Here is a 53874-nt window from a genome sequence, read left to right on the forward strand (position 1 = left end):
ATCATCGCGAAGGACGCCGTCACCAGCACCCACAGCGAGACCAGCAGCCGGGTCAGGCGCCGCCCGCCGAAGCGCACCCAGGGGTGCGCCACCAGCCGCGGCCGGGCCGCGGGCGGGCTCGGCGCCGCCGACGTCATCGACATGTCGCCGTCCCCGCTACTTCGCCAGCATGCGGATGCTCGTCGGGATCAGCTGGCCGGGTGCCTGGAACTCCGCGGCCTTCCCGAACGTGCGCACGACCTTGCCGGCGAACGGCACGATGTCCGCCTTGGCGATCAGGCCGGACTCCGCGGCGAGCCAGTCGCGGCAGCCGGCCACGCCCTGGGTCGTCATCGCGGCCTTGACGGCCTTGTCGTAGTCGGGGTCGGCGATCGCGGAGAAGTTGTTGCCCTGCGGTGACGCCGGTCCGGAGAGGAACGGCACGAGCTGGTCCGGGGTGCTGACGTTGAGCGAAACCCAGGTGACGTCCCAGTCGCCCGCCCCGAAGATGGTGCTGGTCAACGTGGTCTCGTCCGCGCTTCGGGCGGTGGCCTCGGCGCCGACCGCCTTCCACTGCTTCACCGCGAGCTCGGCCGCGGCGTCCCCGCTGCTGCCGTTGTTGTTCTGGTAGAGGAAGACCAGGGACAGCGGTTTGCCGCCCTTGGTGCGCTTGCCGTCGGCACCCGCCGTCCAGCCCGCCTGGTCGAGCAGCGCCGCCGCGGCCTGCGGATTGCTCGCCGGCAAGGCCTTGGACACCGAGTCACCGGGGCACGCGACGGGTTCGTTCGCGGCCAGCGTCGTCGCCGGGGTGCCCTGGCCGGACGTCAGCACCTTCTGCAGCTGGCCGAGGTCGAGGGCCTGGGTCAGCGCCATCCGGACCTTCGGGTCGGCGGTGACCCGGCCGGCGCCGTGGTTGTACCACTGCTCCCCCACCAGCGCCGGAGTTTCAGCGGAGTACAGCTTCGCCTTCTCGAGCCGATCCGCGTCGGGGCCCGCGATCTGCGCGGCGCTGAGACCGCCGGACAGCAGCAGGTTCGCCGCGGTCGTCTCGTTCTGCACCACCTTCACCACGACCGTCTTCGGCATTCCCTTGGTCGCGGTGGTCGCGCCGGAGGGACCCCAGGTGTAGCCGTCGCGCAGGGCGTACGTGTAGTGGTCGCCCGGTGCGGCTTCGACGAGCTTGTACGGACCGGTACCCGCGGTGGCCGTCTTCAGCGCGTCTCGCTTGGCGAGGCCGCTCGGGCAGACGATCGGCAGGTTGGCCAGTCCATTGAGGACGAACGGCGCCGGCTGGGCCAGGGTGACCGTCACCGTGCCGGCGGCGTCGTCGGCGACGGACTTGGCACCCGGTGGGAAGAAAGTACCGAGGAACGGGCTCTTGTTGTTCGGGTCGGTGATGAAGTCGAGGTTGTGCGCGACGTCGGTGGCGGTGAGCTTCGCCCCGTCGGCGCAGGTGATGCCGGGAGCCAGGGTGAGGGAAACCGTGGTGCCGTCGGCCTTCCACGTCTTGGCCAGTCCGGAGTGGACTTCCCCGGTCTTGCCGTCGACGCTGAGCAGCGCGTCGTAGGCGAACTGCGTGACGGTGAACAGCGAGGTTCCCGCACCCATCTGCGGATCGAGGTTGCCCGGGTCCGAGGAGAGCCCGAGGGTGAACGTGCCGCCGTCGACGACCGCGGCCTTCCCGGCGGGGTCCGAGGCGCCTCCGCAGCCGGTGAGCGCGGCGGCCAAGCCGAGGCACAAGCCGTAGGTGCCTGCTGTGGTCAGCTTCATGGCGGTTCCGTTCCGTGCGTTCCGGTGAAGGGGGTGGTCAGGCGCCGGCGCGGCGGACGGCCCGGCCGAGGTGGAGGTAGAGGGCGTGCCCGGAGCCGTCGTCGCCCAGGAAGGCGTGCGGCATGTGCATGCCGCGATCGGGCCGGACCGGGATCAGCATGTCTTCGCGGTAGTGGACGAGCTCGGTCCGCTCGGCCTTCGCGCCCATCTCCGCGAAGATCCCCTTGGGGACCTGGTCGATCCAGATGCGGCCGTCGTCGTCCTGGCTCACGGTGAGGTCGAAGACGTCGGCGGAGTACGTGCCGAGGTACCGCTCGGCGTCGATCCGCTCGGGTGACGCGGGCGGCGCCGGCAGCGCGGGCAACGCGAAGTCGGTGAGCTCGGCGAGGACGTGGCCCACGACGTCGCGGTACAGCGAAACGACGTCACCGCCGTTGGTCAGCAGGGCCACGGCCAGCCCGACCTCGGGCACCATCCGGAGGAAGGCGCCCTGGCCGATGGTGCTGCCGTCGTGGCCGATGATCGTCCCGGCCGGCGTGTCGAACCGCTCGAAACCCAGCCCCCACGACGTTCCCATGAGGCCGAGGTCGGGCAGCTCCACCTCCTTGGCGTGCATCCGCGCGGCGGTCCCCGGGGCCAGTACCCGGGTTCCGTCGCTCGCCACGCCATCTTCGAGGTGCATCCGGGCGAAGGTGACGAGGTCCCGCGGCCGCATCGCGAGCATCGAGCCGGCCGGCGCGTTCGACCGCGCCATCGCCCACATCGGGGCCGGGACGTACCCGGCGCCCGGCTCCGGCTCGACGTGACCGACCGCGGCCCGGAACATGATCGCCTCGTACGGTCCGGTCGCGGTGTGGGTCAGCCCGAGCGGCGCGGCGAGGTGCTCGCGCAGGCAGGCGTCGTACGGCTTTCCGCGCAGCACCTCGACCAGCCGGCCGAGCACGCAGAATCCCGCGTTGTTGTAGGAAAACCGCTCGCCGGGCGGGAACAGCTGCGGCGTCCCGGCGAGCGTCGCGACGTACTTCTCCAGGCAGTCGTCGCCGACGCCGGTGTCGGTGAAGATGTCGCCTTCGAACCCGGCGGTGTGGTCGAGCAGCTGCCGGACGGTGATCCGCGCGGCGGCCGCTTCGTCGGCGATGCGGAACTCCGGCAGGTAGGTGCGCACGGGCTCGTCGAGGTCGATCGCGGCCTCGTCGGCCAGCTGCAGGACCAGGGTGCTGGTCCAGAGTTTCGTGACCGACCCGATCTGGAAGACCGAGTCGGCGGTCGCTTCGACCCGGGTCGCCTTGCTGAGCAAGCCGGCGGCGCCGTCGACCACCCGGTCGCCCTGCAGCACGGCCCACGCCGCACCCGGGACATCGTGCTTCTGAAGCAGCAGAGGGAATCGCTCGTCGAGCCAGGCGCGGACGTCGTCAAGGTTGCTCATGCCGGACGATCCTAGGAATGACACGAATGCCGATGTTCGTCCTGGCCGACGAGCGGACGGCGTCGACTTGGTGGTTCCCGACGAACGGGAGTCCGGCTCGCGCGGGCGGTACCTCGATCGGGCGCGCGAGGTCGAGGTCAGGCGGCGGGCGGGGTCCAGTCGGCGGGCAGGCCGGACTGGGCCAGCAGCGTGGCGAGACTGTAGTAGTCCTTGTCGGTGGCGATCAGGCCGTGCCGCAGTTCGAGGATCGTCGTTGTCGGCACCGCGAACGGGGCCGGGGCGCCGTGGATGTGTCCCGAGTAGATCGTCTCGATGGCGACGTGGTCACCGCCGCGGAACGCATCCTTGACCGTGACGTGCACGTCGGCGATCAACAGGTCGGTACGCTGCTTCCAGGACGCCACCCCGTCCCGGCCCGTCGAGACCACGTTGACGGCGAAGTCGGTGTAGGTGGCGTCGGGGGTGAACAGCTTGGCCAGCGCCTGGGGGTCGGTGCCGCTCCACGCGGCGGCCCAGGCCCTCACGATGCCGGACGACCCGCGCCCGTCCTTTCCCTGGCCGGCGGCGGCGCTGCCACTCACCGCCGCGACGCCGAGGATGGCGGCCGCGAACACGGCCAGGACGCGCTTCACTGCGGAGATCTTCATTTTGGGTTCCTCACTGGGTTCGGAAGTGGTCGAGCAGTAGGCGGCCGGTTGGGAGCGGCTCACGGGACCAAAATGATCTTGCCGACCGCCGTGCGGCCGGAAGTTTCGGACAGCTCCAATGCCGCGGCCGCCTCGGACAGCGGGAAGCGGGCTGCGATCTTCGCCGTGAGCACGCCGTCGCGTAGCAGAGCGAAGATGTGCGACAGGTCGGTGCGCGTGCGGGTGCGGAACTCGGCTCGCTTGGGCGAGTCCGGCTTGCCCGCGCCGGCCCAGACGTTGTAGAAGCTCGCGTGCCTGCCGTTCGGCAGGTAGTTCCACGCCGCCAGCTTCGTGACCAGCCGGAGGAAGACCGGCAGCACCGGGCCCGTTTCGTCGATCTTGCTCGCGAGGCTGTACGACACCAGCGTTCCGGTGCGGTTCAGCAGCCGGTACGACAGATCGATGCTGGCGCCGCCCAGGTGGTCGAACACCGCGTCCACCCCCTCCGGGGCCAGTGCCCGGACCCTCGCGCCCAGGTCCGGGTCGCGGTAGTCGATCGGCTCCACGCCCAGCTCGCGCAGCGCCTCGTGGTGGCGTGGGGCGGCCGTGCCGATCACCCGGGCGCCGGCGTGGCGGGCCAGCTGCACCAGGATCGTGCCGACGCCGCCGCCCGCGCCCAGCACCAGCACCGTCTGCCCGGACTTCACCTTCGCGGTGCGGTGCAGCATCTGGTAGGCGGTCAACCCGTTGACGATCAGTGTCTCGGCGTCGTCCGCGTCGACGCCGTCGGGCACCTCGACCAGGTCGGCGGCGGTCAGCAGGACGGCCGTGGCCCAGCCGCCCGTCTTGGTCAGTGCCGCCACCCGGCGGCCGATCAGCGCGCGGTCCACGCCGGAGCCGACGGCCTCGACGACGCCGACGAGGTCGTAGCCGGGGACGAACGGGAACGCCGGCTGCGGGAAGTAGCGGCCCCGGCGCATGCCGGTCTCCGCGGCCGACACGGCGGTCGACTCGACCCGCACCAGGGCCTGGCCCGCCGCCGGCGCGGGCAGCTCACGCTGAACCACCCGCAGGCCGGACGGTTCGACCTTGCCCGGCATGACCACCTCGGTGACGGTCACGGTGGCGGTGTTCTTCTCGGTCACGGCCGGCTCCTCAACTTTGGCGACTGTGCGTCGCTCTGTTAATGTCCGTAACTATGCATCGCATCGTCATGTCGAGTCAACCCATAACTCGACGGAGGTTCCCGACGTGACCGAGCAGGAGCCGACCCGGCGCGACCGGTACCGGCAGCGGACCGTCGCCGAAATCAAGGAAGCGGCCATGGCCCAGGTGCGGGCGGGCGGACCGGAGACCCTGTCGCTGGCCGCGATCGCACGGACCATGGCGATGTCGGCACCGGCGCTCTACCGCTACTTCGCCGGCCGCGACGCACTGCTCACCGAACTGGCCGTCGACATCCACCTGGCGTTGGCCGGCGCGCTCGAAGCCGCCGCGGCCCGCGAAACCTCCCCCGAGTCACGGCTCCGGGCGGTCGCCGGCGCCTATCGGGACTGGGCGCTGGCCCGGCCCCACCTCTACCAGCTGGCCTGCGAGTCCCCTCACGGCTCCGCCGAGCGCGTGGTCCCGGCCGCGCGGCGAAGCATGAACGTGCTGCTGGACGTCGTCGCCGAAGTCGGCGACCCGCCGGAAGCCGAGATCCCCGCCGGACTGCGCGCACAGCTGCGTTGCCGGGACGGCGACGGCGGCCGCTCGGCCGGCGTGCTGCACTTCGGACTGGTGTGGTGGAGCAGGCTGCACGGCCTGATCAGCTGGGAGCTGGGGCAGCACACGGCGGCCACCGGGGTCGACCCCGCCCTGCTCTACCGGAGCGAGGTCGAGGCCATGGTGAACAGCCTGACGCCACGTTAAGGGGCATAACACGGCGACACTCCCGCCACAGTGCGACGGCCCGTTATGCTCGCCCGATGACCGACGAACCGCCGACGATGAACCGACGTGAGCGGCTGCGCGCCCAGACGCTCCAGGAGATCGAGGACACCTCGTTCGCGATCATCGACGCCGAGGGCGTGCACGCCCTGTCGATCGCGGCGTTGGCCCGGAACATGGCCATGTCCGCCCCGGCGGTCTACCGGTACTTCGCGTCCCGGGACGCGCTGGTGGCGCACTTGATCACCCTGTCCTACCGGCAGCTCACCGACGCCATGGCCCGAGCGGCCGAAGGCAGCAAACGGGCACCGCGCGCGCAGGTCGAGCAGCTGGTCACCGCGTACCGCGACTGGGCTCTGCGGCACCGGCGGCGCTACGGGATGCTCTTCAGCGAACGCGGCGGCGACGTCCCCGCCGACGCGACCGGACCCACCCCGCTCGACGCGGCCATGGCCCTGCTGATCGACGTGCTGACCGCGGCCCGGGAGCCCTCGACGACCGACGGCACCAGCGGCGACCGGACGCTCGACGGGCAGCTGAAGAAATGGGCCCGTGCGCAGGAACGGCCGGACACGAGTCCCCAGGTCGGCCGCGCGGCCATCGTGGTCTGGACGCGCGTGCACGGGATCGTGAGCCTGGAGCTCGCCGGCGTGCTCGACAACCAGAGCATCGAAGCCCAGCGGCTGATCAAGCTGGAGATCGACAGCGCCATCAAGTCCCTTTCCGCACCCGCATGACATCGGCGGTCTTCGCCCCAGGAGGTTGGGTCCGGCCGAGACCGACCGGCCGCCAGCGCGGCTGGGACCTGGCTTTCGGCGTCACGCTGGCAGCCGGGGTGGCCGCGAGCACCGTCCTTTCCGGCTACGCGGGCATCGATCCGGGTTCACTGCGGCCGGGCCGGGGCGAAGAACTCGCCTGGGCACTCGCCGTCGGCCTGCCCCTCTGCCTCCGCCGCAGCTTCCCCTTGACCGTGCTCGCGGCCTGCGTCGCCGCGCTCATCGGCCTGCAACTGCGCTTCGTCGGCGATTCCACGATCAGTTCGGTCTGCCTTTTCACCGCCTTCTACACCGTCGGCGCGTGGAGTCGTGACCGCTCTCGCGCGACCGTCACCCGAATCGTGATCATCGTGCTCCTCGCGGCCTATCTCGGCTACGCTTTCAGCTCGAGCACCTGGCCGGTTCTCAACGAACTGACCTCCGTACACCAACCCGGCGCGCTCCCGGCGATGACCGCGTCCGCGCTGTCCACGATCGGAACCAACGTCCTGTTCCTCGCCGGTGCCTGGATATTCGGCGACGCGTCATGGACGCAGACTCGCGAAAAAGCGGAACTGGACGAACGAAACCGCGAGCTGAAAGACGAACGTGAAGAAAACGCGCGCAACGCCGTGATCATGGATCGCCTTCGCATCGCCCGTGAACTACACGACGCCGTCGCGCACCACGTCAGCGTCATGAGCGTGCAGGCGGGCGCCGCCCGGATGACGGCCACCCGTGACCCCGCCGCCGTCGAGCAGATGCTCAAGTCGATCGAATCGGCCGGCCGCGACGCGATCGAAGAAATGCACCGCATGCTCGGCGTTCTTCGCGACAGCGGCCACCCCGGCCAGGAGGCGCACGTCGGCGTCGAGCAGCTCGCGACGCTGGCGGCACAACCCCGTGGCGCCCTTCGCACGACCTGCACGGTTTCCGGCGAACCACGCGAACTCCCTCCGTCCCTGTCCATCTCGCTGTACCGAATCGCCCAGGAGGCGCTGACCAACACCGTGCGGCACGCGAACGCTTCGAACGCCCACGTCACGCTGCACTACCACGAGACGGTGGTCGAACTGACCGTCGTCGACGACGGGCCGCCCACCGCGACCGCGGTCGCGCGGAAAGGCGGCGGCCTCGGCCACACGGGAATGCGGGAACGGGTCGCGCTCCACGGCGGCACCCTCCAGCTCGGCCCGGACGACCACGGCTACACCGTCCGAGCCCGGTTCCCGCTGTCATGACCAAGATCCTGCTCGCCGACGACCAGCACCTCATCCGCGGTGGCATCCGGATGATCCTGCAGAGCCAGGACGACTTCCGCGTCATCGGCGAGGCCGAAGACGGGGCGCAGGCCCTCGACCTGGCGAAAACCCTGAACCCCGACGTGGTGCTGATGGACGTCCAGATGCCGGGGCTCGACGGGCTCGACGCCACCCGGTTGATCACCGCCGCCTGCGACTGCGTGGTCCTCATCCTCACGACGTTCAACCGGGAGGACTACCTCTTCCAAGCGCTTCAAGCCGGAGCGAGCGGCTTCCTGCTCAAAACCGCCGCGCCCGAGGAGCTGATCCAGGCGGTCCGGGTCGTCGCGCGCGGCGACGCACTGCTGGCTCCGGAACTGACCCGGCGGCTGCTCGACCGGTTCGTCACGCGACCACCCGCGTCGCAACGGCCGGACCTGCTCGCCCTGCTCACCGAACGGGAAGAACAGATCCTCCGCCTCCTGGCCGGCGGAGCCAGCAATGCCGAAATAGCGGCGAAACTCTTCGTCGGTGAGGCGACCGTGAAAACCCACGTGTCCCGGGTCTTGAACAAACTCGGGTTACGCGACCGGGTGCAAGCGGTCGTCTACGCCTACGAAACCGGCGTCGTCAGCCCCGGGGACAACCCACCCTGACGGCCGGCGCGTCGGCGCGGACGGCACCGGCAGGGGCACGCCGTCACACGTGAGGTCCTGTTGCGGCACCACCTGGTCGACGATGAACGACTCCACGACGTCGTCCACGCACGCGTTGCCGAACGCGTAGAGGCCGTGGTCGCCCTCGTTGGTCACGGTCAGCATCCGCGATCCCGCGAACTGCCGGTGTGCCCGCAGTGCGCCCTCGATCGGGGTGGCCGGGTCGGTGACGGACTGCACCATCAGGATCGGCGGCACCCCGGCTCCGGTGGGCGTCTTCAGCTGGAGTGCGGGCCGATCCCAGAACGCGCACGGAGCCGCCACCACGTAACCGCCGACCAGCGGGTAGAGCTTGCCGAGCCGGGCGGACTCCCGGACCAGGAAATCGCGGTCGCCGCGGAACGGCGTGTCGTTGCACACCGTCGCGTACATCGTGGCGTTGACCGAATCCGGAAGCTTGCCGAGCGTCGGAGCCGGACCCTGGTGGTCCACCACGGTCCCGGCCAGGCGGGAGAACTGCTCGGCGGCACCGGGGAACGAGAACTTCGAGTACAGCGAGTCGAACAGCCACTGGTCGAAGGTGGCCGCGGTGAACGGCGCACCGTCCGCCTGCCGTTCCGGCTTCGCGACCAGTGCGGCACGGACCTTCTCGTAGCTCTGGCGGACTTCTTCGCCGGTCTTGCCGAGGTGGTAGAGCGAGTCGTACTTCGCCACCCAGGGCAGGAAGTCCGTGCGGAAGCGGCGTTCGAAGCCTCGGCCGAACTCGCCGAAGACCGTCTGGTAGCTCGAGGTGAACTCGGCGTTCGAGTCCAGCACGAACTTGCCGACGTGCTCCGGGAAGTACGTGGCGTAGTAGGCGCCCAGCCACGTGCCGCCGGAGTACCCGATCCAGTTGACCTTGTCCCGGCCCAGCAGCTGCCGCAGCAGGTCGAGGTCGCGGACGGTCTGCTCGGTGTTGACGACCTTGCCGAAGTCGCCGGACTCCGCCTGGCACGTCCGCGCCTGCTTCTCCGCGCTGTCGAACAGCAGCTTGACGTTCTCGGGGCTGCGATCGCGCGGGTCGGCGGAGCCGAGCCAGTCGTAGCCGCCGCACGAGACGGTGGTGCTCTCCCCGGTACCGCGCACGTCGATCCCGATGATCTCCTGGCTCGCCAGCAGCTTCGGCTGGTTCAGGAAGCTGAGCGGCAACGTCCGTCCCCGGCCGCCCGGTCCGCCGGGATTGGTCAGCACCGTGCCTTTCGCTTCACCACTCGTCGGCGGCAGCCTGGTCATGGAGATCGTGATGTCGCCACTCCGCGCGGCCTGCCGCCAGTCCCGCGGCGTCCGGTAGCTGCCGCACTGCAGCCGTTCGCCGCCGGGCGGCACGTCCGCCGGCAGGTGGGCCGGGTCGAAGCACGGCGTCCACGTGATCCGCTGGCTCAGAAACCGGTCCGGTACCGGCGCCGTGCCGTATCCGCCGGCCTCCGCGGCCGACGCACCGCCCGCTGCCGTGCCGACCAGCACGCCGGCCAGCGCGACGACGAGCACAGATTTCCCACGCATTGATTTCCCCTCGAGAAAGGTGATGGTCAGGACCGTGCACGGCGGATCACGCGTGTCCACAACGCGAGGTACCCGAGCGTGCCGGCGATGAAGACGACGAGCGCGAACGACTGCGACCACCCCAGGAGCGTGGCGATCGCGGTGAAGTCCACCTTCGTCAGGTCGTACTCGGGCAGCGGCGTGAAGATCGCCTGGAGGAACTGCAGCAAGAGGTCCACCGCGAACACGGCGACCAGCGGCGTCAGCACCAGCCGCAGGCGCCGGCCGGCGCGTCGGCGGACCGCCAGGAGCGACCACGCGATGACCTGCGTGACCAGGCACCCCCCGCAGCAGACCGCCACCTTCGACGGGACGCTCATTCCGCTCGCGTCGAAGTGGTTGCAGCCGAACCCGGCGGGCGCGCACCGCAGCTGGTAGGAGGCCTGGTGGTCACCGGCGAGCCACGCGACGGCGGTGTGCCCCAGTTCGTGGATGTTCAGGGCGGCGAACATGCCGGCCAGGACGGTCACGACGATCGCGGCGACCCGCAGGACGCGGCTTCCCGGCTTGTTCTCGTCCGCCGCTGACGCGGGGGCGGCGATCTGGTTTGCGGGCAAATCCTTGCCGTTGCCGGACATTCTGTCTCCGCGGATGAAGGGTGTTGCCGGCGATTCCGGCGCATGGTGCCACCGTAGGGACAGCCGGGCGCGGATTCGTCCGTCGCGCGACGGATAGCGCGGGTAGTCCTCGCGGCGGACCCGCTCAACGGCGAAAGCCTGGTGCCGCTGCTGACCGGCACCACACCGCCGGCCTGGCGCACGGTCTGGCTGGTCGAGCACCTACGAGGCGATCCGCGGCGCCACGTTCACCTACGTCGAGTACACCGACGGGACCGAGGAGTACTACGACCGGACCAAGGACCCGCAGGAACTGCACAACACCGCGGCCGAGCTGCCACCGGACACCGCGAAGCAGCTGCACGAAACGCGACCGCTTGCCAGCGCTGAAGCCGGTCTCGCCGGGGTGTTCCCTTTTGAGCGTTCTTGAGCGATAGTGGTCGAGTCTGAGTTTTACAACGTTGTAAACCTGCGGGAGGACCCGATGCGCGGGCGACTGTCCTGGGGAACTGCCTGGCTGGCCGCGGTGGGCCTGCTCGCGCAGGTCGCGCTCACCGGCGTCGCCGACGCGGCGGACGACACCGCCCGGCCGGCGACCGGGACGCACTTCCTCGACCACTCCGCCGCCCTCGCCGGGTACGCGGATCCCGCGTGGTACGAAGCGAACATCCCGTTCGTGGATCTGCCCGACGCCACCATGCAGAGCGTCTACTACTACCGGTGGCGCGTCTTCAAGGAGCACCTGCGGTACACGAACCCCGTCGACGGCTGGATCTCGACGGAGTTCCTCGACTGCTGCGGCTATGCCGCGCCCTACCAGGCGATCAACGCGGCCGCCGGGCACCAGCTGACCGAGGGGCGGTGGCTGCGCGACCCGAGCTACGGCCAGGACTACCTCCGGTTCTGGCTCACGGGCCCCGGCGCCGGCGCCAAGCCCGCCACCGACGACGTCAACGCCGACACCACCGACTGGGCGCACGAGTACAGCGTCTGGCTGGCCACTTCGGCCTACGGCCAAGCCCAGGCGACCGGGGACTTCGCGCCGTTGCGCGAACTGCTGCCGGCGCTCGTGCGCCAGTACTGCGGCTGGGACAAGCAGTTCAACACCGAGCTCGGCCTGTACTGGTCGGTGCCGGTGTGGGACGCCATGGAGTTCTCCGCGTCGTCGTACGAGTCGCCCAACCCGTACCACGGCGGCGCCGGCTACCGGCCGACGCTCAACTCGTACCAGTACGGCGACGCCGTCGCGATCAGCCGCATCGCCGACTCGGTCGGCGACCACAAGCTCGCCGCCGAGTACGCCCAGCGCGCCGCGAAGCTGAAGACGTCGCTGCAGAGGTGGCTGTGGGACCCGAAACGCGGCTTCTACTACGCGATGGCCCGCGACGACAACCCGAGTCACCAGCTGTCGGGCAGCCGGGAGCAGATCGGGTACCTCCCGTGGATGTTCGGCGCCGCCCAGCCGGCCGACAGCACGGCGTGGTCCCAGCTGCTCGACCCCGCCGGGTTCGCGAGCGCCTTCGGCCCGACCACCGCCGAGCGCCGGAGCCCGTTCTTCATGAAGGACGCCGGTTCCTGCTGCCGCTGGGACGGGCCGAGCTGGCCCTTCGCGACGTCGCAGACCCTGACCGGCCTGGCGAACCTGCTGGACGACTACCCGGCCCAGCGCACGGTGTCCAAAGAGGACTACGCCGCCGCGCTCGCCACCTACGCCCGCACGCAGACCAAGGACGGCAAGCCCTACGTCGCCGAAGCCCACGACCCGGACCGCGACGCGTGGATCTACGACGGCCGGAACCACAGCGAGGACTACAACCACTCCACCTACACCGACCTGGTGCTGTCCGGCCTGCTCGGCCTGCGCCCGCAGACCGGGAACACCCTCGAGGTCCGGCCGCTCACACCGTCCACATGGGACCACTTCGCGGCCGAAAACGTGCCGTACCACGGGCACGACGTCACCGTGCTGTGGGACCGCGACGGCACGCACTACGGCCAGGGCGCCGGGATGCGGCTCTACGTCGACGGAAAGCTCGTCCAGCGGTCCCCGGCACTGCGGAACACCAGCATCGACGTCGGGCGCACGCTCGTCCCGAAGTCCGACGACCTGGTGAACGACGCCGCCAACCCGCTGCGCACCGGCTACCCCCAGCCGATCACCTCCTACACCTCCCCCTACGACACCCCGTGGAACGCGCTCGACGGCAAGGTCTGGTACAGCGAGGTCCCGGAGAACACCCGGTGGACCAACTACGGGTCGCCGAACCCGAGCGACTTCTACGGCGTCGACTTCGGTTCTCCCACAACGGTTTCCGACCTCCGGTGGAGCGGCTACGACGACGGCGGCGGAGTCCGGCCGGCCGCCGCGTACCGGCTGGAGTACTGGACCGGCTCGGCCTGGCAGGAGATCCCCGGCCAGGTCCGGGCACCCGCGAGCCCGGCCGGCAACGGCGTCAACCGCGTCACGTTCCCCGCGCTGACCACCAGCAAGGTCCGGCTCGTGTTCACCAACCCGCCGGGCGCGTTCGTCGGCGTCACCGAACTGGAGTCCTGGACGACGTCGAGCCCGGACGCCCGGATCACCGCCGGCCCCGCCAACGCCAACGGCGTCGTGACGGTCAACGGGAGCACGCCGCTGACCGTCACGGTGCGCAACACGACGTCGAGCCCGCTCGTCTCCCCGCGGGTGAGCCTCGCCGTGCCGGACGGCTGGACGGTGACGTCCACCGGACGGCCTGCCGCCGTGATCCCGCCCGGCCAGGCTCGGACGTGGACCTATGCGCTGACGGCACCACCCGGCGCCGAGCCGGGCAGCAAAGCCACGTTGACCGCCACGGCGTCCTACCGCGGTCCCGGTGGCCGCGTGGAAAGCACGCACCAGCGCCAAAACCTCCAGATCGCGCACCCGGCGGGCCAGAAGGACCCCGTCGGCGCCTGGAACCTCGACGAGGGCAGCGGCACCGTCGCCCACGACACCGCGGGCGCGCACGACGCCAGCCTGACCGGCTCACCCAGCTGGGTGCCCGGCGTGACCGGCACCGCCCTGCAGCTCGACGGCTCGAGCCAGTACGCGGAAACGAGCGGTCCCGTCCTGGACACGACCGGCAACTTCTCGGTCGGCGCCTGGGTCCGGCTGGACCGCACGGGCTCCTGGGCGACGGCGGTCAGCCAGGACGGCAACCCGAGCAGCGGGTTCTACCTCCAGTACTCCGCCGCCGACGACCGCCTGGCGTTCTCGACGAGTGCCGGCCGCGCGCTGTCGGACGTCGCCCCGCAACCGGGCCGCTGGTACCGGCTGGTCGGCGTGCACGACGCCGACGCGGGCACCTACGTCCTCTACGTGGACGGCGTGGCGCAGGCCAAGACCTGGAGCCAGCCCAGCGGGGACGCCGCCCCCGGCCCGCTGGCGATCGGCCGCGCGGTGTCCGGCGGGAACCACAGCGACCTGTGGCCGGGCAGCGTCGACGACGTCCGGGTGTGGAACCGGGTCCTCACCGCGGGTGAGGTCAGCGGGACACCGTGACCGGGGCCGACAGCACCGCCGCGAGGCCCTCTCGTAGATCTTCGACGAAGTACCCGGGAACCTCGAGCGAAGGGAAATGTCCCCCCTTTTCGGGCGCCCGCCAGCGGACGATCCGCCGGTACCGCTCCTGTGCCCAGGGGCGCGGGCACTTCTCGATGTCGCGGGGATACATCGTGATCGCCGACGGGACGTCGACCCGCAGTTCGGGGTCGAGCGAGTTGTGGCTTTCGTAGTAGATGCGGGCCGCCGACGCGCCGGTCCGCGTCAGCCAGTACAGGGTGACGTCGTCGAGCACGCGGTCCAGGGAAATCGTCTCGAACGGGCTGTCCTCGGTGTCCGACCACTCGGCGAACTTGTCGAGGATCCAGGCGAGCAGCCCGACCGGTGAGTCGACGAGCGAGTAGCCGATGGTCTGCGGCCGCGTCGCCTGCTGCTTCGCGTACGCCGCGCGGTGGTGCCAGAAGTCGTGGGTTTCCTCGGTCCACCGGCGCTCGAGCGCGGTCAGCCCGTCGGTCGGCAACCCGGGCGGTCCCTCCGCGAACGTCGTGTGGATGCCGAGGACGTGCGCCGGGAACCGGCCGCCGAGCACCGTGGTGATGTTGCCGCCCCAGTCGCCGCCGTGGGCCGCGAACCTGGCGTAGCCGAGCCTGCCCATCAGTTCCACCCAGGCGGCCGCGATCTTTTCGGTTCCCCAGCCGGTGGTGGCCGGCTTGTCGCTGTACCCGAACCCCGGCAGCGACGGGACCACGACGTGGAACGCCGGCGCGTCCGCGTCCGCCGGGTCCGCCAGCTCGTCCACCACGTCGACGAACTCGGCGACGCTGCCCGGCCAGCCGTGCGTCAAGACCAGCGGGACGGCGTCCGCGCGCGCGGACCGGCGGTGCAGGAAGTGGATGCCCAGCCCGTCGATTGTCGTGCGGAACTGGCCGATCCGGTCGAGGCGCGCTTCGAACCGGCGCCAGTCGTACCCGGTGCGCCAGTAGTCGACGACGTCGGCGAGGTCGGCGAGCGGAACGCCCTGGTCCCAGCGGCGACGGCCGGGTGCGGCGCGGTGGACCGTCTCGGCCTCGGGCAGCCGCGCGGCGGCCAATCGCGCACGCAGGTCGTCGAGGTCGGCGTCGGTCGCGTGGGCTTCGAATGCTCGGACGTCGCTGGGCATGAGTCCTCCTGTTCGTTGCGGAACCGGCTTAGACGGTTCTAACAGGCCACCCCGTCTTCGCGCAACCGGCTAAGGTGGTTCCATGCCTGCTGGGTTCCCCGACTTCCGCCTCGGTAGCGTGCTCGCGACGAGCTTCACGGCGACGCTGACCGAGCGTCGCGGCGACGCCGTGGAGCGCATTCCGACGCCGCGGCGGCTCGCCGACTGGCTGGCGGTGAGCGGTCTCGCCGTCGACTCCTGCACGACGGCCCAGCTCGACCTCGCCCGGGAGCTGCGGGAGTCGATCCACGCCGCCGCGACCGCGGCCGCGACCCAGGAAGCCCTCCCGGCGTCCGCGGTCCGGGTCATCAACGAGCGCAGTGCGCAGGGCCGGGCGGCGGCGATCCTGACGCCGGACGGTAAGCGGCGGTGGCAGCTCGGCTCGGCGTCCTGTGTGGAAGACGCCCTCAGCGTGATCGCCGCCGACGCGATCAGCGTCATCTCGGGCGAGCGGGACGGAAAACTGGCCTTGTGCGCCTCGCCGACCTGCCGAGCCGCCTTCTTCGACACCAGCCAGAGCCGCACCCGCCGGTGGTGCGACATGAACACGTGCGGGAACCGGCAGAAGAAGGCGCGCTTCCTGGCCAACCAGCGCAAAGCGGAGTGATCCACCCCCGCGATCGCGCGTGGTGGCTTCCGCGCCGCGGCTGAGGAAGCGGCTGACGATGCCGCTGCTGTGGCCGCCGTTCCGCGACGTGCCGACGTCGAAGACGCTCGACGACCTCAAGCGGCTGACCGAGGAGATCATGCCGAAGGTCGCCGCCGCTTAGGTGCTACGGGCGCTCGAGTGCGGCCAGCAGGATCGCCCGGGCCGAGCCGGCCAGTACCTCCGCGGCCCGCTCGCGGTCGAGGCCCGCGATGTCGGTCAGCCACACCAGCGACTCGATGCCGCTCGCCGAGCGGATCGCGACCGCGAGGTCGCGCACGTCGATCCGTGGGTGGGTGGCCGACAGCGGTGCCAGCGCCTCCTCGATCCAGCGGATCGCGCGGCCTCGGCGCAGGACCGGCTGCGGGGCTCCCGGCTCCAGTGACAGCCGCAGCTGGGCTCGCAGCTGCGGCTCCCAGCGCAGCGTGAACGCGATGAACGCCCGCAGCACCAGGTCCAGCCGCGCGGCCGGGTCCGCCGGGGCGTCGGCCGGCAGCAGGCCGGCGTCGTCGTCGATCTCCGGGTACGCGGCCAGCAGCAGGGCCCGCTGGTTGGGGAAGTACCGGTACGCCGTCGTCCGCGAGATCCCGGCGGCCTCGGCCGCGTCCTCGACCGCGGGAGACCGGCCTTGCGCGAGCAGCTCGTGCGCGGCCGTCACCAGTGCGGCCCGCGTCCGGCTCTTCTGCCGGCTGCGGCCCGTGGACTCATATGGCACTTCCATGCCATCATGGTACTCCAGTCCCACGAAGGAGGCGGCCATGACCGGCGACCCGGTGGACACGAATCCCGAGCTGTACCAGGTGGTCTTCGAAAACGAGCGGGTCCGGGTGCTGGAGTACCGCGACCGGCCCGGCGACCGGACCGCGCCGCACCGGCACCCCGACTCCGTGATGGTCACGCTCAGCGCCTTCCGCCGCCGGATCCACTCCGGCGGCCGCGAGGCCGGCGTCGACCTGCCCGCGCACGCCGTGCGCTGGGTCGGGGCCCAGGAACACTCCGGCGAGAACGTCGGGGACACCCCGACGCATTCGCTGTTCGTCGAGCTGAAAGAACCCTCGCCCACCGTCTCCCCGGACATCGCCTTGGGCCCGGCCGGCTCCGGCGTGGAACATCTACAGTAGTGTAGATCTTCTACATGGATGTCGTTGAACGGAGAGACCGGCGTGGACGGCGGAGTCATCGACGGCGGCTGGTACCTGGACCTGCTGTCGTTCGCCCGGGAAACCCCGTGGCTGAACGGGTTCTTCGAGGTCTTCACCAACGCCGGGCTGGTGCTGTACGTGCTCGCCTTCGCCGCGGTGTGGTGGCGCGGCCGCGGTGACGCCGGGCGGACGGCGGCCGCGCTGTGGGTGCCGATCGCCGTCGCGCTCGCCTACGGCTCCAGCACGCTCGTCAAGTTCGTCGTGCGGGAACCACGGCCGTGCATCCGGTACCCGGCCGCGCCGACCGTGTCCCCGTGCGACTTCGCGACGGACTACTCCTTCCCGAGCAACCACGTGACGATCGCCGTGTCCGCCGCGGTCGCCCTGCTCCTGGCCGATCGCCGGCTCGGCGTCGCCGGGCTCGCGGTCGCGGCGGCGATCGGCTTCTCGCGGGTCTACCTCGGCGCGCACTACGTCCACGACGTGCTGGCGGGCGCAGTCCTGGGCGCGCTCGTGGCACTCTGCGGACTCCTCGTGCGCACACCGCTGACGGCGCTGGTCGCCCGATCGCGGCTGTTCTCACCCGATTTTCATCTTCACCGGGGAAAGTGAGGGTGGCGGAAGGGAGCCGGGAGTGCATCTGGTCGTGGTCGACGACGAGGAGGCCGTGCGGGACTCGCTGTCGCGGACACTGCGGTTCGAGGGGTACACCGTCTCGCTGGCCGCGGACGGCGCCGCCGGCCTCGAGGTGATCCGGGCCGAGAAACCGGACGGTGTCGTCCTCGACCTCATGATGCCGGTGCTCGACGGCCTGGACAGCTGCCGCGTCCTGCGCGCCGAGGGCAACTTCGTGCCGATCCTCATGCTGACCGCGCGCACCGGCGTCACCGACCGGGTCACCGGGCTCGACGCCGGCGCCGACGACTACCTCGTCAAGCCGTTCGCGCTGCGGGAGCTGCTGGCGCGGGTGCGGGCGCTGCTGCGGCGCGTCGAGTACGACACCCCGGCCCGGCCGGCCGGCGGCTCCGTGCTGACGTTCGCCGACCTCGTCCTCGACCCGGACACCCGCGAGGTCCGCCGCGGTGATCGCCCGGTCCGGCTGACCCGCACGGAGTTCGCGATGCTGGAGGCGTTCCTGCGGCATCCGCGGATCGTGCTCACCCGCGCCGCGATGTTCGACCGGGTCTGGGGCTACGACTTCGGCACCGCGTCGAACGGCCTCGACGTCTACGTCAGCTACCTGCGCCGCAAGCTGGAGGAACGCGGCGAACCGCGGCTGCTGCACACCGTGCGCGGCGTCGGTTACGTGCTCCGGGAAGAGCCGCTGTGAAGATGCGGGCGCGGTGGCGCGAACAGTCGCTGCGCACCCGCCTCGCCGTGCTGGTGGCGCTCGCCGTGGCGGTCGCCGTCGTGGTGACGTCGTCGGCCGCGTGGCTGCTCACCCAGACCAACCTCTACCAGCAGTTCGACACGCAGCTGCAGACCTACGCCCAGGTGGCGGCGAAAGCCGCGTCGCCGGCCGACGCGCTGGCGACCCTGCGCACGGTCGAACGGCGCGACTTCGGCCTCGAACCCGACGACGACCCCGGTCCCGCCGCCGGCCGCGGCGACGTCGTGGCCGTGCAGTTCCTCGACGCCGACGGCACGATCGTCGGCACGGCCGGCGCGGCGACGCTCCCGGTCGGGCCCGAGACGGCGCTGGTGGCCGCGGGCGTGCTGCCGCAGGGCTCCGGCGTCGTGAAGATCGACGGTGACCGGTACCGCGTCCTGAGCGTGGCCCGGCCCGGCGGCGGCGTCGCGCAGGTGGCGAGCAACTCCGAAGGACTGGACCGGACCCTCGCCAAGCTCGGCGTCTGGCTCACGCTGGCCGGCCTGATCGGCATCCTGGGCTCGGCGCTGGCCGGCCGCGCGGTCGCCCGCACGGCGCTGCGTCCGGTCGACGACCTGACCGTCGCCGCGGAGGACATCGCCCGCACCCAGGAGCTCTCGTCCGGCATCACCGTCACCGGCAAGGACGAGGTGGCCCGGCTCGCCGAGGCGTTCAACAAGATGCTCACGGCACTGGACCGCTCGCGCGACGAGCAGCGCCGGCTGGTGCAGGACGCCGGCCACGAGCTGCGCACCCCGCTGACCAGCCTGCGCAACAACATCGAGCTGCTGATCCACGCCGAGCGCCAGTCCAGGGCGCTCCCGGCCGACGACCGGGCCCGGCTGCTGGCCGATCTCGACGTCCAGTCCGTCGAGCTCACGACGCTGATGGAAGAGCTCGTCGACCTGTCCACCGGCGAGCACGAACCGGAGCCGGTCGACCGGATCGACCTGGCGGACGTGCTGGGCGCGGCCATCGAGCGCGTCCGGGCCCGCTCACCGCACGTGCGGTTCACGATCGAGGTGGCCGAGGCGGTGGTGGACGGCCGGGCGGCGGCGCTGGAACGCGCGGTGCTCAACGTCCTCGACAACGCGGCGAAGTGGAGCCCGCCCGGCGGGACGGTGACCGCGGTGATCGAGCCCGGCCCCGGCGACGCGCGGATCGTGGTCTGCGACGAGGGCCCGGGAATCGACCCCGCCGACCTGCCGCACGTGTTCGAGCGCTTCTACCGCGCCGAGGCGGCCCGGGCGCGGCCCGGCTCCGGGCTCGGGCTGGCGATCGTCGCCCAGGTCGTCTCGCAGCACGGCGGCACCGTGCGGGCCGGCCGCGCCGACACCGGCGGAACGCGGCTCGAGCTTTCCTTGCCCCGAGCCGTTTCCTGACCGGACGCCGGGATCTACGCTTCCCGCCGGGTGAGTACCAAGGGGCCGTCCTCGGTGATGGCGACCGTGTGCTCGGAGTGCGCCGTGCGCGATCCGTCGGCCGAGCGGATGGTCCAGCCGTCGGGGTCGAAGACGATCCGGTCGGTCGTGCGCGCGAACCAGGGTTCGAGCGCGACCGTCAGCCCCGGCCGGAGCTTCAGGCCGCGCCCGGCCGTGCCCTTGTTGGGGATGTGGAGGTCCTCGTGCATGGTGCGGCCGATGCCGTGGCCGCCGAACTCGGTGTTGACCGGGTAGCCGTAATCACTGGCCACCGCCCCGATCGCCGCCGAGATGTCGCCGAGGCGGTTGCCCGGGCGCGCCGCGTCGATCGCCGCCTCCAGCGCTTCTTCGGTGGCGCGGATGATCCGCAGGTCCTCCTCGGCGGCGGTGCCGACGACGACCGTGCGCGCCGAGTCGGCCGCCCAGCCGTCGATGCTGACCGCGAGGTCCGCGGTGACGACGTCCCCGTCGCGCAGGGTGTAGTCGTGGGGCAGGCCGTGCAGGACGGCGTCGTTGACCGACAGGCAGATGACGTTGCGGAACGGGCCCTTGCCGAAGGAGGGCGCGTAGTCCCAGTAGCAGGACTCCGCCCCGCGCCGCTTGATCATGCCGCGTGCGTGGTGCTCCAGGTCCATCAGGTTGACGCCGACGTCGGCGAGCCGCCCGACCTCGGAGAGCACCTCGGCGACGAAACGCCCGGCCACGTGCATGCGCTCGATCTCGGCGGGCGTCTTCAGTTCGATCACGAAAACCTCGCGGTTCAAGGTGCCGGCAGGGTGATACCGGCTGGTTGATGCTTGCCGGTATAACTATACCAGTCGCCCCTCGGGGCATGATCCGCTTCGCGTCGTCAGAGGGACTCGTATTCGTCGCCGTCCTCGTTGAGCACCACGTAACCGGGCGATACCTCGGTCAGGCACCGGCTCAGCGCCGCCAGCAGCTCCTCGACGGCGACGTCGCCGAGTCCTAGCTCCGCGGTGACCTCGGCGCGGAGCTCGTCGATCTGCGGCTCGTCCGCCTTCAGCTCGGCGTAGGAAGACTCGAAGGACGCGCGCATCGCATCGACGTCCGGGGCGTCCGACACGACGTCCTGCCAGGTCGGCACACCGACGACCAGGCGGACCGCGCCCGCCAGGTCGTCGGCGAGGATCCCGGCGGAGCCTTCGGAGCCGGCGTAGAGCACGGGTCCGTCGTCGCAGACGAAGAACGTGCCGCCCGCGGCGTCGCCGGCGACCACCCGCAACTCGCCGCCCGATGCCGGCCGCACCGGTTCGACGGGGTCGAGGCGGGCGATGTCGAAGTCGAAGACGTCCGCCAGCAGTGCGGCGGCGCGGGCGTTCTCGCGAATGCGCTCGAGCATGGCGGAACGATAGACCGGCGCCGTCCGGGCTCAGGCCGGCGGCTGCTCCTCGATGGCGCCGACCTGGTCCGGGTCTTCCGGGGCGGGCATGTGCCGAATGCTGTCGCTGCCCTTGTGGTCGTGGGCGCGGGTGTAGCGGGAATCCAGCACCCGCCCCAGTTTGTGGGCCGCCCCGGCGTACGCGTCGTCCACGGTGGCCGCGTGGTGGGTGACCGCGACCGGCTGCTTGCCACCGGGCCGCGCCTCGATCACGCACTTCTTGTCTTCCGGCTTGCTGCCGCCGTCCTCGCTGAGGTGCACCTCCACCCGGGTCAACCATCCGCCGAACCGGGAGAGGCTGCCCTCCAGGTCGGTGGTCACGTAGGTGGCCAGTCCTTCGCCACCGTGGATGTTGTGGTCGGTGTTGACCTGGATCTGCACGAGCACCCTCCAACGCGAGACGACGATTGATCTCCGTCAGTACCACGGCGGCCACCGGCTCAAACCCGGCGTCGGCTACAGCTCCATTCGCACTGCACGGGTGAGCAGCGAAAACGGCTGGTTCGATCGGCGGGAATTGGCCGTTCGAACTCGCCCGCTGCTCCGAACAGAGCAAACCCGAAACCGCTTCCCGGCACCTGCAACTTGCAGATTCGTGTTGCCGACTGGCGCCTTTTCCGGGTTCACGGTGGCTTCTCCTCCCGCAGATCGGATTCATCTCAGTCACGCCGAGCAGCGATCCAATTGATGCGAGCTGCGGACCGGAGGGAGAAATTTCCCTGACGGGACCGGCGTGTATACACTCCACACGGGAGCGCGCAATTCGTACGTTCTCTTACTGGTATATACCGCGCCAAGGAGCAGGAATGGCCCAGAAGGTCCTCGTCGAGATGCTCGACGACATCGACGGCACACCCGCCGCGCACACCATCCCGTTTTCCCTCGACGGCGTCACCTACGAGATCGACCTCTCCGACGAAAACGCGGCCTCCCTGCGCGACGAACTCGCCCGCTACATCAGCGCCGGCCGCCGCACCGGTGGGCGCAAGGTCCGCGTCGCGACCGGCCAGTCGACCACGACCGCCACGGACCGCGAACGCAACCAGCAGATCCGGGCGTGGGCCAACGCGAACGGCTACGAAGTCTCCGAACGAGGACGCCTGTCCTCCGAGGTGACTGCCGCGTTCGACGCCGCCCAGGCGCAGGAAGCCGAGCCCGCCAAGGCGGCACGCAAGCGCGCGCCCCGCAAGAAGGTCGCCGCCGCGCGGAAGTGACCGCCGTGCCGGGAGATCACTGGGGAGAGATCACCGAGACCCGCCCGTCGGCGACGAGGACGAATCACCCTCGTCGCCGACGGAGGACAGTTCACCGCTAGCGCGCCCGTGTTTTTCGGCGGCGCGGAGAACGTCGCCGCCGAGCCGCTCGAGGAATCTGCCCGCGGTGGCGAGCCGGATTCCGACCGCCGTATCGGTCCCGAAGACGTCGGCCCGGCGTTTCGCGCTCTCCCCGACGTTCGGGCACCTTCCGCCAAGGCGTCCGCGAATACCGCGCCCGACGGCAGCCTCGCCCCGAAGCGGTCCTTCCACACCATGGCCGAGGCATACCGATGAGGCACCACGGGAAGCTTTCCCACCGCCTCTTCAATTCTCAGCCCGGAGCCGGCGGCGTCGGCTCGTCCGGGACGACGACGAGGCTGACGACGCGGCGGATCCGGCCCTCCCGCGCGTTGCCGACGCGCGAGACCACCGCCCGCTCGATCTCCTCGACCATCACCTCGAACTCTTCGTCGGTCAGCCACACCGCCGCCTGGCGGTAGACGACGCCGTCCGCGACCGGGTCGGCGTCCGGGTGGGCGTGATAGCGGTCGAAGTCCCCCATCAACGAGGCCGCGAACGTCGTGAACGCGCGCAGGTGGTCCTCGCGCGACATCGCCGCGCGCGCCGCCGGGTCGACCACCGCCTCCTCCTTGTGGACCCGGTAGCTGCGCTCCGTCGTGCCGCGCACCCGCCGCTCCTCCGCCACCTCCAGCACCCCCGCCTCGGCCAGCACCGCGATCTGGCGGTACATCGTCGCGGGCGCGACGTCGGGGATGCGCTCGCGCAGCTGCGCCGTGGTCAGCGGATCGGCGTCGAACAGCGCCTGCAGGATGCGCATCCGGACCGGATGCAGGAGGAGGTCCGCGGTAGCCATGGACGAATGTTCTCACATGCGATACCGTTCTCACAGATGAGAACATTTGCATGATCGAGAATGATGGGAGACGCACCATGCGGGACGTCGACATGACGGTCACCGCGGACGACGGACTGCGCCTGGCCGGCACCCTGACCCTGCCCGCGGGCGCCGGCCCGCACCCCGCCGTCCTGCTGCTGCACGGTTCCGGGGGGCTGGACCGCGACGCCAACACCGGCCGGCTCCGCATGGCCTACGGTGCTCCGCTGGCGGCCGCCCTGGCGGAGGCAGGGATTGCCACGTTGCGCTACGACCGGCGCGGGGTCGGCGCCACGCCCGGCGACTGGCGCGCGACCGGGTTCACCGACAACCGCCGCGACGGTGCCGCCGCCGTGCGCGCGCTGGCCGCGCGGCCGGACATCCGCGCGGACGCCGTCGGCGTCGTCGGGCACAGCGAAGGCGCCGTCCACGCCATGACCCTCGGCGCGCACCCGGACGTCGCCGCGGTCGTGCTGCTGGCCGGGTTCGCCCGCCCGGGCGAGGACGCCCTGCGCCGGCAGGCGGGGATGATCGCCCGCGACCTCCCCGCGTTCACTCGGCCGGCGTTGCGCGCCTTCGCCGGGCGGCAGCTGACCCGGCTCAAGACGACGGACACCGACGTCGCGCGCGTCGCCGGGATGCGGGTGAACGCGCGGTGGCTGCGCGAGCTGCTCGCCCACGACTCACGCCGGGACCTGGCGAACATCCGGGTTCCCGTCCTGGCGATCACCGGCGAGAAGGACATCCAGGTCGACCCCGCGGACCTGGACGTGATCCGCCGGCTGGTGCCCGGCGAGGTCGAGGTCCACCGGATCGCCGACCTCACCCACCTGCTGCGCCGCGACCCCGGGCGGCCGTCGATGCGGTCGTACTCGCGGCAGCTGCGCCGCCCGGTCGACGCCGACCTGCTGGCCCAGGTGTCCGGCTGGCTCGCCGGCCGGCTCCGGAAGAACTGACTCCCCGATTCCGCATTGTCCCCGGGCTTCGTGCTGCCCATTTTCCGAACGAAAGGCAGAAGTGGTGACCATCAAAGAGAAAAGCGGTCTCGCGCTTTTCTGGACCGTCACGTTCACGACGAGCTGGGCTTTCTGGTTCGTCGCGATCCTGCTCGGCGGACCGCCGACCAGCTCGCCCACCGTCGTCCCGTACCTGCTCGGCGGGTTCGGCCCGGTGATCGGCGCGATCGCCGTCCGGGTGCGCCGGGCCCGCCGCGGCGAACCCGCCCCGGCGCACACCGTGACGTCCCGGCCCGGCGCGCGCTGGCTCTGGGTGATTCCCTTGCTGCTGCTGGCATCGGCGACCGTCGTGGCGGCCGCGCTGCTCGCGCGGGCCCTCGGCGGTCCGGCGCTGGACCTGACGGCGGGACGGAACCTGATCGCGACCGTCGGCGGCCTGGGTCCGTTCCTCGTCAGCATGCTGATCGCCGGCCCGCTGGCCGAAGAACCCGGCTGGCGGGGCACGGCCCACCCCCGGCTGCGCGGGTCGATGACGCGCCTGCGGGCCGGCCTGCTGCTGGGTGTCGTGTGGGCCGCGTGGCACCTGCCGCTGTTCTTCATCCCCGGGACCGTCCAGGCCGCGTTCGGCCTGCTCAGCTGGAGCGGGCTGCTGTTCACGCTCAGTGTCATCCCGATGGCGCTGCTGACCGGTTACGCCTACGAACGCGGCGGCGTGCCGGCCTCGATCGCGGTCCACTTCGGCGTCAACACGACGGTCGCGCTGCTGACCGTCAACGCACCGGTGACTCAGGCGCTGGTGCTGGCGGTGCAGGTTGTCGTCGCGCTCGCATTGCCGCGGCACGAACCTGTTCCCGCCCCGGCAGCCATGCGCACAGCGCCGTCGCGATGAGCGCGAACCCCGTCGCCCACCAGAACGCGACGGGGAAGCCGGACTGCTCGAGGATGACGGCGAGCACCGCGGTGCCGAACGATCCGCCGATCTGCTGCGAGATCCGGGTCAGGACGCTCGAGTGGGCGATCTCGGCACGGTCGAGCCCGACGTAGGACGCCGTCATCACCGGCATGGTGACGGCGCCGAGCCCGATGCCGCGGACCAGCAGCCACAGCGCGAGCAGCCGGCCGTCGCTGGTCGCGTCGGCGAAGGCGAACGGCACGGTGGCGGCCGCGACGACGAGGAAGCCGACGACGGCGATCGAGCGAGCTCCGATGCGGTCGGTGAGCGGTCCGGCGATCTGCCGGCTGAGCAGTGTCCCGATCCCCTGCGGCACGAGCATCAGCCCGGCGGCCAGCGCGCTCGCCCCGCGGAGCTGCTGGTAGTAGAGCGGCAGCAGCAACATCGCCCCGTACAGCGAAAAGCCCGACAGGAACAGCACCGAGGACGAGGATCCGACCGAACGCGCGGCGAGCAGCCGGATGTCCACGAGCGGGTCGCGGCGGCGCAGCGCGTAGAACGTGAAGGCGACGAGGAAGGCGACGCCGGCGACGAGCGGCGCGAGGACGTCGAGGTGGGCGAACCCGTCCGCGGAGCCGGCGTTCGAGAGGCCGAGGATCACGGCCGTGATCCCCGGGGCCAGCAGGGCGAGCCCCCGGACGTCGAGCCGGGGGCGCGCGGCGGTGGCGGCGGGCGGGTCGTCGGCGAGGTAGCGGGCCGCGAGGATCAGGCCGGCGACGCAGAAGGGCACGTTGACCCAGAACATGAAGCGCCAGCTGAGATCCGTGATGATCGCGCCGCCGGCGAGCGGGCCGAGGATCGGCCCGAGCAGGGCGGGCAGGGCGACCCAGGTCGTCGTGCGACCGAGCGCGCGGCCGCCCGCCGCCTGCATGATGAGCGTCGTCATCACCGGCAGCATCAGCCCGCCGCCGAGCCCCTGCACGACGCGCCAGCCGATGAGCGAACCCGCGTCCCACGCGGTGCTCGAGCCGACCGAGCCGGCGAGGAACACGGTGAGGGCGAACATCCAGACCCGCTTGCCGCCGAAGCGGGCCAGCGCCCAGGTGCTGAGCGGCACCGCCGCGCCCAGCGCGAGCATGTAGCCGGTGCTCACCCACTGGATCGTCGAGACCGGCACGTCGAGGCTGGTCGCGAGCTGGTGGAGCGCGACGCTGACGATCGTGGTGTCGAAGACGACCGCCAGCGCACCGACGACCAGGATCAGCGCGGTCTTCAGGACCTTCGGGTCGACTCTGTCGTTCGTGTCCGTGGACACCTCGCCCCCTTAAGAGATGGATTAGTTCCTTATCTCCGAGAGTAGGGTCCCTGGCGAAGGAATGCAACGCTCTCTTATTCTGGTGGCATGGCTGCCGAGACGACGTCCGAAGGGGTCAAACGCCGACGCCGGGGAACCGAGCTGGAACACGCGCTCCTCGCCGCGGCCTGGGAGGAGCTGGCGGAGGCCGGCTTCGCGAAGCTGACGATGGAGTCGGTCGCGGACCGCGCGAAGACGGGGATCGCGGTGCTCTACCGCCGCTGGCCGAACAAGGACGAGCTCGTGCTCGCCGCGATCCGCCACTACGGCGACACCCACCCGGTCGCGATCCCGGACACCGGAAGCCTGCGCGAGGACCTGCGGGTGCTCCTCGGGAACATCAGCGCGGGCCGCAACGAGCTCGCGGCGCTCGTCGGAGCGACGTTCGCCGGCCTCCACGACAGCACCGGCCGCACCCCCGAGGACATCCGCCGCGCCCTCCTCGGCGACGGCCCGTGGCGGTCCTACGAAGTGTTCCGCCAGGCCCACGACCGGGGCGAGATCGACCTCGCGCGGATCCCGCGGGACGTGCTCGACCTGCCGTTCGAGCTGATGCGCCACGACATCCTGATGACCCTCCGGCCGGCGTCCCCCGAGCGGATCCGATCGATCGTCGACGACATCTTCTGGCCGCTCGTCGCGCCGAAGTAGCCGGTCCGGCAGCGGGTGACCATCCAGGTCACCCGCTGCCGGTGGTTCACTCGGTCATGAACTCGGCCGGCCGCAGCGCGCGGCCGACGATCCGGACGTCGCCGATCCAGCCGTGGAACACGTTGTCGAGCGCGCCGCCGTATTCGTGGCCGCCCAGGAGCCAGGTGAGGCCGAGGGACGCGATGCCGACGGAGTCGGTGAACGGGTTGTCCGCCACCGGGGAGCTTTCGACGTAGACCGTGGTGCGGTGCCCGTCGTTGACGACCGCGATGTGCCACCACTGGTCCTCGGCCAGGCCGTGGCTCCAGTTGGTGGTCGGGTAGGTCTGGCTGAGCGGGTAGCAGTTGAACTGCACCTCACGACCGTTGTTCGTGGTCATGAGCTGGGCCACCGGCTCCTTCGGGTCGGTGTTCTTGCCGTGCTTGCCCGCGTCGCCGGACGCGCCGCGGCGGACCAGGACGGGCATGTTGCCGTTGGTGCCGCCGTCCCAGTCGCGCGGGATCTTCACGAACGTCTCGATGGTGTAGCCGCGCTTGAACGTCTCGGTGTTCAGTGGCGCGCGCGAGCCCGTCGTCAGGTACGCGCCGTGCACCGGGCTCCGGCCGCCGGCGAACCGGAGGCTGGCGTGGCCCGGCTGGTCGGGGTGGTGGTCGTCGGTCCAGGTCAGCGCGTCGGGGGCGGTGCCGGCGACGGACTGCAGCGTGAGGTCGTTGCCGTGGCCCGACAGGTCGCGCACCTGCTGGCTCGCGGTGACGGCGCTGCCGTTGGCGCCGACGTTGTCAAAGCGCCAGTACGCGAGTGTGCCCGGCACGAGCACCTTGTTCGCGGGCCGCGCCGGGCGGACCGGCACGGGGATGAAGCCGGCGAAGCGCTGCTCGAAGTCGAACGGCATGGAGAAGCGGTCGACGGAAGTGGTGAGCCGCGACTCCAGCACCTCCATGCGGTTGCGCTTCGCGGGGTCCTTCTCGAGGATCCACGGCGAGATCGTCTCGACGTCGATCGTGTCGCGCTCGAGGTCGAAGTGGTACAGGCGCAGCATGCCGCCGCCGCTCATGTACCGGTTCTGGTAGTTCGTGATGTGCAGGTGCACGTCGTTGCCGGCGGCGTTCTTCTTCGTCATCCGGCCCGAGGGCCAGTAGTGGCCGTTGAGCGTGAGGAAGATCTGGTCGTTGTCCTTGATCAGCGAGTCCCAGACGGTCTGGCCGTAACCGGTGATCTCCGCGTTGTTCTCGGCGTCGCCCGACTCGTACGGGTAGACCTCGTCGCCGTAGGTCGGCGCGACGATCTCGTGGCAGGTCAGGATCACCGGCAGCTTCGGGTGCTTCTTGATGACATCGTTGGCCCAGGCGAAACCCGCGGCCGACGTGCGCCAGTCCATGGCCAGCAGCAGCCACTCGCGCCCGGCGGCGCGGAAGACGTGCGCGGTGTTGTAGCCGCTCGCGTCCGAGCCGAGGAACGACTTCTGCCGGCGGAACCGCTGCGGCCCCATCGTCTGCAGGTACGGCGTGGTGCCGCGGGTGTCGTCGCCGGAGACGTCGTGGTTGCCCGCGAGGACGCTGTAGGCGACGCCGGCGGAGTCGGCCGGCTTGAAGGTCTTGTCCACGGCCTGGAACGACGTGATGTCGGCGTCCTGCGTCAGATCGCCGAGGTGGGCCAGGAAGACGACGTTGTTGTCCGGTTTCCCGCTGTTCTCGATCACGTACCGGAGCGAGGCTTCCTGCGGCTCCGGGTTGATGCTGTTCTGGCTGCCCCAGTAGAGGTACTGGGTGTCCGGCATCACGGCGACGGTGAACTGGAGGCTCTCGCCGTCCGGGTTCCACCTTCCTTTGTTCCCACTGGTGGCGCTGTCCGCGCTGATCGCGGTGTCGGCCCCGGCCGGCGCGGCGCCGAGCGCACCCAGCGCCGTCGCACCGACACCGGCCAAGCCCGCGTTGCGCAGGAAGGACCGTCGGTTCGGGCCCGCCTGGTTTTCGCGCATGATGTGCCTCATTCAGGTTTTCGGGGAGAATTCTCCAGCGCCCCGGACGCTATGCGCGCCTGCTTGAGCCCATGCGAACACCAGATGACCTGTTCACGGCGACAATTCCTGTCCCGTCCCGCTCTCCTAGTCCATCCCACGCTTTCCGGGCGTCCAAAACGGCTTCACGACGATCGAGCGGCGCGGCCAGCCGCGGTCCTGCACCAGGTGACGGCGAGCCGCCTGGCACGCGCGGGCCTCGCCGGCCACGTACGCGATGCCCGGCTCGGCCGGCAGGTCCAGCGCGGGGAGCGTGGCGAGGAGGTTGTCCGTCCAGGTGACCTCGCGGGGCATCGGCAACCGGTCGGCTGCCTCGATGACGCAGTGGACCGGCGCGTCGGCGGGCAGTGCGCGCATCATCGCGCCGAACGCCACTGACGCCGTCGCGTCTCCGGCGAACAGGTGGTACGGCGCGCCCTCCTGCGGTACGAGCCGGCCCTCGGGCTTCAAGAACGACACCTGGCGGCCCGGGCGGACCTCGCGGGCCCAGCGGGCGCCCGGCCCGGCGCCGTCGTGGTCGAGGACGCACAGGTCGAGGTGGTCGCCGTAGTCCCAGATCGAGTACGTGCGCAGCGTCAGCGTGCCGACCCGGACCCGGATGTGCTGGCCCGGCGTCCAGCGCAGGCCGGGCACCCCGATGAGCCGGAGCTCGCCCGGCGGTTCGGGGTGGCCACGCACGTGCTGCGGCACTGGGAAAGCGTGGGCCTCCTCGCGCCGGCCAGGGCCGCCGGCGGGCAGCGCCGGATCGAGGAGGCGCAGACGGCGAAGGAGCTGATCGAGCACGCGCTGGAGTGCCCGCTCAAGCTCGAGGACCGGCAGGAGATCGCCGGCCGCATCCCGTCGCCGTGATGAGTTGTCGCGCCCGCTCCCGTCTTACCTGTGACGGGACACGACGAGGCGGAAGGATGACGTGATGAGCGCGCAACCACGGCAGGCGGAGCCGGGCGAGGTCGACGAGCCGACGTTTTCGGGGCTGACCGCGCGGCACCGGCGGGAGCTGCACGTGCACTGCTACCGGATGCTCGGGTCGTTCGAGGACGCCGAAGACACCGTGCAGGAGACGTTCCTGCGTGCCTGGCGACGGCGGGAGACCTTCGCGGGGCGCTCGACGTTCCGCGCCTGGCTGTACCGGATCGCCACCAACGCCTGCCTGGACCTGCTGGCCAAGTGCCGCCCGGAGCCGGCGACCGGCGGCGAGGTGCCGTGGTTGCAGCCCTACCCGGACCGGCTGCTGGACGAGCTGCCCGCGGGCGACGCGGACGAGCCCGAGTCCGTCGCCCTGGCCCGGGAGACGATCGAGCTGGCCTACCTGGTCGCGGTCCAGCACCTCGCGCCACGCCCGCGGGCCGTGCTGATCCTGCGCGACGTGCTCGGCTGGCCGGCCAAGGAGGTCGGCGAGCTGCTCGGGGACTCCGTCAACTCCGTGAACAGCGCGTTGCAGCGAGCCCGCGCCGGCCTGCGAGCGCACCTGCCGGCCGAGCGGCAGGACTGGACCGGAGGTGAGGAGGACGCCGGGACGCGCGAGCTGGTGCGCCGCTACACCGAGGCCAGCGTGGCCACCGACGTCGCCGGGCTGGCCGCGCTGCTGCGGGACGACGTCCGGTGCTCGATGCCGCCGACGCCGGGCCTGCACCTCGGCCGCGAAGCGGTGGTGAGCGACTGGGTCGAGAGCGGCTTCGAGAGCATGACGGGGCTGCGCGCGGTCGCGACGTCGGTCAACCGGCAGCCCGCTGTGGGGTTCTACCACTGGCGGCAGCAGGAGGGCGCGTACCTGCCGCTGACGATCGACGTCCTGCGCGTCACGGGCGGAGCGATCGCCGAGATCATCACGTTCCACGACGACCGGTTCCCGCGGCTCGGACTGCCGGAGCGCCTCCTGGCGGACGGCACGGAGTAGTCCGGCGGCCGCGGCGGAGTGGTACGGCGCGTTCGGCTGGAGCCGCGCGGCTCCGGCACCGGCGTCCGCACTCCCGGCCGTCGCGCGGCGAGGGTACGGACCGCTGCCGGCGCGCCTACCCCAGCTGGTCGCGACGGCGCGTCAGATACGCGGTCTCCGCCGTGTTGCCCGCCAGCTCGATCGCCTTGTCGTACGCCGCGCGGGACTCGTCGCTGCGGCCCAGGCGGCGGAGCAGCTCCGCGCGGGTCGCGTGCTGGGCGTGATACCCCTCCAGGGTGTCCCCCAGCCCGTCGATGGCCGCCAGTGCCACGTCCGGGCCGTCCAGCTCGGCGACCGCGATCGCGCGGTTGAGGGCGACCGTCGGTGCCGGGTCGACGCGGACCAGCTGGTCGTACAGGGCGACGACCTGGGACCAGTCCGTGTCGCCGATCTCGCGGGCCGACGTGTGCACCGCGTTGATCGCCGCGAGGATCTGGTAGCGGCCCGGCGGGATCCCGGCGGCGGCCGCCGCGAGGCGCTCGCGCACCAGCCCGTGGCCCTCGGCGATCAGCGTCGCGTCCCACTCCCCGCGGTTCTGCTCGGCCAGCGGGACCAGCTCACCGCCGGCCGAGACGCGGGCCGGGCGGCGGGCCTCGATGAGCAGCATCAGCGCCAGCAGCCCGGCCACCTCGCCGTCGTCCGGCAGGAGGCCCCGGATCAGGCGGGTGAGCCGGATCGCCTCGGTCGTCAGGTCGTGGCGCACCGGGTCGGTGTCGGGGCCGGTGGCCAGGTAACCCTCGTTGAACACGAGGTACAGCACGGCGAGCACACCGGAGACGCGGGCGGGGAGGTCTTCGGCGGACGGCACCCGGTACGGGACGCGCGCCGCCTTGATCTTGGCCTTCGCGCGGGTGATCCGCTGGCCCATCGTGGCTTCGGCGACCAGGAAGGCGCGGGCGATCTCGGGCACGGTCAGGCCGCCCAGCATGCGCAACGTCAGCGCCACGCGGGCTTCCGGCGCCAGTACCGGGTGGCAGCAGGTGAAGATCAGCCGGAGCCGGTCGTCGTCGATGGCGCCGAGCGGCTCGGCCGGGTCGCCGTCGTACGCCGACTGGGCTTCCTGCTGCTTGTCGTCACGCTTGTTCTCGCGCCGGATCCGGTCGATGGCCTTGCGGTTGGCGGTGGTGGTCAGCCAGGCGCCGGGGTTGGGCGGCACGCCGTCGGCCGGCCACCGCTCGACGGCGGTCGCGAACGCCTCCGCGGCCGCCTCCTCGGCGATGTCGAGGTCGCCGAAGCGCCTGGTCAGGGCGGCGACCACCCGGGCCCACTCCTCGTGGTGGGCGCGGGTGATCGCCGCACGGACGTCGCTCACGCGCCCTCGACCAGGATCGGGCGCACCTCGATCTTGCGGTTGCAGGCCTTCGACCCCTCGGTCGCGAGCTTCAGCGCGACATCGAAGTCGGGCGCCTCGATGATCCAGAAGCCGGCGAGGTACTCCTTGGACTCCACGAACGGGCCGTCGGTGAGCACCGCCGCCTCGCCCCGGTTGTCGATGACCGCGGCGTCGCCGGGCAGCCCGAGCCCACCGGCGAACACCCAGTTCCCCCCGGCGCGGAGTTGGTCGTTGAACACGTCGATCGCGGCCTCCTCCTCCGGGACGGCGACGGCGACCTGGTCGTGGACCACGGAAAGCAGGAACTGCATCCGGAAACATCCCCTCTGGTGTCAGGATCAACCAGGCCAGAATGCCACTGCCGGGTTCCCGCCCTTCCCGCGACCCCGGCGGCGGGCCACCGCGGAATCGGCCGGAATCCGTCCGGAAATGCGACATTTATTCTTCGTGATTTCTCCGGCGGGGCACCGATCGAGCCGGACTGCCGTTCGCGGTCTCGATCGCCCGCTCGACGAGGTGGTGGTCGGGCGAAAGGTGACAGACCGGGTCGGTGCGCGCCGCGTCGCCGGTGAGCTGGAACGCCTGGCAGCGGCAGCCGCCGAAGTCGACGTCGCGGCGGGTGCAGCTCCGGCAGGGATCCGGCAGCCAGTCCGTTCCCCGGAACGCCGTCATGACCGGCGCTTCGGCCCAGATCCGGGCCAGCGAGTCCGCCCGCACACTCGCTCGCGGCAACGGCAGGGACTGCGCGGCCGGGCAGGGCAGGACGTCGCCGTTCGGCGCCACGGTCAGCTGGCGCGACGCCCAGCCGCCCATGCAGGGTTTCGGGTAACGGCCGTAGTAGTCGGGCAGGACGTAGAGGACGTCCATGCGGTCCCGCAAACGTTCGCGCGCGGCCCGGACGACGGCCTCGGCGGCGTCGAGCTGGGCCCGCGCCGGCAGCAGCGCGTCGCGGTTGCGCCAGGCCCAGCCGTAGTACTGGGTGTTGGCCAGCTCCACCCGGTCCGCGCCGACGGCCTCGGCCAGCGCGAGCAGCTCGGCAACGCGGTCGATGTTCCGCCGGTGCAGCACTACGTTCAGGGTGAGCGGCCAGCCCAGCTCCTTCACCAGGGCCATGGCCTCGATCTTGCGCCGGAAGGACGGGGTCCCGGCGATCCGGTCGGACCGCAGCGGCTCGTCGGCCTGGACGCTGACCTGCACGTGGTCGAGCCCGGCGGTGCGCAGCCGCTCGGCCCGGGACCGCGAGAAGCCGACGGCGCTGGTGACGAGGTTCGTGTACAGGCCGAGCCCGTGGGCTTCGGCGACGATCTCGGCGAGGTCGCGCCGCAGCAGCGGCTCGCCGCCGGAGAGGTGGCACTGCAGGACGCCCAGGTCGCGGGCCTCGCGCAGCACCCGCCGCCACTCGCCGGTGGTCAGCTCGTCGGAGTAGCCGCCCAGGTCCAGGGGGTTGGAGCAGTACGCGCAGGCCAGCGGGCAGCGGTAGGTGAGCTCGGCCAGGAGCCCGAAGGGGCTATCCATCGGCCAGCTCCACGCACCGCCGGGCGGCGAGCCGGGTCAGGAACCGCCGCACCTCGTCGCCGGGGACGCTCCCGTACCGCACCTGGAGCTCGGCCACGATCCCGGCCACCGTGCGCTGCCCGTCGCACAGCTCCAGGATGTCCGCGCCGGTGCCGTTGAGCACCACGACCGTCTCGGGCAGCAGCAGGACGTGCCGCCCCCGGGCCCGGTCGAAGCCCAACCGGACGTGGCGCGCCAGCCGGGGTCGATCCACTGTGGACACTTCGGGCACGGTCACTCCGGATGGGCTCGGTCGATGGCGGCCATCGGGCTTTACAGGACGTCGCACGGGGAACGGGTGTCCCCGTTCGCGCGGGGAGGGCGCCGGACCCGTCGGCCCGGCGCCCCGGCCGCTAGTCGTCCAGCAGGCCGACGTACATCGTCACCTCCGGTGCGACGGCGATCTCGTCGAACTCCGGCGTCTCCCACACCACGACTCCGGACTCCATGGCTTCACCTCCTCCGCCCCGTTGCGCGGGCAGTCCTACGACGTTTCCGGGAGGGCGAAGACGATCAGGGCGCTGCCGTGGCCCGCGCCGAGCATGCCGGGCAGGAACCCCTCGGCCCAGCCGCCCCAGCCGACCGGCACGGCGATGTACTGCCTGCCGTCGACCGAGTACGTCGTCGGGCTGCTGTGGTGCCCGCTGCCGCATTGGAACTGCCACAGCAGCTCGCCCGTGCGGGCGTCGAGCGCGTTGAACTCACCCGACGGCTCGCCGGCGAACACCAGGTCGCCACCCGTGGCGAGCGTCGACGCGCACATCGGGAGCTCGTTGCGCCAGCGCCACTTCTCCTCGCCGGTCGCGTCGAAAGCGCTTACCGAGCCGGCCATGTCGTCGATGTCCACCGCGACACCCGCGCCCCAGTACGGGATGCTCTCCCGGAACTCCCGGCGCCGCCGGGTGGCCGTGGCCCCGGTGTCCTGCACCGGAACGTAGAAGAGCCCCGTCTTCGGGCTGTAGGACGCGTGCGTCCACTCCTTGGCACCGGCCGGACCCGGGTAGAAGTGGACCGGCTCGCCTTCCTTCTCCGGGTACACCTTGGCCGTGACCTTGCCGTCGCGCGTGATCGCGCCCCACGTGATGCGGTCCACGAAGGGGGTGATCCGCACCAGCGAGCCGTTCGTGCGGTCGAGGACGAAGAAATAGCCGTTCTTGTCGAAGTGCCCGAGCAGCTTGCGCCCGTCGTGCTCGAACAGGATGCACTCGGCGATGCTGTCGTAGTCCCACAGGTCGTGCGGCGTGCACTGGTAGTGCCAGCGGATCCGGCCGCTGTCGACGTCGACGGCGACGATGCTGTCGGTGTAGAGGTTGTCGCCTTCCCGGACTTCGCCGTCGAAGTCGGGCGCCGGGTTGCCGGTGCCGACGTAGAGCAGGTTCGTCTCCGGGTCGAACGTGCCGGTGAGCCAGCAGTTCGCGCCGCCCCGCGCCCAGGCCTCGCCCTCGGTGGGCCAGGTTTCCGAGCCGGGTTCGCCGGGCTTCGGCACCATGTAGCAGCGCCACTGGTGGTCGCCGGTCTCGAGGTCGAACGCGTCGAGGTGACCGCGCACCCCGAACTCGCCGCCGGAGCTCCCGACGATGACGAGGTTCTTCACGACCAGCGGAGCGACGGTGGCGCTCTCGCCGGCGCGCACGTCGCCGTAGGTCTTGGCCCACACCCGCTTGCCGGTGGTGGCGTCGAGGGCGACCAGCCGCGCGTTCGCCGTCACGAAGTAGACCTTGCCCGCGGCGACCGCCACCCCGCGGTTGACGTTCCCGCAGCACAGGGAGACGTCGAACGGGACGGCGTGCTTGTACCGCCAGATCTCCACGCCGGTCTTCGCGTCGAGCGCCCACACCCAGCCGTCCCAGCCGGAGAGGAACATGACGCCGTCGACGACGATCGGCGCGGCTTCGAAGGAGTAGGTCGACGCGCCCGCGATCAGGCCGGTCGTGCCGGCCTGGAAGATCCACGCGGGGACGAGCCGCTTGACGTTCTCGGTGCTGATCTGGTCCAGCGTGCTGTAGCGCTGCCCGTCGTAGGCGCCGTAGTAGGTGATCCAGTTGTGCGATTCCTCGCGGGCGTTGAGGATGCGCTCGTACCCGAGCCGGGCCACCACCGGCGGCGCGACCTCACCGCCCGCGACCTTGCCGCTCAGCGTGCCCTGGTCGATGGCCTCGCCCGCGTCGACGTACTCGACAGTCATGTCCTGTTCCTCCCTACGGCCGCGGCTGCTGGGGCCGGTCGAGGCGGGCTTCCGGCGGCGCGTCCCCGAGGACGACGATCGCCCCGGTCAGGCCCCGGCCCTCGTCGTTGCCCGTCGGCGAGCTGAACCAGTAGTACCCCGGCCCGTCGAGGTCGAGCGTCGCGCGACCCCGGGAATGGTTGACCAGCCAGAGGAACTTGCGGTCGCCGTTGCTCGGCAGCAGCGCGCAGTGGGTGTTCCGGTCGTCGTTGATGATCTCGAGGTCGATCTCGCCACCGTGCGGCATGACCAAAATGGACGGATCCCAGGTCAGCTCGTCCGGGTTGATGCGGATGGTGGCCTGCAGCCGGCCGTTCCGTCCCTCGACGGCCTGGCCGATGGTGCCGGTGCCCAGCACCGCGCCCAGCGCGGCCTTGTTCTGCGCGTCCAGCCCGATCTTGTTGAGCAGGTCGGTACGCTCCTGAATGCTCGTCATCGGCCTTTGTCCTCCTCGCGCCGATTTCGTGCCGGAACAAAGCACGGTACGCCGGAGCCGGCCGGCGAACGGGGCTCGCACCGCTCATCAGCGACCGGCTACCGTTCACAGCCGATCGGGCCCCACTGGCGGTCGAGGTTCATGACCCGGTCCCACGCGGCGACGAAGTCGCGCACGAACTTCCCGCCGTCGCGTCCGTTCGCCCCGGGGTGAACGGGACTTCGACGCCGGCCGCTTGCTCGAGGGCCGCCACGCCGGCCAGGACGATCAGGTCGGCGAGCGAAATCTCTTTCCCGGAGGCGATCCCCGTCAGAACGCGCAGCACCTCGGCCAGCTCGCCGGGCTCGTTGACGTCCCAGTTCCGCTGCGGATCCAGGCGGATGCGCGCCCGTTCGCGCCGCCCCGCTTGGCGGTGACGCGGAACGTCGAGGCCGACGCCCACGCCGTGGCGACGAGCCGGCCGATCGGCAGTCCGGAAGCGAGGATTTCCCCTTTGAGCACGGCGATGTCCGCCGCCGCGACGACCACGTGGGCCACGGCGGGCACCGGGTCCTGCCAGCGCAGCCGTTCCGCCGGGACCAGCGGGCCGAGGTAACGCTCGCGAGGCCTCAGGTCGAGGTGGGTGAGCTTGAACCAGGCCCGCGCGAACGCGTCCGCGAGCCGGTCCGGGTGCGCCAGGAAGTCCCGGGCGATCGGCTCGTAGCCGGGGGTCCACGCGCACCGCGAGGTCCGTCGTCAGGATCGTCGGGGCGTGCGTCCGGGCGGGTCGTGGGCGTCGGGCACGGTGCCGGCTCCCCCGCCGGCTCGCGGGATCCACTGCCACAGCCCGCCCGGGCTCAGCTCCAGGTCCCACTCGTAGCCGAACACCGTCTCGAGGTAGCAGTTGTCCCAGCGCGTCGGGGTGGGCGTCCACGTGTCTTCCAGCCCGCTGGAGACGGCGTCCGGGTCCGCGACGCCGTGCGTCTTGCCGAACGTGTGCCCGCCCGCGATCAGCGCGACGGTCGGGCCGAGGTGAGCGGGTCCGGGACGGTGTTCGGCCCCTCCGGGCTGACGTAGACGAGGCCCATCTGGTCGGCCGCCCGCGAAGCCGAAGGTCGTGAAGCCCATCGTCTCCAGGGCGCGGTTGCCCGCGAAGACCATCAGGTCGACCCAGGAGATCTTGCGGCCGTACTTCCGCTTCACCGGCCAGAGCACCCGCGCGCCTTATCGAGGTTGCAGTTGTCCGGCCAGCTGTTCTGCGGGGCGAACCGCCGCATGCCCGCGGCCGTCCTCGGCGCGGTAGGTCCCGGCGCAGTGCCAGACCATCCGGAGCACGAGCGGCCCGTAGTGGCCGAAGTCGGCGGGCCACCAGTCCTGCGACGTCATCAGCACGGCGTCGACGTCCCTCGCCAAGGCGTCGAGGTCGAGGGTCCGGAACTCCGCGGCGTAGTCGAAGTCCGCTCCCAGCAGGTCCGGCCACCACGCGCGCACGCTGTCTCCCACGCCGGACCTCCGGGGCTCAGAGGTGCAGCGCGCGGCGCACCGCCGGTGCGTTCCGGCGGGAGACCGGCACCAGCTCGTCCGCCCCGTCTTCCATGACGAGCCACAGCTCGCCCTTGTGCCCGCGCTCGATCTCCCGGATGCGGCTGAGGTTGACGATGTACCGGCGGTGCACCCGCAGGAACCCGTCGTCCGCCAGCTCGGTGTCGAGCTTGTCCAGGCTCGGCGACGCGGCCCGCAGGCGTCCTTGCGCGGTCGACAGCCACACGTCGCTGCCCTCCGACTCCGCGAGGGAGACCTCCGGCAGCCGCAGCAGCACCATCCGGTTGTCCCGCACGCCGACCAGCCGGCGCGGCTCCTCGCGGGGACGCGCGGGCCGCTCGGCCGGGGGTAACTGCTCTCCTTCGGAGACGCCGAAAGAAATCAAGTGCCCGATCAGGTTCGCGGACGAAAAGACGGGCCGGATGCTGATCGCCGTCGGCTCGTCGGCGAGGTGCGTGAAGATCCGCGTCGAGCCGACCCAGCCGGGGTTGCCCGCCGCCTGCTTGCTGGCGTGCCGGGCGGCGGCGATCAGCTCCGGCAGCCCGGGGTTCCACCGCAAGGTCGCGTCGACGGCCGGGGTGGCGGCCGGGACGCCCATGAGCACGCTCGCCGTGTCGTCCGCGATCACCGCCTTGCCCGCGGTGTCGACCGCGGCCAGCGGCACCCCGGAGCGGGCCCCGGCCTGGGTGTAGGCGGCGACCAGCTCGGCACCGCTGTCCCGGGCACGGCGTTTCAGCGCGCGCTGGGTCTTGGCGACCGCGTTCGCCAGCCACCCGCCCGCGGCCGGGGGCAGCCGGTTGCGCCAGCAGGAGAGGTTCAGGCCCCCGATCGGCTCCCCGGTCACCACGTTCCGCACGGCGATGCCCGCGCTGACCCAGTGGTGGAACGCCTGGCACCAGTGCTCGGCGCCGCTGATCAGCACCGGGCCGTGCGCTTCGAGGGCCGTCCCCATGCCGTTCGTGCCCGCCGCGCACTCGGACCAGCAGAACCAGGGAGCCAGGTTGAAGTCGGTGGCGCGGGCGAGCGTCGCCTGGTCGCCCCACTCGGCCAGGATCCGGCCGGCGGCGTCGGTGACGCTGACGACACCGCGCAGGCTGCCCATCTCGTGCGCGACGGAGGCGGCGCGGAACCCCAGCTCGGCGAAGACGACGTCGTGCTCGGGGGTGTGGTCGCGGTCGCCGGCGGCGACCGGGGCTTCGGTCAGGTGGGGGTCGACCCGGTACCGCTCCCGGCAGCGGTGCCAGGAGATGGCCACGACGGGCCGGACGCCGGGGACCTGGTCCTCGCCGCGCACGAACCGCTCCCACGCCTCGAACACGGCGTCCCCACCGGGGTTCGCCGCGCTCCCGTCGAACCGACGTGCATCCATTATGGTGGGTAACCACCTTCGGCCTGTGACAGCTGCTTCGTCACCGCGTCACGATCGGTATGCCCACCGTAGGCTTCGCCGCGCGGTCGAGCACATCCCTCGGCCAGCGGAACCCGTACCGCCGATCGCCGCAGCCGGAACGCCGGATCCGGCTCAGCGGCAGGGTTCCTGGTGCGCCAGGGTGCACGAAACCCTGGCCCACACCGTCTTGCCGGCCACCGGCAGGTCGTCGCGGGAGCCCCACGCCGTCGCCAGCCGGTCGACGAGGTACAGGCCGCGCCCGCCGAAGCCGGTCCCGGCCGAAGCCCGGAGCCGGGGCGGGGTCAGGGAGTTGTCCTCCACCCCGATCGTCACCTCGCACGGCTCCGCGTGGCGCGTCAGCCGGAGCCGGCGCGCGCCGCCCGCGTGCTCGTACGCGTTCTGGACCATCTCGTTCAGCACCAGCAGGACGTCTTCGCGGTGCGGCTCGCCCAGGTCGCCCAGCTGCCGGGCCGCCCAGCGGCGGACGGCGGCGAGGTCGCCCGAGCCCGTGCCGTGGAGGTCGTACAGCGCCGGGTCGCCGTCGCCGGGGTGGCCGGTCATTCGGCCGGCAGGGCTTCGGCCAGGTCGGCGACGACGGGGATGAGCTCGTCGAGCCCGGTGATGTTCAGCGCGCGCTTGACGGCGTACTGGCTCGCGACGACCTTGACGCCCACGCCGCGTTCGCGGCTGCGGCGGTGGAGCCCGGCGAGGATGGTCAGCCCCGCGGAGTCGATGAACCCGACCTCGGTGAGGTCGACGACGACGAGCTCGGCCGCGGTGGTGTCCACGCTCTCCTGGGCGAGCTCACGGCGGAACTCGGGAGCCGTGCCCGCGTCGATCTCCCCGGCGACCTCGACCACGTGGGCCGCGCCGGCCCGCCGGTGCGAGATGCGCAGGACCACCGGCTCGCCCTCGTCCACTGCTCGGCCCCTTTCCGCGGCGCGCGCGCCGACCCCGCCAGCCTACGGGCCGGGTCTCCGCGCCCCGCGGGGGATCGGCCGGTACCGGGAACCCCGGCCGGGCAGGCCGCCAGGCTAAAGTTCGCGGACGTACCGAAGCGAGGAGACTCTGGATGACTGCGGGTCAGGGGCAGCTGTCGGATTTGCTGCGCGAACACGGCGAGAGCCTGGTCGAGCGCTGGGCCGAGCTGGCCGGGGCCGGCCTGCGCGGGCGCATGACGACCACGGAGCTGCGGCGCGAACTGGGCGACCTGTTCACCATCCTGCTGCCGGTGGCGGACGAGTCCGCCGCCGGGCTCCACGATGACCGGCAACGCGAAATCCGGGCGTTCCTGGCCGACCTGTCCCGGAACCGGGCGCGCCAGGGGTTCAGTCCCACCGAAACCGCGGCCAGTGTCTTCGCGCTGAAGCAGGCCGTCTTCGAGCTCACCGAAAACGACGACGACCCCGAGGTGTTCCGCCGGCTCATGGCGTTCTCCGGGCTGCTCGACGGGCTGGGCCTGTGGACGTTCGAGTCGTACGCGGCCGCGCGCGAGGAGATCATCCGGGAGCAGTCCGAGCAGCTGCTCGAGCTGACCACCCCGGTCGTGAAGCTGTGGGAAGGCGTCCTCGCGGTGCCCCTGGTCGGCACCCTGGACTCGGCGCGCACCCAGGTCGTGATGGAGAAGCTGCTCGAGAGCCTGGTCGAGACGAGCTCCCAGCACGCGATCATCGACATCACCGGCGTTCTCGCCGTCGACACCCAGGTGGCGCAGCACCTGCTCAAGACCGTCGTCGCGGCGCGGCTGATGGGTGCCGAGTGCACCATTTCGGGCATCCGCCCCCAGATCGCCCAGACGATCGTCGCGCTCGGGATCGAGTTCGGCGACATCACGACCAAGGCGACGCTCGCCGACGCCCTGCGCCACGCCCTGCGCTTCGAGGGCGTGGAGCTCGTGCACGGCGAGAAGAGGCCCGCCTGATGGAGCGGATCCCGATCCTGAAGATCGGCGACATCCTGCTGGTCTCGATCCAGGTCGACCTGGAGGACCAGAGCGTCCTCACGCTGCAGGAGGACCTCGCGGAGAAGATCAGCACGACCGGCGCGTCCGGGGTGGTGATCGACATCTCCGCGGTCGAGATCGTCGACTCCTTCATCGGGCGGATGTTCGCGACGATCGCGTCGCTGTCGCGGCTGTTCGACGCCGACACCGTGGTGGTCGGCATGCGGCCGGCCGTCGCGATCACGCTCGTCGAGCTCGGCCTCACGCTCGGCGACGTCCGCACGGCCCTGAACCTGGAAAAGGGCATGGCGATCCTGCAGGGGCTCCGGGCGGCCCGGAGATGACCTCGGCCGGCGAGGCGGAGGAGATCCCCATCGTGACGGACTCCGACGTCGTCCGGGTCCGCCAGTCGGTGCGTTCCCTCGCCCAGCGGATCAAGCTGTCCCTCGTCGACCAGACCAAGCTCGTCACGGCGACCAGCGAGCTCGCCCGCAACACCCTGGTCTACGGCCAGGGCGGGCACGCCCGGATCGAGCTCGTCGGCGACGGCCGCCGCACCGGCGTCAAGGCCCTCTTCCACGACGACGGGCCCGGCATCCCCGACACCGACCTCGCACTGGCCGACGGCTGGAGCAGCGGCAAGGGCCTCGGCCTCGGCCTGAGCGGGGCCCGCCGGCTCGTGGACGAGTTCGCACTGGACACCGAGGTGGGCCGGGGCACCGAAGTGACCGTGGTCAAGTGGTCGCGATGACCTCCGCCGACTGCCTGCCGGTGACCGAGGACGTCGCCTGGGTGGCCGTCGACGATCCGACGGCCACCGGCCGGGCGCGCCGGATCGCCACCGGCCTGGCCGAGCGGCTCGGGTTCTCCGAGCGGCGCACCGCCGAGGTCGGCATCGTCGTCACGGAGCTGGCCACGAACCTCGACCGCCACGCGGAGCACGGCACGCTCCTGGTCCGGTCGGTCCGCGCGACCACCCACGCCGCGGTGGAAGTCGTCGCCACCGACCGCGGCCCCGGCATCGGCGACCCGGCCGCGGCGATCGCGGACGGCCACTCCACGGCGGGCACCCTCGGGGTCGGGCTCGGCGCGGTGCACCGGCTCTCCGACGCCGTGACGGTGTTCTCCGAGCCGGGCCAGGGCACGGTCGTCACCGCCCGGTTCCGGCCGGCCGCGGTGGACCTGGCCGACGACGACGCGGCCGGGATGACCCGGCCGATCACCGGCGAAGACGTCTGCGGTGACGCCTACGCCGTGATGCGCGCGAACGGCCGGCTGCGGCTGATGATGTGCGACGGCTCCGGGCACGGCCCTCTGGCGGCCAGCGCGGCGCGGGAAGCCGTCCGGGTCTTCTGCGAGCGGCCGGCCGGCGAGCCGCCGGAACAGGTGATCGCGGCGATCCACGCGGCGCTGCGCAGCAGCCGGGGCGGCGCCGTCGCCGTCGCCGACCTCGCACCGGCCGAGGGGCGGGTGCGCTTCGCCGGGCTGGGCAACATCGCCGCGTCCGTCGTCCTCGGCGACCGGAAGCAGGGCATGATCTCGGTGCCCGGGATCGCGGGCTACCAGGCCCGCACGATCCGCGCGTTCGACCACGAGCTGCCGCCGGGCGCCGCGGTCGTGCTGCACAGCGACGGGCTCACCGAGAAGTGGCGCCCCGGCCAGTGGACCGCCCTGTTCGACAGCACCCCGCTGGTGATCGCCGCCGCCCTCGTGCGCGACGCCGGCGCCCGCAACAACGACGACGCGGGCGTCCTCGTCGGCAAACCGCGGCCATGACCTCCCGGCGCCGCGCGAACGAGCTGCTGCGGATGGCCTTGTCGGCCGAGTCCGGCGTGTTCGCGATGCGGCAGTACGGCCGGGAAACAGCCCAGGCCATCGGCCTCGACCGGCAGGACCAGGTCCGCGTGGCCACCGCCCTCAGCGACGTCGGCCGCGACCTGGTGCGCGGGGGTATCGAGGCGACCGTCGTCTTCTTGCTCGTCTCGACGCCGGCCCGCGGCCTGGCGATCGAGTTCACCTGGCAGGGGCCGCCCGCCGACGACGTCCTGGACGTCAGCCGTGACACCATGGCCCGGCTGATGGACGAGGTCGCCACCACCCACGAGGCCGGCCGCGCCACCATGACCATGACGAAGGGCACGACGGCAGGTTCAGCGCCCATGGACATTTCTCTCGACGCCCTGCGCGAACGGCTGGCCGGCGGCAGAGCCGCCGGCCCGCTCGACGAGCTGCGCGCGCAGAACCAGGAGCTGCTCAGCGCGCTCGAGGACCTCGAAAGCAAGCGGCGGGAGCTACTGCGGCTCAACGAGGAGCTCGAAGAGACCAACCAGGGCGTCGTCGCGCTGTACAAGGAGCTCTCCGAAGAGCTCGAAGAGACCAACCGCGGCGTCGTGGCGCTCTACGCCGAGATCAACGAGAAGACGACGCAGCTGGCCGCCGTCAACGAGGCCAAGACCCGCTTCTGGTCGAACATCAGCCACGAGCTCCGCTCGCCGGTGAACTCGATCGTCGGCCTCGCGCGCCTGCTCGGCGCCGCGGGATCCGAACCGCTCACCGGCGACCAGCGCCGCCAGGTCCGGCTGATCAACGACTCCGGCGAAACCCTGCTCGCCCTCGTCAACGAGCTGCTCGACACCGCCAAGGCCGAATCCGGCCGGCTGGTCCCCCAGCCGACGCCCGTCGACGTCCGCGCCGTGCTCCTGCACCTGGCGGGCGTGCTGCGGTCGACCGTCCCGGCCGGTGTCGAGCTCCGCATCGACGACGCCGAGGTCGCCACGCTCGTCACCGACGAGACCATGCTCGTGCGCATCCTCCGCAACCTGCTCTCCAACGCCATCAAGTTCACCGAGCGCGGCTCGGTGGGGGTTTCGGTGACCGCGACCGGCGACGAGCACGTCCGCTTCACCGTGACCGACACCGGCATCGGCATCCCGGCCGGACAGCTCAAGCGCGTCTTCGAGGAGTTCCACCAGGTCCGGAACAAGCTGCAGGCGAAGACCTCCGGCACCGGGCTGGGACTGTCCTACGCGCGGAAGCTGGCCGAGATCCTCGGCGGCGAACTCGACCTGACCAGCGAAGTCGGCCGGGGCACCACGGCGGAGCTGCGGTTGCCCGCCCGGCCCTACGGCGGCGACATCACCGCGCTCGGCAGCGTCCTCGTGGTCGACGACGACCCGGTGTTCCGCGACGAGTTCACCCGCCGGATCGCCGAGCTCTCCCCCGAGGTCCGGGTGGCCGGCGACGGCCGGGAAGCCCTGGAGACGCTGTCCGGGTTCCGCCCCGACGTGGTCTTCCTCGACCTCGCCATGGCCGGCATGAACGGCCGGGAGGTCCTCACCGTGCTCCGGGCGAAGGCGGAGCACGGCGACCTGCCCGTCGTCGTGGTCACCTCGGCCGTCCCCGACGGGCTCGACCTCACCGCGGCCGGGCTGCGCGCGGCCCTGCTGCTCAAGTCGCAGATCTCCGCCGAAACCGTCAAGCTCGCGGTCGGAGAAGCGTTCGCTGTAGTGCGGAGGACGTGAAATGGCGAAGCCGGCCGCGACCATCCTGATCGTCGACGACATGGAAGCCAGCCGCTACCTGGCGAGCAGCTGGTTGCGCCGCAACGGCTACCGCGTCGTCGAGGTGGGCACCGGCGGCGCCGGGCTCGAAGCGGTCGCCGAGCACCGGCCGGACCTCGTCCTGCTCGACGTCAACCTCCCCGACATCAGCGGGATCGAGGTCTGCGAGCGGATCAAGGCGGACCCGGCGACCTCCGCCATCCCGGTGATCCACATGTCCGCCACCGCCATCGAGATCGACGACCGGGCCCGCGGGCTCAACCGCGGCGCCGACGGCTACCTCGTCGAACCGGTGGACCCGGCCGAGCTGGTCGCGGTGGTCGAATCGGCGCTGCGCTACCACCGCGCCCGCGCCGTGGCCGAGCTGCTGGCCCACCGGCTCACGAAGCTCACCGAAGCCACGCTCGCGATCAACTCCGCGACGACGTTCGACGGCTTCCTCGCCGCGGTCGCGGCGGGCGCGGCGGCGATCTTCGCGGCCCCGGCGAGCGCGCTGGCGACGACGCCACAGGGCTCGGTGCGCACCGCGAGCGCCGCCGTGGACCACCGGCAGGCCACCGGCACCGAGCCCGCCGTGCTCGACAACCTGACCGCGTCGCTGCTGCAGCCCCACATGCGCACCACCGTCAGCGGCGGCCACGAGCTCGGGTGGCGGCCCGGGCGCGGGTCGACGATCGTGCTGGCCCGGGCGAAACCGGGCGCCGACGTCGTGTGCGTCGCGGTCGACGACGCCGTGGCGGCCACCGACCAGGACCGCGACGTGCTGATCCAGCTCGGCCAGGTGAGCGCGCTGGCCGCCGACGCCCTGCGCACCCTGTCCCGGGAGCGCGACCTGGCCGTCGCGCTGCAGCGGAGCCTGCTGCCGCGCCGGCTCCCGAGCAGCCGTGAGCTGCCGATGGCGGCCCGCTACCTCCCGGCGTCGAGCCACACCGAGATCGGCGGCGACTTCTACGAGGTGACCGAGCTCGACGGGCGCCTCCTCATCGCGGTGGGCGACGTCTCGGGCCACTCGCTCCAGGCGGCGCTGGTGATGGGCGAAGTGCGGCACGCGTTGCGCGCGTACGCCGTCGAAGGGCACGGCCTGGTGGAGATCCTCGACCGCCTCGACGCGTTGGTGAGCCGCTTCCACCCCGACGGCCTGACGACGGCGTGCCTGATGCTCCTGGACCCGGCGACCGGCGCGACGGAGGTGGCCTGCGCGGGGCACATCCCGCCGCTGCTGGCCGACGCCACCGGAACGCGCTACCTCGACATCCGCGGCCCGCTGCTCGGCGTCGGCCTCCGCCGCCCCCCGGCGACGAAGCTCGAGCTCCCGGTGGGCACCCTGGCGCTCCTGATCACCGACGGGCTCATCGAGCGCTCGGGCACGGACCTCGACGCGGGGATGGCGGCCCTGGCGGGAGCCGTCGCGCACGACGCGGACCTCGAGGTGCTGTGCGACAAGCTGCTCGACGAGTTCGGCCGCGACGCCCAGGACGACATCGCCCTGCTGGCCTTCCGCCGCCACGCCTGACCGGCTCGGCGAGTACGGCAGTTCGCCTAGCGGTCGGTCAGCAGCGGGACGGCGGCCAGCCAGGCCAGCGCTTCCCGCGTGTCGTGGTGGATCGGGAGGACGCGATCCAGGCCGAGCGTCGCGATCGGCCGCAGCAGTGATCTCGTGCGGCCCGCCAGTGCGAACGGCACCCCGTGCAGGACGGCGTCCGCCGTGACGTCCACCAGGATCGTCAGGACCCGGGCCGCGCAGAACGTCACCGCCGCCGCGTCGAACACCAGGGCCGCCGGTCGGCGCCGCAGCTCGCGGTCCAGCAGGGCCATGAGGTCGTCCGTGACGGCGAGGTCGAGGTCACCGGCCGCCGTGACGACCGTCGCCTCGGCGGTCGTGCTCACCTCGAAGGACCCTGAAGCCACGGTGGGCCTCCTCAACGGAAAACCGTGCGACGGAACCGCCGTCGCGCCACCGTACACGCTCCGGGCGTCAACCGAGCAGAGCCGGGATGGCGGTGTGACCGTTGGACAGGAACGACGGGACGGTGGTCAGCTCCGCCGGGTCCACGGCCAGCCGGAGCCCGGGGAACCGCGCGAACAGCGCGGGCAGGGCGATCGCGGCCTCGAGCCGGGCCAGCGGCGCACCCAGGCAGAAGTGCACGCCGTGCCCGAAGGCCAGGTGCTGCTTGTCCTCGCGGGACAGGTCGAACTCCTCGGCCGTGACGCCGTGTTCGGCCGGGTCGCGGCCGGCCGCCGCGTAGGCCGCGATGATCGCTTCGCCCTGGCCGATGATCGTGCCGTCGTCCAGCGCGATGTCCTCGATCGCGTACCGCAGCGGCAGGTACGGCACGGGAGCCTGCCAGCGCAGCGTTTCCTCGATGACCGCGGCCCACGTGTGGTCGCCGCGCAGGACGGCGGCGAGCTGGTCGGGATGGGTCAGCAGGGCCGTGACGGCGTGGTCGAGCAGGTTGACGGTGGTCTCGTGGCCCGCCGTGAGCATGAGGATGAGGGTGTCGACCAGCTCGTCGGCGTCGAGCCGGGTGGCGTCCTCGGCCCGCGCGGTGATCAGGGCGCTGGTGAGGTCTTCGCCGGGGTTCGCGGTCTTGTCGGCGATCAGGCCGCGCATGAGCTCGTACAGCTCCAGCGAGTTCGCCTGGGCCTGTTCGGCGGTGACGGTGGTGTCGAAGATGGTGTCCACGACCGAACGCACGGCGGACCGGCGATCGACCGGCACGCCGAAGAGCCGGCAGATCACTTCGACCGGCAGCGGGTAGGCGAACTCCTCGCGCAGGTCGACCGGCCCCGCACCCCTGCGCCCGAGCCGGTCGAGCAGCCCGGTGGTGATCTGCTCGACCTCCGGGCGCATGGCCTCCACCTGGCGCACGGTGAAAGCCTTGGACACCAAGGCCCGCAGCCGCCGGTGGTCGGCGCCGTAGGTGGTGAACATGTTGCGGACCGACACCCAGATCAGCAGCGGCCAGTCATCGCCGATCCGCCCTTCGCGCAACGCGGTCCAGTGCGCGCGGGGGTCCTTCGACACCCGCGGGTCGGTCAGCAGCTTGCGCAGGGTGGCCGCGTCCGCGACCGCCCACGCCGGGACGCCACCGGGCAGCTCCACGAGCCCGGCCGAGCCTTCGGCACGCAGGAGCCGTCCCTCTCCGTGCACGTCCTGGCCGGTCACGTCGAGCCGCAAGACGTTGCCCCTGGTCATCTGGTTCCTCCCGCAGCCGGACCGGCCTGACCGTAGGCCGTCCTTCCGGTTTTACCAGCAGGGCAGCGGATTCCGGCACGGTGGTGGGAGAATGAGCACCACGAATAGGGGTGCCCCCTGCCCGCCGTCAGCTCGGCTGGAAGAACGCGAGCAGTCTCCGCGCGGCGTCCGGCGACATCAGCAGTTCCTTCATCTCCGCGGACTTCCGGCCGACGGCGCCGGTGCGTTCGAACATTTCGCTTTCGTACTCGGCGATGGCGGCGGGGACGTCGTCCGGGTGCGCGGCCAGCGCGAGACCGAGCGAGACACCGTCGAGCAGGGCCATGTTGGCGCCCTCGCCCACCGCGGGCATCAGGTGCGCGGCGTCGCCGAGCAGCGTGACGTCCGGCTTCGACGGCCAGGTCAGGCCGACCGGAAGGGTGAAGAACGGCCGCCCCACGACCGTGTCGTCGCAGGCCGCGATCAGCGCGGTGAACCGCGGGTCCCAGCCGGGGAGCAGCTCGATCAGCCGCGCCCGGGCGGCGGCCGGGTCGTCGAACGGGATCCCGCTGGTGGCGAAGAAGTCCTCGCCGGTGTGGTAGAAGCTGAGGCCGATGCGGACGCGGCCGTCGCCGTTGCGCTGCGCCACCAGGGACTTCCCGTCGCCGAGCACCCAGTAGTTGCCGCGGCCGACCATCGCCGCGAGGTCCGGGTGCGTGCGGTCGACGTCGGGAATGCCGACCTCGACGGCGTTCTGGCCGATGTGCGCCGGACGGGCGTCGGTGACCAGCGCGCGGACCCGGGACTGCGCGCCGTCGGCGCCGACCAGCAGGTCGTAGGACGCGGTGCGGCCGTCGGTGAACCGCACGACACCGTCGCCGGCGGACTCGAACGCGTGCCCCCAGCGCACCGCGTCTTCGGGGATGGAGTCCAGCAGCAGGTCGCGCAGATCGGCGCGGTCGACCTCGGGCCGCAGGAGCGGGGCGTCGTCGGGCGTGTCCTCCTGGAGCAGCAGGGTGCCGTCCGGCTCGAGCAGCCGCATGTCCTGGCCTTCACCCCGGGCGATCGCGTGGAACCCCTCGATCAGGCCGGTCTCGCGCAGCGCCCGCTGGCCGGAGTGGATGTCGAGCATGCCGCCCTGGCCACGCGCGTCGCGCGAGGACTCCCGTTCGTACACGACGGCGTCGATGCCCTTCACGTGCAGCATCCGGGCGAGGGCCAGGCCACCCGGCCCGGCGCCGACGATGGCGATCTTCATGGGTCCCCCTTCGATACACCGTATTGTCAAATACACTGTATCGAAGGATGCGATGTACTGTCACCCGCATGGTGGTGTGGGAACGGCCGGAGCCGCCGGACCGGCCGGTGCCGGGCCCGCTGAGCCGGGAGCGGATCGTCAAGGCGGCGATCGCGCTGGCCGACGCGGCCGGTCTGGAAGCGGTGTCGCTGCGCAAGGTCGCCGCCGCGCTCGACGTCGGGCCGATGCGGCTGTACGGCTACCTCGCCACCAAGGACGAGCTGCTCGACCTGATGGTCGACGCGGTCTACGCCGAGATCCGGCCGGCCGGGGACGACTGGCGGGAGGTGCTGACGTCGGTCGCCGAACTGACCCGGCGGGCCGCGCACCGGCACGAGTGGCTCGCCGACCTGATCGGCGGGCGGCCCCAGCTCGGGCCGAACGCGCTGGCCAGGGGCGAGGCCGTGCTGTCCGCGCTGGGCGGCATCGACGTGGACGTCGTGATGCCGGTGGTCAGCGCGGTCGACGCGTTCGTGATCGGCACGGTCCGCCGCGAGATCGCCGAGCGGCGCGCCGAGCGAAGCTCCGGGCTGGACCAGCGAGCGTGGCAGTCCGCCTACGGCCCTTACCTGGAACGGATGTTCGCGACCGGCCGGTACCCCGCGCTGGAGACGGTCGTCCGCGACGCCGCGCACCTGAACGCCGAGCAGACCTTCCGGACCGGCCTCGGCTTTCTCCTCGACGGCATCGGAGCCGGCGTGACCGTCAGCGGCGGAGACGGGCGATGAACTCGTCGAGCTGACCGAGCTGCCGCTCCGGGGTGGCCTCCCTCGGCGAGAGGACGCCGAGGATCTGCAGGCCCATGAGCATCGAGAGCAGCTCGTCCACGACGGCGTCGATGCTCGGCGGCTCGCCGATCTCGCCGTCGGCCGCCGCCTCCGCCAGGAGGGCGCTCATCTCCACGCGCCAGCGGTTCATGAAGCCCGTGTGCATCTCGGCCTTTTCGGGTGAGTTCAGCGCCTGCTGCCAGAACGTGATCGCCAGCCGCGCCTCGGTGCGGCGCTCCTCGTCCAGCGGCATGATCTCCAGGCACAGCGTCCGAAGTCCGGCCAAGCCGTGGCGATCCCCTTCCGCTTTGTCGGCGCGGGTGTTCGTCGCGTCGAAGATGTGCTGGAAGGCGGCGGTGAGGACGGCGTCCTTGTTCGGGAAGTAGTAGAGCAGCGCCCCGTTCGCGAAGCCGGCCGCTTCGGCGATCCGCCGGGTGGTCACCGACTGGATGCCCTCCTCGGCGACGAGCCGCCACACCACCCCGATGATCTCCCGGCGGCGCGCGTCGTGATCGACAACCTTGGGCACGGGTGCTCTCTTTCCGACGGCGGCACGTCCTGCCAGCCTAGGTGTAGTGCCCGGGGAGGTTGCGATCGTGGCGACACGTGATCGGATGATCTTGGCGTGAGGAGGGCCTCCGGGTTCGGTGTGGATTGCGACATCTACCCCGAGCAACGGAGGCCCTCGTGACCCACGCTAACGCACCCTTGACCCCGGCCGGGCGGGCACGGCTTGCCCGGTGTGTCGTCGACGATGGCTGGCCGCTGCGGCGTGCCGCGGAGCGGTTCCAGGTGTCGGTATCGACCGCCCTGCGGTGGGCCAGCCGCTACCGCGAGCACGGCGAAGCCGGGATGAGCGACCACTCCAGCCGGCCGCACATCAGCCCGAACCGCCTCCCCAGCAGAGTGGAGCGGCGGATCGTCAAGGTCCGGGTGCTTCGCCGGTGGGGACCCTCGCGGATCGCTTACCTGCTCGGGCTCAATCCCTCCACGGTGCACCGGGTCCTGGTCCGTTATCGCTGTTCCCGGCTTTCGCATCTCGACCGTGCCACCGGCCGACCGGTCCGCCGCTATGAACATCCCGCACCCGGCGACCTGGTGCACGTGGACATCAAGAAGCTGGGCAACATCCCCGACGGCGGCGGGCACCGGGTCACCGGCCGGGCCGTCGGTCTGCAGAACAAGAAAGCCACCACCGCAACTCGTTACCGCCACGGCACACCGAAGATCGGGTCCAGTTACCTGCACAACGCGGTGGATGATCATTCCCGGCTTGCCTACAGTGAGATCCTGCCGGATGAGACCAAAGAAACCGCGGTCGCGTTCTGGGCACGAGCTCAGGCGTTCTTCGCCGCTGCCGGGATCACCGTCGCGCGGGTGCTGACCGACAACGGGTCCTGTTACAAGTCCTATCTCTGGCGCGACACGCTGCGCGACGCGCACATCGCTCACAAACGCACGCGTCCCTACCGGCCGCAGACGAACGGGAAGGTGGAGCGGTTCAACCGCACCCTGCTCGAGGAGTGGGCCTACGCGCGCCCTTACCGCTCAGACCGCGAGCGACGCGAGGCCTACCCGGGATGGTTGCACACCTACAATCACCATCGCGGCCACACCGCACTCGGCGGCAAACCACCCGCCAGCCGCGCCCCCAACCTCACGGGTCAGTACACCTAGGCCGTGACCCAGCCGTGACTTCCGGCCCTCTTTATTTTGTACAAGTGCTCAGTATAGTTGCCGCCACGCGCTCAAGGAGGACGCCGATGCCTCAGCATCCGCTCGCCCCGGTGACGGCCGAAGAGATCCGGACCGTCCGCGAAACCGCCGAGAAGGCCGGACTGATCGCCGAAAGCACCCGGTTCGTCTACGCCGGCCTCGAAGAACCGCCGAAAGCCGAAGTGCTCGACGGCACCGCGGGCCGCCGGTTCCGCGCGCTGCTGCTGGACCTCGAGACTCAGGTGTCGCGGGACGTCGTCGTCGACGTGCTCGCCGCCGAAGTCGTCTCCGCCACCGAGCTCGACACCGCGACCAGCGGCCAGCTTCCCGTACTGGACGAGGAGTTCGAGCTCGTCGAGCAGGTCCTCTCGACCGACGAACGCTGGCTCGCCGCGCTCGAAGCCCGCGGTCTGGCGGTCGAGAATGTCCGCGTGGCCCCGCTTTCCGCCGGCGTCTACGCCGACGAATACCCGGGCGAGTCCGGCCGGCGGATCCTGCGCGGCCTGGCTTTCCTGCAGGAGAAGGAAACCGACTCGGCGTGGGCCCACCCGATCGACGGCCTCGTCGCCTACGTCGACACGATGAACCGGGTCGTCGACCAGGTCATCGACAGCGGTCCGGTACCGGTGCCGCGCGAGTCCGGCAACTACGACGACCCCGCGGTGAGCGGTCCCCTTCGCTCCACGCAGAAACCGATCGAGATCACCCAGCCCGAAGGGTCGAGCCTGCACCTCGACGGCAACCTCCTCACGTGGGAGAAGTGGTCGCTGCGCGTCGGGTTCGATGCCCGGGAAGGCCTGGTCCTGCACCAGATCGGCTTCGACGAAGGCGGTGGTGGTACTGGCGTCCGCCCGATCGTCCACCGCGCGTCCATCGCCGAGATGGTCGTGCCCTACGCCGACCCGGCGCCGGTGCGGTCGTGGCAGAACTACTTCGACACCGGCGAGTACCTCGTCGGCCGGTACGCGAACGCGCTCGAGCTCGGCTGCGACTGCCTCGGCGAGATCACCTACCTGGACGCGGTCATCGCGGACGAACGGGGTGAACCGAAGACCCTCCCGAACGCCATCTGCATCCACGAAGAGGACTTCGGGATCCTGTGGAAGCACACGGATCTGTGGTCCGGCTCGGCCCAGACGCGGCGGCAGCGCCGGCTGGTCGTCTCGTTCTTCACCACGGTCGGCAACTACGACTACGGCTTCTACTGGTACTTCTCCCTGGACGGCACGATCGCGTTCGAGACCAAGGCGACCGGCGTCGTCTTCACCTCGGCCCACGACGGCGGCGACTACCCGTACGCGTCGCAGATCGCGCCCGGGCTCGGCGCGCCGCTGCACCAGCACCTGTTCAGCGCGCGGCTCGACATGACCGTCGACGGCGTCCGCAACCGCGTCGAGGAGATCGACGTCGAACGCGTGCCGATCGGGCCGGACAACCCGCGGGGAAACGCTTTCACCACGCGCCGGACCGTGCTCGAGAGGGAGTCCGAAGCGCAGCGCGACGCCGATCCCGGCCGCAACCGGGCCTGGCACATCGTCAACCCCGGCCGCGAGAACCGCCTCGGCCGCCCGGTCGGCTACGCGCTGATCCCGGAAGGCCTGCCGACCCTGCTGGCCGACCCGGCGTCGTCCATCGCGCGGCGCGCCGGGTTCGCCACGAAACACCTGTGGGTGACGCGCTACGACCCGGCCGAACGGTATTCGGCGGGCGACTTCGTCAACCAGCACGCCGGCGGGGCCGGGCTCCCGGCCTACGCGGCCCAGGACCGCTCGCTGGACGGCGAG

At 71.5% G+C, this 53874-nt stretch carries 59 protein-coding genes and 1 pseudogene (2 of these 60 running past the window's edge); 26 read left to right on the plus strand and 34 right to left on the minus strand.

Annotated elements, in window-relative coordinates:
• The 5 genes from ACZ7PG_RS22375 to ACZ7PG_RS22395 all read right to left on the minus strand — a co-directional run.
• A protein-coding gene (locus tag ACZ7PG_RS22375) for an ABC transporter permease (RefSeq protein ID WP_470242377.1) crosses the window boundary here: on the minus strand, window positions 1–137 show its 5' end (the start). Its footprint begins 859 nt before the window's first position; only the first 137 of its 996 coding nucleotides appear in the window; it begins with the start codon at window positions 135–137; its stop codon lies beyond the left edge, outside the window.
• A 19-nt stretch (window positions 138–156) separates the two neighbouring features.
• The gene (locus tag ACZ7PG_RS22380) at window positions 157–1749 is read right to left on the minus strand and encodes an ABC transporter substrate-binding protein (protein ID WP_470241024.1); all 1593 of its coding nucleotides are present in this window, start codon (window positions 1747–1749) and stop codon (window positions 157–159) included.
• A 37-nt stretch (window positions 1750–1786) separates the two neighbouring features.
• A complete protein-coding gene (locus ACZ7PG_RS22385) occupies window positions 1787–3175 on the minus strand; it encodes a serine hydrolase domain-containing protein (protein ID WP_470241025.1) in 1389 nt (462 codons plus the stop codon).
• Window positions 3176–3312: 137 nt separating this feature from the next.
• A complete protein-coding gene (locus ACZ7PG_RS22390) occupies window positions 3313–3822 on the minus strand; it encodes a nuclear transport factor 2 family protein (protein ID WP_470241026.1) in 510 nt (169 codons plus the stop codon).
• A gap of 59 nt (window positions 3823–3881) precedes the next feature.
• Window positions 3882–4901 carry a medium chain dehydrogenase/reductase family protein gene (locus tag ACZ7PG_RS22395; protein ID WP_470242378.1) on the minus strand — a complete coding sequence of 340 codons (1020 nt, stop codon included), beginning with the start codon at window positions 4899–4901 and terminating at the stop codon, window positions 3882–3884.
• Window positions 4902–5052: 151 nt separating this feature from the next.
• Here ACZ7PG_RS22395 and ACZ7PG_RS22400 point away from each other — a divergent pair, with 151 nt between their 5' ends.
• The 4 genes from ACZ7PG_RS22400 to ACZ7PG_RS22415 all read left to right on the plus strand — a co-directional run bounded on the left by ACZ7PG_RS22400 (window position 5053) and on the right by ACZ7PG_RS22415 (window position 8382).
• A complete protein-coding gene (locus tag ACZ7PG_RS22400) occupies window positions 5053–5712 on the plus strand; it encodes a TetR/AcrR family transcriptional regulator (RefSeq protein WP_470241027.1) in 660 nt (219 codons plus the stop codon).
• A gap of 56 nt (window positions 5713–5768) precedes the next feature.
• The gene (locus ACZ7PG_RS22405) at window positions 5769–6467 is read left to right on the plus strand and encodes a TetR/AcrR family transcriptional regulator (protein ID WP_470241028.1); all 699 of its coding nucleotides are present in this window, start codon (window positions 5769–5771) and stop codon (window positions 6465–6467) included.
• Between the two features lie 98 nt (window positions 6468–6565).
• The gene (locus tag ACZ7PG_RS22410; RefSeq protein WP_470241029.1) at window positions 6566–7726 is read left to right on the plus strand and encodes a sensor histidine kinase; all 1161 of its coding nucleotides are present in this window, start codon (window positions 6566–6568) and stop codon (window positions 7724–7726) included.
• The gene (locus tag ACZ7PG_RS22415; RefSeq protein WP_470241030.1) at window positions 7723–8382 is read left to right on the plus strand and encodes a response regulator; all 660 of its coding nucleotides are present in this window, start codon (window positions 7723–7725) and stop codon (window positions 8380–8382) included. The genes ACZ7PG_RS22410 and ACZ7PG_RS22415 overlap by 4 nt, the downstream gene beginning before the upstream one ends.
• Here ACZ7PG_RS22415 and ACZ7PG_RS22420 read toward each other — a convergent pair.
• Window positions 8308–9924: an alpha/beta hydrolase gene (locus ACZ7PG_RS22420; protein WP_470241031.1), complete on the minus strand. Its 1617-nt coding sequence runs from the start codon at window positions 9922–9924 to the stop codon at window positions 8308–8310. The genes ACZ7PG_RS22415 and ACZ7PG_RS22420 overlap by 75 nt on opposite strands.
• Window positions 9925–9950: 26 nt before the next feature.
• A complete protein-coding gene (locus tag ACZ7PG_RS22425; protein WP_470241032.1) occupies window positions 9951–10541 on the minus strand; it encodes a hypothetical protein in 591 nt (196 codons plus the stop codon).
• 463 nt (window positions 10542–11004) lie between these two features.
• On the opposite strand from ACZ7PG_RS22425, the gene ACZ7PG_RS22430 reads away from it, so the two are divergent.
• Window positions 11005–14043, plus strand: a complete 3039-nt coding sequence (locus ACZ7PG_RS22430) for an MGH1-like glycoside hydrolase domain-containing protein (RefSeq protein ID WP_470241033.1) — start codon at window positions 11005–11007, stop codon at window positions 14041–14043.
• Here ACZ7PG_RS22430 and ACZ7PG_RS22435 read toward each other — a convergent pair.
• Window positions 14027–15202 (minus strand): epoxide hydrolase family protein, encoded by a 1176-nt coding sequence (locus ACZ7PG_RS22435; protein ID WP_470241034.1) that lies wholly within the window; start codon window positions 15200–15202, stop codon window positions 14027–14029. The genes ACZ7PG_RS22430 and ACZ7PG_RS22435 overlap by 17 nt on opposite strands.
• Before the next feature lie 82 nt (window positions 15203–15284).
• Here ACZ7PG_RS22435 and ACZ7PG_RS22440 point away from each other — a divergent pair, with 82 nt between their 5' ends.
• Together ACZ7PG_RS22440 and ACZ7PG_RS22445 are read left to right on the plus strand one after the other, a co-directional pair.
• Window positions 15285–15848 (plus strand): CGNR zinc finger domain-containing protein, encoded by a 564-nt coding sequence (locus ACZ7PG_RS22440; protein ID WP_470241035.1) that lies wholly within the window; start codon window positions 15285–15287, stop codon window positions 15846–15848.
• 52 nt (window positions 15849–15900) lie between these two features.
• A pseudogene (locus ACZ7PG_RS22445) lies at window positions 15901–16011 on the plus strand (LLM class flavin-dependent oxidoreductase); the annotation flags it as partial.
• A gap of 3 nt (window positions 16012–16014) precedes the next feature.
• On the opposite strand, the gene ACZ7PG_RS22450 reads toward ACZ7PG_RS22445, so the two are convergent.
• Complete coding sequence (locus ACZ7PG_RS22450; RefSeq protein ID WP_470241036.1) at window positions 16015–16608, minus strand: TetR/AcrR family transcriptional regulator; 594 nt, start codon at window positions 16606–16608, stop codon at window positions 16015–16017.
• A gap of 37 nt (window positions 16609–16645) precedes the next feature.
• Between ACZ7PG_RS22450 and ACZ7PG_RS22455 the strand changes: the two genes are divergently transcribed.
• From ACZ7PG_RS22455 to ACZ7PG_RS22470, 4 genes are read left to right on the plus strand one after another with little or no spacing between them, the layout of a single operon-like run.
• Complete coding sequence (locus tag ACZ7PG_RS22455; RefSeq protein WP_470241037.1) at window positions 16646–17008, plus strand: cupin domain-containing protein; 363 nt, start codon at window positions 16646–16648, stop codon at window positions 17006–17008.
• Window positions 17009–17026: 18 nt separating this feature from the next.
• The gene (locus ACZ7PG_RS22460) at window positions 17027–17641 is read left to right on the plus strand and encodes a phosphatase PAP2 family protein (RefSeq protein WP_470241038.1); all 615 of its coding nucleotides are present in this window, start codon (window positions 17027–17029) and stop codon (window positions 17639–17641) included.
• Between the two features lie 22 nt (window positions 17642–17663).
• Window positions 17664–18359, plus strand: a complete 696-nt coding sequence (locus ACZ7PG_RS22465; RefSeq protein ID WP_470241039.1) for a response regulator transcription factor — start codon at window positions 17664–17666, stop codon at window positions 18357–18359.
• Between the two features lie 2 nt (window positions 18360–18361).
• A complete protein-coding gene (locus tag ACZ7PG_RS22470) occupies window positions 18362–19780 on the plus strand; it encodes an ATP-binding protein (RefSeq protein ID WP_470242379.1) in 1419 nt (472 codons plus the stop codon).
• 14 nt (window positions 19781–19794) lie between these two features.
• Here the strand turns inward: ACZ7PG_RS22470 and map are convergent, their stop codons facing one another.
• The 3 genes from map to ACZ7PG_RS22485 form a co-directional block, all read right to left on the minus strand.
• Window positions 19795–20565 carry a type I methionyl aminopeptidase gene (gene map / locus ACZ7PG_RS22475; protein ID WP_470241040.1) on the minus strand — a complete coding sequence of 257 codons (771 nt, stop codon included), beginning with the start codon at window positions 20563–20565 and terminating at the stop codon, window positions 19795–19797.
• Window positions 20566–20669: 104 nt separating this feature from the next.
• Complete coding sequence (locus ACZ7PG_RS22480) at window positions 20670–21179, minus strand: hypothetical protein (RefSeq protein ID WP_470241041.1); 510 nt, start codon at window positions 21177–21179, stop codon at window positions 20670–20672.
• 30 nt (window positions 21180–21209) lie between these two features.
• Window positions 21210–21605 carry an HPF/RaiA family ribosome-associated protein gene (locus ACZ7PG_RS22485; protein ID WP_470241042.1) on the minus strand — a complete coding sequence of 132 codons (396 nt, stop codon included), beginning with the start codon at window positions 21603–21605 and terminating at the stop codon, window positions 21210–21212.
• A 419-nt stretch (window positions 21606–22024) separates the two neighbouring features.
• Between ACZ7PG_RS22485 and ACZ7PG_RS22490 the strand changes: the two genes are divergently transcribed.
• A complete protein-coding gene (locus ACZ7PG_RS22490) occupies window positions 22025–22432 on the plus strand; it encodes a histone-like nucleoid-structuring protein Lsr2 (protein WP_470241043.1) in 408 nt (135 codons plus the stop codon).
• A gap of 373 nt (window positions 22433–22805) precedes the next feature.
• On the opposite strand, the gene ACZ7PG_RS22495 is transcribed toward ACZ7PG_RS22490, so the two are convergent.
• Window positions 22806–23348, minus strand: coding sequence for a helix-turn-helix domain-containing protein (locus tag ACZ7PG_RS22495; RefSeq protein ID WP_470241044.1), 543 nt, complete (start codon window positions 23346–23348; stop codon window positions 22806–22808).
• 77 nt (window positions 23349–23425) lie between these two features.
• On the opposite strand from ACZ7PG_RS22495, the gene ACZ7PG_RS22500 reads away from it, so the two are divergent.
• On the plus strand, window positions 23426–24325 hold the full coding sequence (locus ACZ7PG_RS22500; RefSeq protein WP_470241045.1) for an alpha/beta hydrolase: 900 nt from the start codon (window positions 23426–23428) through the stop codon (window positions 24323–24325).
• A gap of 64 nt (window positions 24326–24389) precedes the next feature.
• Window positions 24390–25214, plus strand: a complete 825-nt coding sequence (locus ACZ7PG_RS22505; protein WP_470241046.1) for a lysostaphin resistance A-like protein — start codon at window positions 24390–24392, stop codon at window positions 25212–25214.
• Here ACZ7PG_RS22505 and ACZ7PG_RS22510 read toward each other — a convergent pair.
• A complete protein-coding gene (locus tag ACZ7PG_RS22510; protein ID WP_470241047.1) occupies window positions 25096–26532 on the minus strand; it encodes a DHA2 family efflux MFS transporter permease subunit in 1437 nt (478 codons plus the stop codon). The two genes, ACZ7PG_RS22505 and ACZ7PG_RS22510, sit on opposite strands and share 119 nt — an antisense overlap.
• A gap of 87 nt (window positions 26533–26619) precedes the next feature.
• On the opposite strand from ACZ7PG_RS22510, the gene ACZ7PG_RS22515 reads away from it, so the two are divergent.
• Window positions 26620–27222: a TetR/AcrR family transcriptional regulator gene (locus ACZ7PG_RS22515; RefSeq protein WP_470241048.1), complete on the plus strand. Its 603-nt coding sequence runs from the start codon at window positions 26620–26622 to the stop codon at window positions 27220–27222.
• A 46-nt stretch (window positions 27223–27268) separates the two neighbouring features.
• On the opposite strand, the gene ACZ7PG_RS22520 is transcribed toward ACZ7PG_RS22515, so the two are convergent.
• Both ACZ7PG_RS22520 and ACZ7PG_RS22525 read right to left on the minus strand, forming a co-directional pair.
• Window positions 27269–29200 carry a LamG-like jellyroll fold domain-containing protein gene (locus ACZ7PG_RS22520; RefSeq protein WP_470241049.1) on the minus strand — a complete coding sequence of 644 codons (1932 nt, stop codon included), beginning with the start codon at window positions 29198–29200 and terminating at the stop codon, window positions 27269–27271.
• Window positions 29201–29326: 126 nt separating this feature from the next.
• The gene (locus tag ACZ7PG_RS22525; RefSeq protein ID WP_470241050.1) at window positions 29327–29929 is read right to left on the minus strand and encodes a siderophore-interacting protein; all 603 of its coding nucleotides are present in this window, start codon (window positions 29927–29929) and stop codon (window positions 29327–29329) included.
• Here ACZ7PG_RS22525 and ACZ7PG_RS22530 point away from each other — a divergent pair.
• Both ACZ7PG_RS22530 and ACZ7PG_RS22535 read left to right on the plus strand, forming a co-directional pair.
• Window positions 29918–30088, plus strand: a complete 171-nt coding sequence (locus ACZ7PG_RS22530; protein WP_470241051.1) for a MerR family transcriptional regulator — start codon at window positions 29918–29920, stop codon at window positions 30086–30088. The two genes, ACZ7PG_RS22525 and ACZ7PG_RS22530, sit on opposite strands and share 12 nt — an antisense overlap.
• A gap of 64 nt (window positions 30089–30152) precedes the next feature.
• Window positions 30153–31136 carry an RNA polymerase subunit sigma-70 gene (locus ACZ7PG_RS22535; RefSeq protein WP_470241052.1) on the plus strand — a complete coding sequence of 328 codons (984 nt, stop codon included), beginning with the start codon at window positions 30153–30155 and terminating at the stop codon, window positions 31134–31136.
• Window positions 31137–31251: 115 nt separating this feature from the next.
• On the opposite strand, the gene ACZ7PG_RS22540 is transcribed toward ACZ7PG_RS22535, so the two are convergent.
• The 14 genes from ACZ7PG_RS22540 to ACZ7PG_RS22605 all read right to left on the minus strand — a co-directional run bounded on the left by ACZ7PG_RS22540 (window position 31252) and on the right by ACZ7PG_RS22605 (window position 40553).
• Window positions 31252–32487 (minus strand): RNA polymerase sigma factor, encoded by a 1236-nt coding sequence (locus ACZ7PG_RS22540; RefSeq protein WP_470241053.1) that lies wholly within the window; start codon window positions 32485–32487, stop codon window positions 31252–31254.
• A complete protein-coding gene (locus ACZ7PG_RS22545) occupies window positions 32484–32819 on the minus strand; it encodes a YciI family protein (RefSeq protein WP_470241054.1) in 336 nt (111 codons plus the stop codon). Before ACZ7PG_RS22545 ends, ACZ7PG_RS22540 begins: the two co-directional genes overlap by 4 nt.
• A 127-nt stretch (window positions 32820–32946) precedes the next feature.
• Complete coding sequence (pqqE, locus tag ACZ7PG_RS22550; RefSeq protein ID WP_470241055.1) at window positions 32947–34023, minus strand: pyrroloquinoline quinone biosynthesis protein PqqE; 1077 nt, start codon at window positions 34021–34023, stop codon at window positions 32947–32949.
• Window positions 34016–34300 carry a pyrroloquinoline quinone biosynthesis peptide chaperone PqqD gene (gene pqqD / locus ACZ7PG_RS22555; protein ID WP_470241056.1) on the minus strand — a complete coding sequence of 95 codons (285 nt, stop codon included), beginning with the start codon at window positions 34298–34300 and terminating at the stop codon, window positions 34016–34018. The genes pqqE and pqqD overlap by 8 nt, the downstream gene beginning before the upstream one ends.
• Window positions 34301–34415: 115 nt before the next feature.
• Window positions 34416–34511: a pyrroloquinoline quinone precursor peptide PqqA gene (gene pqqA, locus ACZ7PG_RS22560; RefSeq protein WP_470241057.1), complete on the minus strand. Its 96-nt coding sequence runs from the start codon at window positions 34509–34511 to the stop codon at window positions 34416–34418.
• A 35-nt stretch (window positions 34512–34546) separates the two neighbouring features.
• Entirely contained in the window at window positions 34547–36247 is a 1701-nt protein-coding gene (locus tag ACZ7PG_RS22565; protein ID WP_470241058.1) for a PQQ-dependent dehydrogenase, methanol/ethanol family, read from the minus strand.
• A 13-nt stretch (window positions 36248–36260) separates the two neighbouring features.
• Window positions 36261–36722, minus strand: a complete 462-nt coding sequence (locus ACZ7PG_RS22570; protein ID WP_470241059.1) for an MSMEG_3727 family PQQ-associated protein — start codon at window positions 36720–36722, stop codon at window positions 36261–36263.
• Between the two features lie 139 nt (window positions 36723–36861).
• Window positions 36862–37104: a peroxidase family protein gene (locus ACZ7PG_RS22575; protein WP_470242380.1), complete on the minus strand. Its 243-nt coding sequence runs from the start codon at window positions 37102–37104 to the stop codon at window positions 36862–36864.
• Window positions 37032–37268: a hypothetical protein gene (locus ACZ7PG_RS22580; RefSeq protein ID WP_470242445.1), complete on the minus strand. Its 237-nt coding sequence runs from the start codon at window positions 37266–37268 to the stop codon at window positions 37032–37034. Before ACZ7PG_RS22580 ends, ACZ7PG_RS22575 begins: the two co-directional genes overlap by 73 nt.
• A gap of 189 nt (window positions 37269–37457) precedes the next feature.
• Window positions 37458–37916: a peroxidase family protein gene (locus ACZ7PG_RS22585; RefSeq protein WP_470241060.1), complete on the minus strand. Its 459-nt coding sequence runs from the start codon at window positions 37914–37916 to the stop codon at window positions 37458–37460.
• Between the two features lie 9 nt (window positions 37917–37925).
• Complete coding sequence (locus ACZ7PG_RS22590) at window positions 37926–38204, minus strand: hypothetical protein (RefSeq protein ID WP_470241061.1); 279 nt, start codon at window positions 38202–38204, stop codon at window positions 37926–37928.
• A 16-nt stretch (window positions 38205–38220) separates the two neighbouring features.
• Complete coding sequence (locus ACZ7PG_RS22595) at window positions 38221–39612, minus strand: LytTR family transcriptional regulator DNA-binding domain-containing protein (protein ID WP_470241062.1); 1392 nt, start codon at window positions 39610–39612, stop codon at window positions 38221–38223.
• Window positions 39613–39765: 153 nt separating this feature from the next.
• Window positions 39766–40194, minus strand: a complete 429-nt coding sequence (locus tag ACZ7PG_RS22600; RefSeq protein WP_470241063.1) for an ATP-binding protein — start codon at window positions 40192–40194, stop codon at window positions 39766–39768.
• Complete coding sequence (locus ACZ7PG_RS22605; RefSeq protein ID WP_470241064.1) at window positions 40191–40553, minus strand: STAS domain-containing protein; 363 nt, start codon at window positions 40551–40553, stop codon at window positions 40191–40193. Before ACZ7PG_RS22605 ends, ACZ7PG_RS22600 begins: the two co-directional genes overlap by 4 nt.
• Window positions 40554–40705: 152 nt before the next feature.
• Between ACZ7PG_RS22605 and ACZ7PG_RS22610 the strand changes: the two genes are divergently transcribed.
• The 6 genes from ACZ7PG_RS22610 to ACZ7PG_RS22635 are packed head-to-tail and all read left to right on the plus strand — an operon-like array spanning window position 40706 to window position 46648.
• Window positions 40706–41554, plus strand: coding sequence for an STAS domain-containing protein (locus ACZ7PG_RS22610; protein ID WP_470241065.1), 849 nt, complete (start codon window positions 40706–40708; stop codon window positions 41552–41554).
• Window positions 41554–41919 (plus strand): STAS domain-containing protein, encoded by a 366-nt coding sequence (locus ACZ7PG_RS22615; protein ID WP_470241066.1) that lies wholly within the window; start codon window positions 41554–41556, stop codon window positions 41917–41919. The genes ACZ7PG_RS22610 and ACZ7PG_RS22615 overlap by 1 nt, the downstream gene beginning before the upstream one ends.
• Complete coding sequence (locus tag ACZ7PG_RS22620; RefSeq protein WP_470241067.1) at window positions 41916–42326, plus strand: anti-sigma regulatory factor; 411 nt, start codon at window positions 41916–41918, stop codon at window positions 42324–42326. Before ACZ7PG_RS22615 ends, ACZ7PG_RS22620 begins: the two co-directional genes overlap by 4 nt.
• The gene (locus tag ACZ7PG_RS22625) at window positions 42323–43351 is read left to right on the plus strand and encodes an ATP-binding SpoIIE family protein phosphatase (protein ID WP_470241068.1); all 1029 of its coding nucleotides are present in this window, start codon (window positions 42323–42325) and stop codon (window positions 43349–43351) included. Before ACZ7PG_RS22620 ends, ACZ7PG_RS22625 begins: the two co-directional genes overlap by 4 nt.
• A complete protein-coding gene (locus tag ACZ7PG_RS22630; RefSeq protein WP_470241069.1) occupies window positions 43348–45096 on the plus strand; it encodes an ATP-binding response regulator in 1749 nt (582 codons plus the stop codon). The genes ACZ7PG_RS22625 and ACZ7PG_RS22630 overlap by 4 nt, the downstream gene beginning before the upstream one ends.
• 1 nt (window position 45097) lies before the next feature.
• A complete protein-coding gene (locus ACZ7PG_RS22635) occupies window positions 45098–46648 on the plus strand; it encodes a SpoIIE family protein phosphatase (RefSeq protein ID WP_470241070.1) in 1551 nt (516 codons plus the stop codon).
• 26 nt (window positions 46649–46674) lie between these two features.
• On the opposite strand, the gene ACZ7PG_RS22640 is transcribed toward ACZ7PG_RS22635, so the two are convergent.
• The 3 genes from ACZ7PG_RS22640 to ACZ7PG_RS22650 form a co-directional block, all read right to left on the minus strand.
• Window positions 46675–47043: an STAS domain-containing protein gene (locus ACZ7PG_RS22640; RefSeq protein ID WP_470241071.1), complete on the minus strand. Its 369-nt coding sequence runs from the start codon at window positions 47041–47043 to the stop codon at window positions 46675–46677.
• Between the two features lie 67 nt (window positions 47044–47110).
• Complete coding sequence (locus ACZ7PG_RS22645; protein WP_470241072.1) at window positions 47111–48331, minus strand: cytochrome P450 family protein; 1221 nt, start codon at window positions 48329–48331, stop codon at window positions 47111–47113.
• A gap of 127 nt (window positions 48332–48458) precedes the next feature.
• The gene (locus tag ACZ7PG_RS22650; protein ID WP_470241073.1) at window positions 48459–49568 is read right to left on the minus strand and encodes an FAD-dependent oxidoreductase; all 1110 of its coding nucleotides are present in this window, start codon (window positions 49566–49568) and stop codon (window positions 48459–48461) included.
• 68 nt (window positions 49569–49636) lie between these two features.
• Here ACZ7PG_RS22650 and ACZ7PG_RS22655 point away from each other — a divergent pair, with 68 nt between their 5' ends.
• The gene (locus ACZ7PG_RS22655) at window positions 49637–50335 is read left to right on the plus strand and encodes a TetR/AcrR family transcriptional regulator (protein WP_470241074.1); all 699 of its coding nucleotides are present in this window, start codon (window positions 49637–49639) and stop codon (window positions 50333–50335) included.
• Here ACZ7PG_RS22655 and ACZ7PG_RS22660 read toward each other — a convergent pair.
• On the minus strand, window positions 50313–50903 hold the full coding sequence (locus tag ACZ7PG_RS22660) for a TetR/AcrR family transcriptional regulator (protein WP_470241075.1): 591 nt from the start codon (window positions 50901–50903) through the stop codon (window positions 50313–50315). The genes ACZ7PG_RS22655 and ACZ7PG_RS22660 overlap by 23 nt on opposite strands.
• Window positions 50904–51061: 158 nt before the next feature.
• Here ACZ7PG_RS22660 and ACZ7PG_RS22665 point away from each other — a divergent pair, with 158 nt between their 5' ends.
• Entirely contained in the window at window positions 51062–52051 is a 990-nt protein-coding gene (locus ACZ7PG_RS22665) for an IS481 family transposase (protein WP_470241076.1), read from the plus strand.
• 44 nt (window positions 52052–52095) lie between these two features.
• A protein-coding gene (locus ACZ7PG_RS22670) for a primary-amine oxidase (protein WP_470241077.1) crosses the window boundary here: on the plus strand, window positions 52096–53874 show its 5' portion. The gene runs 183 nt beyond the window's last position; only the first 1779 of its 1962 coding nucleotides appear in the window; its start codon is at window positions 52096–52098; the stop codon falls past the right edge of the window.

Source organism: Amycolatopsis sp. NPDC114504, from assembly GCF_055633595.1.

Bases quoted from the DNA above. Each gene is read 5' to 3' on its own strand.
- ACZ7PG_RS22380 (WP_470241024.1), bottom strand. From the start codon at position 1,749: ATGAAGCTGACCACAGCAGGCACCTACGGCTTGTGCCTCGGCTTGGCC.
- ACZ7PG_RS22385 (WP_470241025.1), bottom strand. From the start codon at position 3,175: ATGAGCAACCTTGACGACGTCCGCGCCTGGCTCGACGAGCGATTCCCT.
- ACZ7PG_RS22390 (WP_470241026.1), bottom strand. From the start codon at position 3,822: ATGAAGATCTCCGCAGTGAAGCGCGTCCTGGCCGTGTTCGCGGCCGCC.
- ACZ7PG_RS22395 (WP_470242378.1), bottom strand. From the start codon at position 4,901: ATGCCGGGCAAGGTCGAACCGTCCGGCCTGCGGGTGGTTCAGCGTGAG.
- ACZ7PG_RS22405 (WP_470241028.1), top strand. From the start codon at position 5,769: ATGACCGACGAACCGCCGACGATGAACCGACGTGAGCGGCTGCGCGCC.
- ACZ7PG_RS22415 (WP_470241030.1), top strand. From the start codon at position 7,723: ATGACCAAGATCCTGCTCGCCGACGACCAGCACCTCATCCGCGGTGGC.
- ACZ7PG_RS22420 (WP_470241031.1), bottom strand. From the start codon at position 9,924: ATGCGTGGGAAATCTGTGCTCGTCGTCGCGCTGGCCGGCGTGCTGGTC.
- ACZ7PG_RS22425 (WP_470241032.1), bottom strand. From the start codon at position 10,541: ATGTCCGGCAACGGCAAGGATTTGCCCGCAAACCAGATCGCCGCCCCC.
- ACZ7PG_RS22430 (WP_470241033.1), top strand. From the start codon at position 11,005: ATGCGCGGGCGACTGTCCTGGGGAACTGCCTGGCTGGCCGCGGTGGGC.
- ACZ7PG_RS22435 (WP_470241034.1), bottom strand. From the start codon at position 15,202: ATGCCCAGCGACGTCCGAGCATTCGAAGCCCACGCGACCGACGCCGAC.
- ACZ7PG_RS22440 (WP_470241035.1), top strand. From the start codon at position 15,285: ATGCCTGCTGGGTTCCCCGACTTCCGCCTCGGTAGCGTGCTCGCGACG.
- ACZ7PG_RS22450 (WP_470241036.1), bottom strand. From the start codon at position 16,608: ATGGAAGTGCCATATGAGTCCACGGGCCGCAGCCGGCAGAAGAGCCGG.
- ACZ7PG_RS22455 (WP_470241037.1), top strand. From the start codon at position 16,646: ATGACCGGCGACCCGGTGGACACGAATCCCGAGCTGTACCAGGTGGTC.
- ACZ7PG_RS22460 (WP_470241038.1), top strand. From the start codon at position 17,027: ATGTCGTTGAACGGAGAGACCGGCGTGGACGGCGGAGTCATCGACGGC.
- ACZ7PG_RS22470 (WP_470242379.1), top strand. From the start codon at position 18,362: ATGCGGGCGCGGTGGCGCGAACAGTCGCTGCGCACCCGCCTCGCCGTG.
- ACZ7PG_RS22480 (WP_470241041.1), bottom strand. From the start codon at position 21,179: ATGCTCGAGCGCATTCGCGAGAACGCCCGCGCCGCCGCACTGCTGGCG.
- ACZ7PG_RS22490 (WP_470241043.1), top strand. From the start codon at position 22,025: ATGGCCCAGAAGGTCCTCGTCGAGATGCTCGACGACATCGACGGCACA.
- ACZ7PG_RS22495 (WP_470241044.1), bottom strand. From the start codon at position 23,348: ATGGCTACCGCGGACCTCCTCCTGCATCCGGTCCGGATGCGCATCCTG.
- ACZ7PG_RS22500 (WP_470241045.1), top strand. From the start codon at position 23,426: ATGCGGGACGTCGACATGACGGTCACCGCGGACGACGGACTGCGCCTG.
- ACZ7PG_RS22515 (WP_470241048.1), top strand. From the start codon at position 26,620: ATGGCTGCCGAGACGACGTCCGAAGGGGTCAAACGCCGACGCCGGGGA.
- ACZ7PG_RS22520 (WP_470241049.1), bottom strand. From the start codon at position 29,200: ATGCGCGAAAACCAGGCGGGCCCGAACCGACGGTCCTTCCTGCGCAAC.
- ACZ7PG_RS22535 (WP_470241052.1), top strand. From the start codon at position 30,153: ATGAGCGCGCAACCACGGCAGGCGGAGCCGGGCGAGGTCGACGAGCCG.
- ACZ7PG_RS22545 (WP_470241054.1), bottom strand. From the start codon at position 32,819: ATGCAGTTCCTGCTTTCCGTGGTCCACGACCAGGTCGCCGTCGCCGTC.
- pqqE (WP_470241055.1), bottom strand. From the start codon at position 34,023: ATGGATAGCCCCTTCGGGCTCCTGGCCGAGCTCACCTACCGCTGCCCG.
- pqqA (WP_470241057.1), bottom strand. From the start codon at position 34,511: ATGGAGTCCGGAGTCGTGGTGTGGGAGACGCCGGAGTTCGACGAGATC.
- ACZ7PG_RS22565 (WP_470241058.1), bottom strand. From the start codon at position 36,247: ATGACTGTCGAGTACGTCGACGCGGGCGAGGCCATCGACCAGGGCACG.
- ACZ7PG_RS22570 (WP_470241059.1), bottom strand. From the start codon at position 36,722: ATGACGAGCATTCAGGAGCGTACCGACCTGCTCAACAAGATCGGGCTG.
- ACZ7PG_RS22595 (WP_470241062.1), bottom strand. From the start codon at position 39,612: ATGGATGCACGTCGGTTCGACGGGAGCGCGGCGAACCCCGGTGGGGAC.
- ACZ7PG_RS22600 (WP_470241063.1), bottom strand. From the start codon at position 40,194: ATGACCGGCCACCCCGGCGACGGCGACCCGGCGCTGTACGACCTCCAC.
- ACZ7PG_RS22610 (WP_470241065.1), top strand. From the start codon at position 40,706: ATGACTGCGGGTCAGGGGCAGCTGTCGGATTTGCTGCGCGAACACGGC.
- ACZ7PG_RS22615 (WP_470241066.1), top strand. From the start codon at position 41,554: ATGGAGCGGATCCCGATCCTGAAGATCGGCGACATCCTGCTGGTCTCG.
- ACZ7PG_RS22620 (WP_470241067.1), top strand. From the start codon at position 41,916: ATGACCTCGGCCGGCGAGGCGGAGGAGATCCCCATCGTGACGGACTCC.
- ACZ7PG_RS22625 (WP_470241068.1), top strand. From the start codon at position 42,323: ATGACCTCCGCCGACTGCCTGCCGGTGACCGAGGACGTCGCCTGGGTG.
- ACZ7PG_RS22630 (WP_470241069.1), top strand. From the start codon at position 43,348: ATGACCTCCCGGCGCCGCGCGAACGAGCTGCTGCGGATGGCCTTGTCG.
- ACZ7PG_RS22635 (WP_470241070.1), top strand. From the start codon at position 45,098: ATGGCGAAGCCGGCCGCGACCATCCTGATCGTCGACGACATGGAAGCC.
- ACZ7PG_RS22645 (WP_470241072.1), bottom strand. From the start codon at position 48,331: ATGACCAGGGGCAACGTCTTGCGGCTCGACGTGACCGGCCAGGACGTG.
- ACZ7PG_RS22650 (WP_470241073.1), bottom strand. From the start codon at position 49,568: ATGAAGATCGCCATCGTCGGCGCCGGGCCGGGTGGCCTGGCCCTCGCC.
- ACZ7PG_RS22655 (WP_470241074.1), top strand. From the start codon at position 49,637: ATGGTGGTGTGGGAACGGCCGGAGCCGCCGGACCGGCCGGTGCCGGGC.